Origin of the sequence: Paraoerskovia marina DSM 21750 (assembly GCF_000701465.1) — a bacterium.
Taxonomy (GTDB): Bacteria; Actinomycetota; Actinomycetes; order Actinomycetales; family Cellulomonadaceae; genus Paraoerskovia; species Paraoerskovia marina.
In genome coordinates this window covers 97,061-153,747 of record NZ_KL370783.1, presented here as the reverse complement: position 1 = coordinate 153,747, position 56,687 = coordinate 97,061, and the positions used below count along the sequence as shown (strand labels likewise).

The window sequence follows — 56,687 nt, the reverse complement described above, 5'->3', positions numbered from 1 at the left end:
CGCTCACGGTCGGGGACTGCACCTCGGACGTCGCGACCGTGACCATCGTCGTGGCCCGGCCGATCCCGGTCGCCACCGCGGGAGTCGGGGCGGCCACGGTCGCCTTCCTTGCCGTCGTCGGACTCGGGACCGCGGCACTGCGCCGTCGGACCGTCTGAGCGCGACACGGATCAGGAGACCTCATGTACAAGACCGCAGCCGGTGCCGCCGGCACCACCGCGGGCACGCTCGCGGCCACGGGAGCGACCTCCCTGGCCGTCGTCCTCGCCGTCGTCCTGCTCGCCGTCGGCGCGCTTCTCGTCTACCGCTCGGCGCGACTCGCGCGTCGTCAACGGTAGGACGTACCGATGTCCACCCTCGAGACCACGGTCAACGTCGTCGGATTCGTCCTGCTGGTCATGTTCCTCGCGTACGTCACGCTGATCCTCGTCCCGTTCCTGGGACGACGGCGTGCACGGCGCGGGCTGGCGCACCTCTTCGAGTGGCACATGTTCGTGCCCTGCCTCGACGAGGAGCTCGTGATCGACGAGACCCTCACGCGCTTCACGCGGGACTTCCCGTCCGTGCACGTGTGGGTGATCGACGACGCGAGCGACGACGCGACGCCGCAGATCGTCTCGAGGTGGGCATCCGCGCACCCCCGCGTCCACCTCGTCGAGCGCCGACGACCTGACGCGCGACAGGGCAAGGGCGCGGCCCTCAACGCCGCCTACCACGCCCTGCACGCCTGGCGGGCGACCGCCGGAGACGAGCTCTCCGGCGTCTCCGACGACCGGGTCGTCGTCGGGGTGATCGACGCCGACGGCGAGCTCGTCCCCGGGGCGCTCGAGCACATGAGCGGAAAGGACGTCTTCCTCGACCCCGAGGTCGGCGCCGCCCAGGCGTCGGTCGCGATGAACAACACCGGCCGAAAGATGCACGCGGGCACGGGTGTGCGGGCCTGGCTCCGCAACGCCCGCGCCCGGTGGCTGCTGCGGAGCCAGGACATCGAGTTCCGCACCACGATCGCCGCGATGCAGACCCTGCGGCTGCGCACCGCCTCGGCGGGCATGGGCGGCAACGGTCAGTTCACCCGGCTCGTGGCGCTCGACGCGATCGGCGAGACGTACGGCGAGCCGTGGCACGGAGCGCTCCTGGAGGACTACGAGCTCGGCATCCACACGATGCTCGCCGGGTACCGCACCCGCTACGTCCACGACGCCGTCGTGCGGCAGGAGGCGCTGCCCGCCATGTGCCCGTACCTGCGCCAGCGCACGCGCTGGACCCAGGGCGGGATGCAGTGCGCGGCGTACGCGCCGAAGATCGTCGCATCGCCCGGATTCACCAACGCGGGCGTCGTCGAGAGCCTCTACTTCCTCTCGATCCCGTGGCTCGGCCTGCTCGGGGTCGTGATCTGGCCGGTGATCGCCGCCTTCGTCGTCACCGGCGCGGTGGCCACGCACACGACGGCCACCCTCCTCGCCGCCGCATGGTGGCTCGTGCCGCTGACGATGCTCACCGGCATCGGCCCGTTCGTGCTCTGGGCGTTCGTCTACCGGTCCCGGGACGACCCGGACTCGAGCATCGGGCGTGCCGTCGTCCGCGGGTTCGGGTACTGGCTCTACTCCTACACGACCTACCCCGTGCTCGTCCGCGCCGCAGGGCGTGTGCTGCGCGGTCACTCGGGCTGGGAGAAGACCGCACGCGTCGGGGCCGGGGTGCAGGCCGCTGTCCTGGACCAGGCACGCGCGGTGAAGCCCGCCGGCGCGACTGCCAGGTCTCCCGCGCTTCCCGGGGCCGGAGGCGCTGACGCGGACGTGATCGAGCTCGACGCCTGGCGGGCCGCGTGACCGCCGCCGCGCTGCCCGCACCGGCGCACGTGAGCAACCCGGCGCGCGTGCTCGGCGCAGCGGCGGTCCTCGGCGCCGCGGTGCTGCTCGTGGCACGCTCCGCAGCCGTCCGGGCGGCAGAGGCGAGCCTGCTCGCGTGGGTCGCCGGTCCGGTGACCGGCGGCACCTCGCGCGCGATCGGGGACATCGCCGCCATCGGCGGCGGGACGGGCCAGAGCATCGGTGTGCAGATCACGTTCATGTGCTCGACCGTCGTCCTCGCCGTCCCGCTCCTGGTCCTCGGTGCGGTCACGCTCGGCCTCGCCCGGTTCCCGGTCCGCGCCGTGCTCGGCGGCCTCGGTGAGGCGCTCGGGATCGTCCTCGTCGCCAACATGGTCCGGTACGCGGGCGTCCTCGTCGCGTACCAGGTGTGGGGGGACGAGGGCTTCGAGATCAGCCACCACCTGGTCGGCGCAGTCTTCGTCGTCGCCGCGTTCGTGGTGGCGATGATGCGGTTCGCGATCCGCGTCGGCCGGCCGCGCTGAACGTCGCCGGCCGCGCGCCGTCGTCGAACGACGGACAACCGGGCGCGAGTGGGCTAGGTTCGCGACGAAGAACCCGTCGCGAGCCGACATTCGGCCCGAGAACCAAGGAGCATCATGAGCGGACAGACCCCTGACCCGTACGGAGTCCCCGACGGCCAGAAGCCCGACTCGTCGACACCACCGGCGTACGGGCAGCAGCCCGCGCAGCCCGGCCCGCCGCAGTACGGCCAGTCCGGCCAGCCCGGTCAGTACGGGCAGTCGGCCCCGTACGGTCAGCCGGGCTATCCCCAGGCACCCGGCACCCCGGACTCCTACGGCCAGCAGCCCGCGCGGAGCGGGAGCGTCCCGGGCAAGACGATGGGCATCGTCGGCCTCGTCCTCGCCTTCTTCATGCCGATCGTCGGCCTGGTCCTCAGCATCGTCGCGTTCGTGCAGTCGAAGAAGGCCGGGTTCTCGAACGGTCCGGCGCTCGCGGGCATCATCCTCGGGGCGATCTTCACGATCCTGGCGACGATCGCGCTGATCCTCATCTTCACCGTCATGGGCGGCGTCGTCGACCTGTACATCGAGAACTGCATCGACGGCAGCGGTGGCACGTTCGTCTACGAGGGCGAAGAGTTCGCCTGCGAGTAACGTTCGATTTGTACGTTGTGCCTGACCTGGCCCGACGTGCGGTGTGTGCGAAGACACCGCGCGTCGGGCTGCGTGTTTTCGTGACCGCCCGCATGATCGAAGGATGAAAGACGACGCGGGCACGCCGCTGTTCGACGAGGCGAAGCTGAGCACGGGCATCGACCCGCAGCTCGGGGACCGACCCTCGGTCGCGGGCGAGGGGCAGGACTCCGGCGGGAAGACCGCCGAGACCGGGCGCGGGTCCCGACGGGCGCGTCGCGCACGACGCATCCCCGACCCGTCGCCGCCCAGCGGCCAGATCCCGGCGACGCAGCCGCCGGACCAGGAGTAGCCCAAGCCTTCACAGGACGACCACGAACCTCGGGCGTTCGGTCGCTAGACTGGGCCGGTAGTCGCCGTTCGAATCATGACGGGAGAGTCCGGCAGGTCCACGTGACCGGGTCGGCGCCGAAGGAGCAATCCCTCCCCGGGAATCTCTCAGGCCCCCGTACCGTCATGGCGAGGCAACTCTGAAAAGTGGTGCGCGACGTCGTCCCTCGGGTCGGTGACGGGCACCCACCGACGGTGCAAGTTGGCGCGCGCCGTCCACGGAAACGTGGAGACTGCGGACCAGCAAAACTCTCAGGTCGACCCTCGGGTCCGATGACAGAGCGGGGAGGGACAGGTCGGCCCCGGACGGGGTCGGTCCCCTCGTGAACTCCCCGGAGACCCATCGTGACCCAGCCGGACCAGACGTCCTCCAGCGCGTTCGACCGCGAGCACTTCGCCTTCCGCCACCTCGGCCCGCGCGGCGTGCGCACCGAGACCGAGCAGCGCGTCGACGGCGACACGCAGCGCATGCTCGACGAGGTCGGGTACCCCAGCCTCGACGCGCTCGTCGACGCCGCCGTGCCCGCCGTCATCCGCAGCGACCGGCCGCTGGACCTGCCCGCCGCCCGGACGGAGACCGAGGTGCTGGCCGAGCTCCGCGAGCTCGCGGGCCGCAACACGGTCAAGTCGCAGATGATCGGGCTCGGGTACTCGGGGACCGTCACGCCGCCGGTGATCCGCCGCAACGTGCTCGAGTCGCCCGCCTGGTACACCGCCTACACGCCGTACCAGCCGGAGATCTCCCAGGGCCGGCTCGAGGCGCTCCTGAACTTCCAGACGGCGGTCTCCGACCTCACGGGGCTCGAGGTCGCCGGGGCCTCGCTGCTCGACGAGGCGACCGCCGTCGCCGAGGCCGTCGCCCTGATGTGGCGCGCCACGCGGGCCAAGACGGGGTACGTCGTCCTGGACGCGGACCTCTTCCCGCAGACGCTCGCCGTCGCGCAGGGTCGCGCCGAGGCGGCAGGGCTGCCCGTCGTCGTCGCGGACGTGAGCGAGGGGCTGGCCTCGGTCCCGGTTCCCGACGACGCAGGTCCCCTCGTGGGAGTCGTCGTCCAGCAGGTCGGGGCGTCCGGCCGCATCGCGGACGTCCGCGGTCTCGTGGCGGAGGTCAAGGAGGCCGGGGCGCTCGTCACCGTCGCCACCGACCTGCTCGCGCTGACGATGATCACCCCGCCCGGGGAGCTCGGCGCCGACATCGCCGTCGGCTCGGCCCAGCGCTTCGGTGTCCCGCTCTTCTACGGCGGCCCGCACGCCGCGTTCATGAGCGTGCGCAAGGGGCTCGAGCGGTCCCTGCCGGGCCGGATCGTCGGGGTTTCGGTCGACGCCGACGGCGATGTCGCCTACCGCCTCGCCCTGCAGACCCGCGAGCAGCACATCCGTCGCGAGAAGGCCACGTCCAACATCTGCACGGCGCAGGCGCTGCTCGCGATCGTCGCGTCGATGTACGCGGTCTACCACGGCCCCCGGGGGCTCACGGAGATCGCGCAGCGCGTGCACGGCCAGGCCGTCACTCTCGCGAACGCCCTGCGTGCCGGCGGCGTCGAGGTGGTCCACGACGACTTCTTCGACACCGTGCGCACCCGCGTGCCCGGCCGCGCGCAGCGGATCCTCGCGGCGGCCGCCGAGTGGGGGGTCAACCTCTACGCGCCCGACGCCGACCACGTGCAGGTGGCCTGCAGCGAGGCGACGACCGCCGCCGACCTGGAGACGGTGCTCACCGCCTTCGGTGTGCTGACCGCCGACGACGCCGCAGCGGCGCCCGCACCCGCTCTTCCCGAGTGGGCGACGCGGACCTCGGAGTTCCTCACCCACCCCGTGTTCTCCCAGCACCGCTCCGAGACCGCGATGCTGCGCTACCTGCGCCGTCTGGCGGACAAGGACCTGGCGCTCGACCGCACGATGATCCCGCTGGGCTCGTGCACCATGAAGCTCAACGCCACGGTCGAGATGGAAGCCATCTCGTGGCCGGAGTTCGCGAACGTGCACCCGTACGTGCCGACCGAGCAGGCCGCCGGCTACCTCGAGATGATCAGCTCGCTCGAGTCGCGCCTGGCCGAGATCACCGGGTACGCGGCCGTCTCGGTGCAGCCGAACGCGGGCTCGCAGGGTGAGCTGGCCGGTCTGCTCGCCATCCGGGACTACCACCGGTCCCAGGGCCAGGGCGAGCGCGACATCGTGCTCATCCCCGCCTCCGCGCACGGGACGAACGCGGCCTCCGCGGTGCTCGCGGGCCTCCGTGTCGTCGTCGTGGCGACGGCCGACGACGGCGAGGTGCTGCTCGACGACCTGCGCGCCAAGCTGGAGCAGCACGGCTCGGCCGTCGCGGCGATCATGATCACCTACCCCTCGACCCACGGCGTCTTCGAGGAGCACGTCCGCGAGGTCTGCGACCTCGTGCACGCCGCCGGCGGGCAGGTCTACATCGACGGGGCCAACCTCAACGCGCTGGTCGGCCTGGCCCGGCCGGGCGAGTTCGGCGGCGACGTCTCGCACCTCAACCTGCACAAGACGTTCTGCATCCCCCACGGCGGCGGCGGCCCCGGCGTCGGCCCGGTGGGCGTGGCCGAGCACCTCGTGCCGTTCCTGCCCGGATCCCCGACGTCGCTCGTCGCCACCGAGGCCGGCGGCACGCCCGTCTCGGCCGCACCCTACGGCTCGGCCGGCATCCTCCCCATCTCCTACGCCTACCTCGCCCTGATGGGACCGGACGGGCTCACCGCGGCGTCGGAGACGGCCGTGCTCACGGCCAACTACGTCGCCCGTCGCCTGCACGAGTACTTCCCGGTGCTCTACACGGGCCCCAACGGCCTCGTCGCGCACGAGTGCATCCTCGACCTGCGCGACCTGACCAAGCAGACCGGCGTCACCGCCGAGGACGTCGCCAAGCGCCTCCAGGACTACGGGTTCCACGCCCCGACGCTGAGCTTCCCCGTCCCCGGCACCCTCATGGTCGAGCCCACCGAGTCCGAGGACCTCGGCGAGCTCGAGCGGTTCGTCGCCGCGATGATCGCGATCCGTGGCGAGATCGACGCGGTCGCGGCCGGCGAGTGGGCCGTCGAGGACTCGCCGCTGCGCGGGGCCCCGCACACCGCCGCATCGGTGACCGCCGACGTCTGGGACAAGAAGTACTCCCGCGAGCAGGCGGCCTACCCGCTCGCCTCGCTGCGCGCGAGCAAGTACTGGCCGCCGGTGCGCCGCATCGACGGTGCCGCGGGGGACCGGAACCTCCAGTGCTCGTGCCCGCCGCTGTCCGAGTACGAGACCGTCTGACCGGCAGCCCCGGCCAGAGATACGAGAGGATCGACGTATGAGCAACGACTCGACGACCGACCGCCCCAGCCCGCTCCACGAGCAGCACGTCGCGCTCGGCGCGGCGCTGACCGGCTTCGGCGGCTGGCAGATGCCGCTGCGCTACGACTCGGACATCGCCGAGCACCGCGCCGTCCGCGAGGCCGCCGGTCTCTTCGACCTCTCCCACATGGGGGAGATCGAGGTGTCCGGCCCGCAGGCCGCCGCCGCGCTCGACTACGCGCTCGTGGGCAACCTGAGTGCCGTCAAGACCGGCCGCGCCCGGTACACGATGATCTGCGCCGAGGACGGCTCGGTGCTCGACGACCTCGTCGTCTACCGCCTGGACAACGACCACTTCGTCGTCGTCGCGAACGCCTCCAACGTCGAGGTCGTGCTCACGGCCCTGACCGAGCGCGTCGAGGGCTTCGACGCCGTCGTCGTCGACCGCTCGGAGGAGACCGCGCTGGTCGCCGTCCAGGGGCCGCGCGCCGAGGAGATCGTCACGAGCATCACCGCGGCCGCGGACGTCCCCACGGTCCGTGAGATGCCGTACTACGCCAGCGCCCGCGCGACGGTCGCCGGAGCCACGGTGCTGCTGGCCCGCACCGGGTACACCGGCGAGGACGGGTTCGAGCTGTTCGTCCCCGTCGAGCAGGCCGCCGAGGTCTGGGCCGCCCTGCTCGAGGCCGGTCAGCCGTTCGGGCTGGTCCCGGCCGGGCTCAGCGCCCGGGACTCGCTCCGCCTCGAGGCCGGCATGCCCCTGTACGGCCACGAGCTCGACACGACCACGACGCCGTACGAGGCGGGCCTGGGTCGGGTCGTCAAGCTGGAGAAGACGGACGACGCCGGTGCGCCGCTGCCGTTCGTCGGCCGTGCCGCCCTCGAGTCACGGCGTCAGTCGGCACCGGCCCGCGTGCTGGTCGGCCTGCGGGGAACCGCACGCCGTCCTGCGCGGGCGGGCTACGACGTCGTGCTCCCGGGCGCGGGCACGGTCATCGGTTCCGTGACCTCCGGTGCGCCCTCGCCCACGCTCGGGCACCCGATCGCGATGGCGTACGTGACCCCGGAGTTCTCGGCCGAGGGCACCGAGCTCGCCGTGGACGTGCGCGGACGCCAGGAGCCCTTCGTGGTGGCCCCGCTGCGCGCCTACGTCCGCCCCACCTCCTGACGGGCGCCCGCCGCGCCCGCCTCCGTCCACCCCCAGAACCTGAGGAGTCCCCGATGTCGAACGTCCCCGAGAACCTGATCTACACCGCCGAGCACGAGTGGCTCGACGACGGCACGCCCGCCACCGTCGGGATCACCGCCAACGCCGCCGAGGCCCTCGGCGACATCGTCTACGTCGAGCTGCCCGAGGTCGGCACCGCCGTCACGGCCGGGGAGGTCTTCGGCGAGGTCGAGTCCACCAAGTCGGTCTCGGAGCTCTACTCGCCGGTCACCGGGACGGTCGCCGAGGTGAACGACTCCGTGGTCGACGCCCCGGAGACCGTCGGCTCCGACCCGTACGGGGCCGGGTGGCTCGTCAAGATCACGGTCACGGAGACCGGGCCCACCCTGACCCCCGCGCAGTACACGGAGCTCATCGGCGGCTGATGCCGCTCGCGCGACTCTGAGTTTTCCCTGAGAGGCCATACTGGTGCATGCGTACCGGTATGGCCTCTCATCTGCGTCGACGCAGGGAAACGGCACCACTGTGTCCACAGTGTGGGACGAATGTGGATTCGATGTGGAGTTTCGCGTCATAAACCGAGTGGACGGCCCTCTCCATCCGTAGAAACATCGAACATGGGCGCCTCAAGAAGCGGGGTGCCCGGTCTGGAGGAGAGATGACCGTCGTCGATCACGGGCCCGCAGCCGCACCCGGGGGAGCGAACCACCTGACGCGCCGCGAGCGCGTCGTCCTGTCACACCTGTCGGATGACGCCACGTTGGAGCAGATCGCCTCGACGCTGTACGTCACCCGCAACACCGTCAAGTCGCAGGTCCGCAGCGTCTACCGCAAGCTCGGCGTCTCGAGCCGGGCGGACGCGATCACGTGGGCCCAGCGCCACGGAATGCCTTAGCGCGAACGTGTCAGCCGGGGGTCGGAGCCCCGGCGATGTTGACCATCCAGTGCACCCCGAAGCGGTCGACGCACATCCCGAACGCGTCGCCCCACGGGGCCACCTCGAGCGGAAGCGTGACGGTGCCACCGTCGGCGAGGCCGGCCCAGAACCCGCGCAGCTCGGCGTCGTCGTCCCCGCTGAGCGAGACCGCGGCGGACCCGGTGAACGGTGCGTGCTGCATGCCCGGGGGTGTGTCGGAGCACATGAGCACGAGCCCGCCGGGGGTCGTCAGCATCGCGTGCATGATCTTGTCGCGCGCAGCGGGGTCGTCGCTGAGACCCGCCTCGCCGAACGTGCTGAGCTCGACGTCTCCGCCGAAGACCCGCTGATAGAGCGTGACGGCGTCGCGCGCGGTGCCGTCGAACTGGAGATAGGGGTTCAACCGTGTCGTCATCGATCGAGACTACGCGCGGGTCCTCGGGCACGCCCGAGGAGGCGGCGCGCGGGGCGGGCCGTATGTCGCAGGCCGTGGGCGTGGCATCATCCGGGACATGACGCCCCGCAAACTTGTCGTCGCCGCCGCGATCCTCGACGATCTCGACCAGCCCGCGGCTCTGCTGGGCGCCCGACGCAGTCAGCCGGAGCACCTCGCGGGACGCTGGGAGTTCCCCGGCGGGAAGGTCGAGCCAGGCGAGACGCCGGTCGACGCGCTGCACCGCGAGCTGCGCGAAGAGCTCGGGGTCACCGTCGAGCTGTCCGAGGAGGTCCCCGGTCCGCGCGACGGCGCCTGGGAGATCACCGACCGGCACGTCATGCGCCTGTGGTGCGCTCGCGTCGTCACCGGCGACCCGCAGCCGCTCGTCGAGCACGACGAGCTCCGCTGGCTCGGGCCCGACGACCTCTACTCGGTACCGTGGCTCGACGCCGACGTGCCGATCGTGGACGCCGTGGCCGCCCGGACAGGACTCACCGCGGGCTGAGGCTCGCCACCCATCGGCGCGCCTCGTCGTGCGAACGGACCCGCACCAGCCGGGTGCCCGGCGCCTCCGCCGTGAGACGTTCGGGCAGGTCGTCCAGCGCGTGCCGTGACGTCCACGCCCAGACGACGATGTTCCCGTCGGGGTCCAGGCTGCCGAACGGGTGTGGCTGGCGGTTGCCGTTCCACAGCTCCTCCTTGCGCCACCAGCGTCGGAGCGTCCGGGCGGTGACCTGCCGCATCACCGTCCGGACGGGCAGGTCCAGCCACAGCACGACGTCGGCCCGGGCCGAGATCAGCGGCCGTGCCGTCGGGTGCTGGTACTCGCAGACCCATGCGTCGGTGGCGAGGAACGCGCGCACGTCGTCGAGGAACTCGGGCCGCGGCGTCCAGTCGGGCCCGTGGAAGAGGGCGTCGACCTCGACGTGCGGGATCCCGGTGCGCGCGGAGATCCGTCTCGCCCACGTCGTCTTGCCGCTGCCCGACGTCCCGGCGACGGCGATGCGACAGGGCGAGGTGGGCACGCGCAGATCCTAGCCCCGGGGCCGCGCTACTCCGCGGGGACCAGGTCGGCCCAGAGCACCGACTCGACGTAGTCGTTCTCGCGGTCCGCACCGGACCCGCCCGCGAGCTCGGCGGCCGTCGCGCGCAGCTCGTCGCGGTCGTCCGAGTCCACCACCCACGGCGACATCACGAGGAACTCGGACTTGTCGCCCGCGTACATCCGCCACTCGTCGCCGTCCTCCGGCTCGGCCGCGTCGATCCCGACGAGGTGCATCCCGCCTCCCGAGGCCCCGCGCTCCGAGATCGTCGACTGACCGTCGAAGGTCAGGTCGAAGAGGTTGCCCGTCATCATCGGGGTCACGTTGTACCGGGTCGAGACCGTGGGGTCGGCGACCTGCCGCCAGACGCTGCCCATCCACTCGAGCGGCTGGTACTCGCCGTGGCCCCCCGGGGCCGGCCACTGTCCCGGGTTGGCGTCGGCCTGCACCACCACCTCGACCCCGAGCTCGTCCTGGCACGCCTCGTACGACTCCCGCAGGTCCGCGCAGGGGTCGAACCCGGAGGGACGCTCCCCGAACGGGTACCCGTACCGGAAGGCGGGCAACGACGTCGCCATCCCCACCGCGAAACCCTCCACGTCGACCGGGGCGGCGTTCTCGAGCGCCTCCGGGCCGGTCGCCGGGCCCTCGTCGAGGCCGAGCAGATCGAGCTCGAGCGGCGTCAGGGGGATCTTCTCGTTCTTCGCGAGCAGGTTCGTCAGGTAGTCCGGTGCGTCCGGGTCGACGACGTCGGGTCCCCACAGGAACGTGGAGTTGGTAACGCGCGACGACGTCGCGACGTAGGCGCGATCGGTGGGCTGCGCCTCCGGGTCGGCGAAGAGCGCCACCTCGGCGGGGTCGGTGGTCACGCGGTAGTCGGCCATGTTGTTGGACGCGACGACGTAGACGCCGTAGTCGCTCGCGATCTCCGAGAACGTGCGGGCGAACGAGCGGACCGCGGTGTCGGTGGCGGCGAGCATCGCCTGCTTGCGCGGGTCGACGCCGCCGAACCTCGCCTGGTAGGCCGCGATCTGCGGGCCGTAGCCGAGGTTGAACTGCCCGAGCGCCCCGGCGAGCGCCAGCGGTACGTCCGGGCTGACGGCGCGGAGCGGTCCCTCGGCCTGGGCGCGGACGGTGGCACCGCGCGCCCCGAGCGCGACGGCCGGCAGCCCGACGTCCTCCGGGTAGACGACGAGCGCCGGCTGCCCGGGCTCGAGGTGCGGCACGACCTCGTCCTCCATCAGGCAGCGCATGCGGTCGCGGTAGGTCGCGTAGTCCTCGGCGTCCGAGACGCGCAGGTGGTAACCGATCGTGAACACCCGCAGCGTGGCCCCGTCGGCAGCGCGGCCCTGGGTCTCGACGCGGCCCTCGGGCCGCAGCTCGGTGCAGCGCGCCGTCGCCGGTGTGCCGGCGAGCTCGTCAGCGCGTTCGCCCGCGACGACGTTGGAGACGACCGTGGCGCCGGCAGGGAGCCACATCACCGCGAGGAGGGCGGTCGCGGCGGTCACGGCGACGAGACCGGCGCCCGCCCCCGTGCGGCCCACGACACGGCGGACCGTGCCCCGCTCGACCTCGCGCGTGCCCACCACGTCCGTGCCGGCCGCCACGTCCCAGAGCGCACGACGGCGTCGTCCGAGCACGGGGGCGGCCGCGGCCCACCAGAGCACGCCGAACGAGACCAGGCCCGCGAGCAGTGCGAGCCCCTTCCAGAGCACCTCCCGGGCGGCCATCCGGCCGCGCGCCGCCGCGCCGTCCCCGCGCTCGACGTGCAGGCGTACCAGCCGCATGCCGGGAGTGCGTGCGTGCCCCCACTCGAACCACGACCACACCAGCCAGCCGATCCCGAGCGTGACGACGAGCAGGAGGGCGTCGAGGGCGAGGCCGGCAAGGCGCCGGGCGGGGGTGGCGGTCACGCGGAGAATGTAGCCCGTGTGACCGCGCTCACCGAAACTGGTCATAGGGTACGTCTCATGCAGCACGACATCGTGGTCGTCGGAGCCGGGGTCTCCGGCCTCGTCACGGCAGACCGACTCACCACCCAGGGGTACGACGTCGTCGTCCTCGAGGCCCGCGACCGCGTCGGCGGCCGCACGCACACCGTCCCGGTGCCCGACCACCCGGAGTACCGGATCGACGTCGGCGGCCAGTGGGTGGGGCCCGACCAGCGGGCGTTGCTCGCCGAGCTCGACCGGTTCGGCCTCACCACCCACGATCAGGACGACGGTCGCGACGCTCTCGTGAGCCTGCGCGGGAGTCTGCGCCGGTACCGCGGCGACACCCCCAAGATCGGTGCCGTGGCGCTCGCCGACGTCGGGCAGGCGCTGTGGCGCTTCGACCGGTTGTGCGCACGGGTCGACCTCGACGCACCCTGGGCGACGCCCGACGCCGTCCGCCTCGACGCTCAGACGTTCGAGACCTGGATCCGTCGGAACCTGCGGACCTCGCAGGGCCGAGACTTCTTCCGCATCGGGTGCGAGGCTGTCTTCGCGACGACGTCCGCGAACCTCTCCCTGCTCCATGCGCTCTTCTACAGCCGCTCCGGCACGTCGTTCTCGCACCTGCTGACGACGGGCGGCGGCGCGCAGCACGCCGTGGTCGACGGCGGGATGGCCCAGCTCGCCGAGCACCTGGCCGCGGGTCTCGGCGACCGGGTGCGTCTGTCGTCGCCGGTGACGGCGGTGGAGCACGGTCCGGGCGGTGTCGTCGTCCGGACGGGGGCGGACGTCCTGCGAGCACGCCGGATGGTGGTGACCGTCCCGCCGGCGCTGGTCGCGGGCATCGCGTTCGCACCGCCGCTCCCGCCCGTCCGCGACGCCGTGCAGCGCCGCATGCCACACGGCAGCGTGATCAAGTGCCACGCCGTCTACCCGACGCCGTTCTGGCGCGAGGACGGGTTGAGCGGCGAGGCGGCCGGCGACACCGGTCCGGTGAAGGTGGTCTTCGACGCCACGCCCCCGGCCCGCTCGGGCGCCGGGCCGGACGACGCGCCGCCCCCGGGGATCCTCGTGGCCTTCATCGAGGGTGCGGACGCCCTCGAGGCGGCGGCGTGGACGCCCGAGCAGCGGAAGAACGCCGTCGTGCGCGTGCTCGCCGGGTACGTGGGCGACCGTGCGCTGTCCCCGACGTCGTTCAACGAGCAGGACTGGACGGCCGAGGAGTGGACGCGCGGCTGCTACGGCGCGCACCTGCCGCCCGGAGCCTGGACGCAGGTGGGACGGGCGCTGCGAGAGCCGGTCGGCGTCGTGCACTGGGCCGGCACAGAGACGGCTACCCGGTGGTGCGGGTACGTCGACGGCGCGATCAGCTCGGGCGAGCGGGCGGCCCGCGAGGTCGCGGCCCTGCTTCCTGTGGCCTGATCGCGCGCGAGGGCCCGGCCCCTCGACGGGCCGGGCCCCACGTCGTCTACCAGGAGGCGTTGCGGGCGAGCTCGAGCGCCATCGACTGCCACCAGGCGCCGGCCGACGGCCCGCCGTTGCAGGTGCCGTCGGACTCGCCGGGGAGCTTGACCCACAGCAGGGCGTCGAGGTTCGTCGAGTCGTCGACCAGGCTGGGCCTGTCGCCCAGGGCGCGGCCGCTCGGGTTGCACCACTGCCCGTTGGAACCGTTGCCGTTGCGCGACGTGTCGATGACGTAGCCCGCGCCGCCCGTGAGCGCCGAGACCTGCTCGGCCCAGGCCCGGCTGTCGGCCGTCGTCTGGTAGTTCGAGGTGTTCACCGCGAACCCGACGGCGTCGTCGAGGCCGACCTGCAGCAGCCGGTCCGCCGCGGTGGACGGGGCCAGCCAGCCGGAGTGCCCGGCGTCGACGTAGACGTGCGCACCGGCGTCGGTCAGCGACGACGCGGCGTAGGCGAGGTACCCGACCCGGTCGCCCTGGCCGTCGCAGTCGCCGAGCTGGGCGAGGGCGTCGGGCTCGAGGACGACGAGGGGGTTGCCCTGGATGCCGGCAGCCATCGTGTCGATCCAGTCGGCGTACTCCGACTCGGCGACGCCGCCGCCGGAGTAGGAGCCGCAGTCACGCCCCGGGATCGCGTAGATCACGAGCTGCGGGACCTGCCCGGCGGCGACCGCACGCCCCGTGTAGTCCTGCACCTCGGCCTGCGCGTGCTCCGGGTCGTCCCAGTTGCCGACCCAGTACGCCTGGGGCGTGAGCGCGATCTTGGCGAGCAGCGCCTTGTCGTCCCCGCTCGCGGCGCTCCAGGCCGGGTAAGCCTGGTTGCCGGTGTCGACGTAGAGGTCGCCGTCCGCTGCCGGCGGGTCCGTGGTCTCCGTCGGTGTGGGTGTGGGCGTCGTCTCGGTCGGGGTGGGTGTCGGCGTGGTGGTCGTCGGTGTCGGCGTGGGGTCGGTGCCCGTCGAGCATGCGGCCCCGTTCAACGTGACCGCGGTGGGGGTTGCGGTGCTGCCGTCGCCGGACCCGTTGAACCCGAACGAGAGCGTGCCTCCCGTCCCGACGGCCCCGTTCCAGGGCAGGCTCGCGACGTGGACGGTGTTCCCGCTCTGGCTGACCGTCCCGTTCCAGAGCTGCGTCACCTGCTGGTCGCCCGAGAACTCCCAGGTGACCTCCCAGGACGTGACAGGGTCTCCGGTGTTGGTCACGGCGACGTTGGTGCCGAACCCGCCGTCCCACTGGTTGTTGACGTCGAAGTCGGCCTCGCACGTGCCGGCGGCCGCCGCGGGGTCCGCGTCGAGGGTGACCGCGGCGAGCGTCGTCGTCCCGGCGAGCGCGAGCAGCGCCGTCGCGGCGACGAGGGCGACGCCGTGGCGCGCCCTGGGTGGCTGCGCGTCGGGCGGGATCGTGGGGGAGCGGTGCATGGGTACCTCCGGATCAGGCGCGGCGACGACGGCGGCCTCGGTGTCGCCGTCGCGGGGCCGGGGCCCGACCGCGCTGCTGCGGTGATCACAGCACGGCACGAGCGCGCCGACGAGGGCCCTAAACGTTTAGGCCCGGGTCAGGCGTCGCGGGCCGCCGACCGCTCGACCGCCCGACGGAGGTCCGGCACGCCCGGCCCCTCGAGCTCGTCCAGGTAGACGGCGCGCCCCGCGAGGGTCATCACGAGAGCAAGGGTGGACCCCGTCACGCTCGGCCCGGTGCCGGCCGTGAACGGTCCGTCGTCGGCCGTGAGGCGCAGGCCGTCGGCGTGCGTCCGGCTGGGCACCGTGAAGTTGTTGGCCGCGTAGAACTCCGCGACGGGCGTCAGTGCCTCGACGGCGGGCTCGGTGGCGATCCCCAGCGGACGGCGGATGTCCTGGGCGTGGACCAGCACCTCGCCGAGGTACGCGGCGGTGTGGGAGGACGGTGCGACGGTGCTGGTCACGACGGCGCGAAAGCGGTCCAGCGTCTGATCGGGCGTGGGCCCGCGCTGCTCGCGGAGACGGCGCTGGTTGTGGACCGCGGGCCGGAACCCGGCGGCGACGATGCTGCGGACCCACCGTCCGGGGGTCACGGTCGTGGCCGCGGTGAGGTGGGCGACGACGTCCTCGACGTCCCAGGTGCCGCAGAGCGTCGGGCGGGCCCAGTCGGCCGGTTCCAGCGTCTCCAGGTCGTCGACGAGGCGCGCCCGCTCCTGGTGGGCGAGTGCCCACAGTGAGTCGTCGTCGGGCCTCGTCATCGCTGTTCGCCGTCCCCGAGGTCGATCCCCGCGACCGGGCGGCCGGAGACCGCGAGGAGCAGGTCGAGGGCCGGGGCCGTCACGACTGCGTCGGGGCCCGCGGCCGTGCCCCAGGTCCTGCCCGTCGCCCGGTCCACCAGCTGACGTCCGGCTGCCCGTTCGCGGCCACCGCCGAATCCGACGGCGGTCCGGACCTGGTGGTCGAGGGCCTCGTGGACGGCCTGCGCCGGGTAGTCGCCGGTCAGACCGAGCGGACGGCGGACGTCCTCGCCATGCACGATCGCCTCGACGAGTCGGGTCGCAGGGTGGGCCGGTGGGGTGCGGGTCAGGTCGGCCGCGTCGTGGAGCGCCGTGAGCGTCTGCCGCGGGTCGTCGCGCTTCTCCCGGGCGATCCCGACGTCGTTCGCGCGGTCGAAGTCCATCCGGGCCCGGAGCATCTCGAGCAGGAACCGGGCTCGTCCGGTCCGCGCCGTGTCGACGAGGTGCGCGACGACGTCGTGCACGGTCCATCCCGGGCAGAGCGCGGGCGTGGCCCAGGCGTCGTCGTCGAGGTCGCGGAGGTCGGCGACGAGACGGAGCCGCTCGGTGCGGACCGTCGACCAGAGCTCAGCGCGGGCGTGGGGCATGCCAGCTCCTCGGGGACGTCGGGTGGTGCGGCCTCGGACCGTCCTCAGCGTAGCGGCGGCCTCTCACCTCGACGCGGTGAAGGGCGGGCGGTCAGCGCCGCGACGCCGCCGGGTCGTCGGCCGCCGGCGGGCTCGTCCGCGGGACCTCGTCCTCGTCGGCCGGCCCGACCCCCGCATCGTCGGCCGACTCCCGTCGCAGCGGGGCGACCTGCCCGGCCAGCAGGATGCTGAGGAGAAGGGCGATCGCGATCGACCCCAGTGCGTACCGGCCACCGATCGTCTCGACGAGCAGCCCGAGGACCGGGGGCGCCGCCAGCTGCGCCATCGAGCTGAACGAGGTCACCACCGAGACCCGGGCAGCGGCGCGCGTCGGCTCGTCCGAGGCCGCCGCGATCGAGATCGGGACGCCGAGCGCGGCCCCGAACCCCCAGAAGACGATCCCGGCCCATGCGAGCGGAAGGCTCGGTGCGAACGCGAACAGCATCAGCCCCGCCAGTGACGCGATGCCGGAGGTGCGCAGCACGGTCACGCGGCCGTAGCGGTCGATCACCCGGGCGCCGAGGATCCGGAACACCGTCATCGAGACGATGAACGTCCCGTAGGCCAGGGAGCCCACGGCCTCGCGCTCGTCGAACCCGTCGACGACCGCGATCGACAGCCAGTTGCCCGCGGACCCCTCCGAGAGCGACCCCGCGAGGACGACGAGCCCGATGAGGACGGTCCGCGGCTCGGCCCACGCGGCGAGCGCCGTCCGCAGGGCGACGCCCCCGCGCGGGCGGGGTGCTCCGTCGTCGGACGCCGAGTGCCTCAGGGGCGGCGGCTGGAGCGCGGACGCGGCGGGGATCAGGAGGAACCGTGCCACCGCGACGACGAGGCTGATCACGGTGATGTGCACGGCGGCGGACACGTGCGCGGCGGAGAACGCGGCGCCGGCGAGCGTCCCGAGCGCGGCACCGATGGAGAAGGCCGCGTGGAAGTGGGGGAGGATCGCGCGGCCCACGTGCTGCTCGATCACGGCGGCGTTGAGGTTGATCGGGATGTTGGTGCCGGCCCCGCACATGCCGTTGATCAGGGCCCCGACGACGAACAGCCGCACGTCGCTCGCGGCCGCGGCGGCAGAGATCAGCCCGAATCCCACGAGGTTCCCGGCGGTCGCGACGAGCATCACGGCGCGACTGCCGAACCGGGTCACGACGGTTCCCGTCACGAGCACCGCGGCGAGCGCCCCGACGGCACCGAAGATCAGCAGGGCCCCGAGCTCGGCGGACCCGATGCCGAGGTCGACGCGCAGCGACGGCAGACGGGTCAGCCAGCTGGAGAACAGCATCCCCATCAGCGTGAACAGTGCCAGCAGGGAGTAGCGGGCGCGCATCACGACGGCTGCGGGCGCAGCGGTGTCGTCGACAGACAGGGAGGGGGGCATGTGCCTAGTCTATCGAATCGTTTCGAGCCAGTGGTCCGCCCGAACGACGACGGCCCGCCCCTCCGTGAGGGAGGGGGCGGGCCGGAGCAGTCGGATCAGGTCAGATCAGCGCTTCTTGCCCATCACGGCACCGTAGATCGCGAGGACGATCACCGAGCCGCCGATGGCGAGGAGCCAGGTCTGGATGGAGAAGAAGTCCTCCAGCGGAGCGTCGAAGAGGATGCTGCCGAGCCAGCCACCCAGGAGGGCGCCGACGATACCGAGGAGGATGGTGATGATGATGCTGCTCGTCTGCTTACCCGGGAGAATCCAGCGCGCAATGAGTCCTGCAAGAAGACCGAGGACGATAAAGGCGATCCAGCCCATTGTGTGCTCCTTCGTTCAGGTATCGGAGGATTTCTCCGGCCAGTGATGAACAGTGGCAGTGCTCCGGACAACTCGCACGGCGAACGGGGTGTGACGCGCGTCGCGCGGGTCTCGACGGGCTCGACCGCCGCGTTGATCGAGCCTGTCGAGATCGAGACCGCCGCGTGGGTCTCGACCGCCGCGCTGATCGAGCCTGTCGAGATCGAGACCGCCGCCGCGTCTCGACGGGCTCGACCGCCGCGCTGATCGAGCCTGTCGAGATCGAGAACGCGGTAACCTACCCGTGTCGGTGGAGCGCCGACGGAAAGAGCACGGAGGAGATCATGGACCGCACCGAATCGACCGAGCACCAGAGCATGGGGCGCTACGTCAGCTTCGTCCTGGCCTTCGTGGCCTTCCTCGCGAGCCTCTTCCTCATGGGCACGGCCTTCAGCTACGACGGCGCGACCGCGTTCAGCATGTTCGCCGGTGCCCTCATCCTCGGCACGTTGGCGTTCGCCATTCCGATGCGCGAGCACCGCAACTGATCTGACACGACGAATCCCCGGGGCCGACGACGGCCCCGGGGATTCGTGCGTCTGCGCCGGTCAGAGGAGTCCGCGGACCGCCTTCGCCGCGCCGACGAGGTTCTCCAGCGACGGCACCGTTTCGGCGTACCGACGCGTCTTGAGGCCGCAGTCCGGGTTCACCCACACCAGGCGCGGGTCGATCGACTTGGTCGCGAGCTGCAGCAGCTCGGTCGCCTCGTCCACCGACGGCACGCGCGGGCTGTGGATGTCGTAGACGCCCGGGCCGATGCCGCGGGAGTACCCGGCGTCGGCCAGCTCCGGCACGATCTCCATGCGCGAGCGCGCCGCCTCGACGGAGGTCACGTCGGCGTCCAGGCCGTCGATCGCGCCGATGACCTCGCCGAACTCCGAGTAGCACAGGTGCGTGTGCACCTGAGTCTCGGTGCGGACCCCGGCCGTGGCGAGGCGGAACGAGCCGACCGACCAGTCGAGGTACGCGGGCTGGTCCGCGCGGCGCAGCGGCAGGAGCTCGCGCAGTGCGGGCTCGTCGACCTGGATGACGCCGATGCCAGCCGCCTCGAGGTCGGTCAGCTCGTCGCGGAGCGCCAGGCCCACCTGGTTGGCGGTGTCGCCGAGCGGCTGGTCGTCGCGGACGAACGACCACGCGAGGATCGTCACCGGCCCGGTGAGCATGCCCTTGACGGGCTTGTCCGTCAGCGAGGCGGCGAACGTCGACCAGTCCACCGTCATCGGCGCCGGCCGGACGACGTCGCCCCACAGGATCGGCGGGCGCACGCAGCGTGAGCCGTAGGACTGGACCCAGCCGTTGGCGGTCGTCGCGAAGCCGTCCAGCAGCTCCGCGAAGTACTGGACCATGTCGTTGCGCTCGGGCTCGCCGTGCACCAGCACATCCAGGCCGATCTGCTCCTGGAGCTCGACGACGCGGCGGACCTCGTCCTGCATCGCCGCCGTGTACTCGGCCTCCGGCAGCGTGCCCTTGGCGTACTGGGCGCGGGCCCGGCGGATCTCCGGGGTCTGCGGGAACGAGCCGATGGTGGTGGTCGGCAGCAGCGGGAGCCCGAGGGCCTGCGCCTGCGCCTCGGCGCGCTCGGCGGCGTCCCCGCGGGTGAAGTCGGCCGCGGTCAGCCCCGCCGCGCGGTCACGGACTGTCGGCACGACGACGCCCGCGGCGCTCTCGCGGGAGGCGACGGCGGCGCCGGACGCGGCCAGGGCGTCGGCGACCGCATCACGCCCGTCGCGCAGGCCCGTGGCCAGCGTGGTGACCTCGGCGACCTTCTGGTCGGCGAACGCGAGCCACTCGCGCAGCTGTGGGTGCAGCTTGCGGCGTGCGGCGCCGGGGGTGGAGTCGTCGCCCCACTGCTCGTCGTCCGCGTCGTGCGGGACGTGCAGCAGCGACGTCGAGGTGCCGACGGTGACGCCGCCCGCCCCGAGCGCCGCGACCTGCTCGGCGAGGTCGAGCTTCGCCGCGAGGTCGGCGCGCCAGATGTTGTGGCCGTCGACGACGCCCGCGACGACGGTCTTGCCCTCAAGACCCGCCACGGGGCCCGTGGGGACCGCGCCGCGCACGAGGTCGAGCGAGACGGCCTCGACGTCGGTCGCCGCGAGCAGCGCCAGCGCGTCGGCGTCCCCGCCGCGCAGGTCGCCGAAGGGCGTGCCGACGAGGATCCGCGGGCGGACGTCCTCCTCCGTCTCGACAGGCTCGACGGGCGATGAGGCGGTCGAGCTCGTCGAGACCCCGCCCGCCGTCTCGACAGGCTCGACGGGCGATGCGCTGGTCGAGTCGGTCGCGCTGGTCGAGCCTGTCGAGACCTCGACCGGCGAGATCTCCGTCGCCAGCGCGCGGTACGCCGTCGTGACGGCCTCGTGAACGCGCTCGACGGAGACGTCGAGGGTGTCGGTCACGAGGATCGGCTCGTCGAGCTGGACCCACGGCACGCCGACGGAGCCGAGCGCACGCAGCAGGTCGGCGTACGCGGCGACGACGTCGTCCAGGCGGTCGAGGGGCGTGAAGCCCTCGCCGGCGTCGTCGGCCGCCTTCGCCAGGGCGAGGAACGTGACGGGCCCGACCAGGACCGGGCGGGTCGTGACCCCGGCCTCCTTCGCCTCGGCGTACTCGCGGACGATCCGGTGGTCGGCGAACGAGATCGACGTGGTCTCGCTGATCTCGGGCACGAGGTAGTGGTAGTTGGTGTCGAACCACTTGGTCATCTCGAGCGGGGCGTCCTCGCCGCGACCGCGGGCCACGGTGAAGTAGCCGGCGAGGTCGAGGGAGCCGTCGTCGGGGTCGATGAGGTCGCGGAACCGCTCGGGGACCGCACCCAGCAGCGCGACGACGTCGAGCACCTGGTCGTAGTAGGAGAACGACCCGGGGACCGACCCGTCGTCCGGGTTCAGTCCGAGGGAGACGAGGCGGCGCACGGTGTCGCGGCGGAGCGTGCCCGCGGCGACCTCGAGGTCGAGCGTGTCGGCGTCGCCCGCCCAGAAGGCCTCCACGGCCTTCTTGAGCTCGCGACGTCGTCCGATGCGGGGGTAACCGAGGACGGTTCCTCCGGGAAATGCTGTGCTGGTCATGGTGCGAGTCCTTCCGTGAGGGTGGTGGATTCGCCGGAGACCCACGGCCCGCTGGCCAGGTCCGCGGGTGCGGGGCTGGTCGCCCGCGCACCCCCGCCGTCGAGGTGGACACCCTCGAGCAGGTCGAGTGCGGCTTCGTGCTTGTTGAAGGTGTAGACGTGGATGCCGGGCGCGCCCGCGGCGAGGACCGCGCGGGCGAGCTCGACGGAGCGTCGGACGCCGAGGGCGTGGCGCGCGGCGTCGTCGTCCGCCGCGGCCTCGAGCTCGGCGACGATCGAGGTGGGCGCCGGGACGCCGGTGAGCTCCTCGACACGACGCAGGCGGCGCGGCTCGGTCATCGGCAGGATCCCCGCGAGGATCGGGATGGTGACGCCCGCGGCCCGGGCCTCCTCGACGAACTCGATGTACGACGAGGCCTCGTAGAACAGCTGGGTGATGGCGAAGTCGGCGCCGGCCTGCTGCTTTTCCAGCAGGCGGGCGACCTCCTGGGTGCGGGTGGTGCCCGCGTCCCGGTTGCCGTCGGGGAACGTGGCGACGCAGATCGTCAGCGGCCGGGCTGCTCCGCGCAGCGCGGTCGAGACGTCCGCCGCGCACCGCCGTGCCTCGACGCGGCGCAGGAGCGCGACCAGCTCGACGGCCGACGACGGCCCACCCTCCGCCGGAACCCAGTCCGGGTTGTTGACGGGCGGGTCGCCGCGCAGGGCGAGGAAGCTGCGGACGCCCTCGTCGAGGAAGTCCTCGATGACGGACTCCGTGTCCTCGAGCGACGCGCCGACGCAGGTCAGGTGCGCGATCGGGAGGACGGGGGTGCCCGCCAGGAGCTTCCCGACGACGTTCCGTGCGGTCGAGCGGTCGTTGCCGGCCGCGCCGTACGTCACCGAGACGAAGTCGGGGCGGGCCGCGACGAGGCGGCGCGCCGTCTCCCAGAACTTGGGGGCGGCGTCAGGGTTGCGCGGGGGCATCAGCTCGAACGAGATCGTCGGGCGGGCCGGGGCTGCGCCGATCGTCACGGTCATACGAGTGCCTCAGACATGCGTGGTCTCCATCGGACCTGGCGTTAGCACCTGTACCCCTCGGGAGGCTTCCGTCGGGCAGGTTGCTGCGGTGTCGACGAGCCAGGACTCTCGACCGCTCTGGATGGGTTGCTGGGACGAGCCTACGAGCCGCCCGCATGGTGGGCCAAGCGCTGTCCGTTGGGCGAGACGACGTGACGTGCTCAGGCGGAGGCGCGCCAGACCACGGTCGTCGGGAGCGTCACGTTCGCAGCGGCCTCGGGGCTGCGCAGCTGGTCCAGGACGAGTCGCGCGGCCGCGTGTCCGATGTCGTGGGCGGGTTGCGCCACCGTGGAGAGCTTCGGGGTGCAGCGCTGGGCCCAGTCGCTGTCGTCGAACCCGACGATCCCGACGTCCTCGGGGATGCGGCGCCCGTGCGCGCGCAGCGTCTCGATCGCGCCCGCGGCCACGGCGTCGGACGCCGCGAACACCCCGTCGACCGACGGGTCGCGCCGCAGCAGCTCAGCCATGCCGCGGACGCCCGACGTGTACGAGTACAGGGGGTCCGTCACGACGAGGGACTCGTCGAACCGCTCGCCGAGCGCCTCGGTGAACCCGGCGAGCCGGTCGGCGCCCGAGTCCCGGTCGAGCGCGCTCGCGAGCATTCCCACGCGCCTGCGCCCGGTCGCGACGAGCCGTTCGGTGATCTCGCGTGCGGCGGCGTGGTTGTCGATCGCGACGTGGGGGAGGGAGCCGCCGCCCTCCGGCTGGCCGATGACGGCGGCGGGCAGGGCGATCTTCTCCACGGCCTCCGCCACGGCGTCGTGCGTCCGGGCAGAGACGAGGACCACGCCGTCCACGAACCCGCCGCGGAGGTAGGTCGAGACGCGCTCGGCGTCGCTGTCCGACGCGACGACGAGGACGACGAGCTGGTAGCCGGCGTCGGCCAGGGCGTCGTTGGTGCCGAGCATGATCGACCCGATGTTCGGGTCGCCGAGGAACAGCTGGTGGGGCTCGTGGACGACGAACCCGACCGCCATCGAGCGCTGGGTCACGAGGTTGCGTGCCGCATTGTTGCGGACGTACCCGACCGCCTCGATCGCCGCCTCGATCCGCGCCGCCGCGTCCGCGGAGACGTACCCCGTCCCGTTCAGGAACCGGGAGACGGTTCCGCGTGATACTCCTGCTCGGGCGACGACGTCGTGGACCGTCGCACGTTGCCGCGGGGGAGGGGTCATGAGCGCAGGCTATCTCCGAACTGGTCGTGTGTGCACGTGTACACATCGCCGGAAGTCGTGTAGCGTGCCCGATTGTGTGCACGTGCACACACTGATTTTCGACGACGAGAACCAGGAGTCAACGTGGACGACCCCGCAGCACAGGGCCGCGGTCTGCCGCTGCCGCACCGCGGCATCGCCTTTGGCGGGGACTACAACCCCGAGCAGTGGACGCGCGAGACGTGGGCCGAGGACGTGCGCCTCATGAACGAGGCCGGTGTCGACCTCGTCGCCATCAACATCTTCGGCTGGGCGGAGATCGAGCGCACCCCCGGGAACTACGACTTCGGGCGCCTCGACGAGGTCATGGACCTCCTGGCCGCTCACGACATCTCCGTGAACCTCGGCACGGGAACGTCCTCGCCGCCGCCGTGGCTCACCACCGCGCACCCGGAGGTTCTTCCCGTGACGCGCGACGGGGTCACCGTCAGCCCCGGCGGTCGCCAGGCATGGTGCCCCAGCTCGCCGGTCGTCCGCGAGCACGCGCTGAACCTGGTCCGGGCGGTGGCCGAGCGGTACGCGGAGCACCCCGCCCTCGTGCTCTGGCACGTCTCGAACGAGCTCGGGTGCCACAACGCCCTCTGCTTCTGCGACGAGTCCGCCCGCGCGTTCCGCCGGTGGCTCGCCGACCGATACGGGAGCGTCGACGCGCTCAACGACGCGTGGGGCACGGCCTTCTGGAGCCAGCGCTACGGGTCGTTCGACGAGGTCCTCCCGCCGCGCGTGACGGCCTCGTCGGGCAACCCGACGCAGGAGCTCGACTACCGGCGCTTCAGCTCGGACGAGCTGCTGGCCTGGTACGACGCCGAGGCCGAGGTCCTGCGGGAGCTGTCGGTCGCGCCGGTCACGACGAACTTCATGGCCACCGCGCACATCCGCACCCAGGACTACTGGTCGTGGGCGGGCCACGTCGACGTGGTCGCCAACGACCACTACGTCGACCACCGCCTGGCGGACCCTGCCGGTGAGGTCGCGTTCGCCGCGGACCTCACGCGCGGTCTGGCACGGGGCAACCCGTGGATGTTGATGGAGACGTCGACGGGTGCCGTCAACTGGCAGCCCCGGAACATCGCCAAGGTTCCCGGAGAGCTGGAACGGACCGTCCTGACGCACGTCTCGCGCGGTGCGGACGCGGTGTGCTTCTTCCAGTGGCGTGCCTCCCGCGCCGGGTCCGAGCGCTTCCACTCGGCACTCCTGCCCCACGCGGGGACCGACTCGCAGCAGTGGCGCACGACGACGCGGCTCGGGGCCCTGCTCGACGCGCTCGACGAGGTCGCCGGCAGCACGGTCGTCGCGGAGGCGGCGCTGGTCTTCGACTGGCAGGCCTGGTGGGCGTGCGACGGCGAGGGGCACCCGACGGCCGACGTGCGGTACCTCGACGAGGTCCACGCGCTGCACGGCGCCCTGCGCCGCGCCGGTGTGACGGTCGACGTCGTCCCCCCGGGCGCCGTGCTCGACGACTACCGGCTCGTCGTCGTGCCGACGCTCTACACCGTCGACGACGAGGCAGCCCGCTCGCTGGAGGGCTACGTGGACCGGGGCGGGCACGTGCTGGTCACGTACTCCTCGGGGCTGGTCGACGAGAACGACCACGTCCGGCTCGGCGGGTACCCCGGCGCGTTCCGAGAGCTCCTGGGGGTGCGATCGGACGAGGTCTTCCCGCTCGAGGCCGAGCAGGTCGTCACCCTCGACGACGGCAGTCACGGATCGGTGTGGACGGAACGGCTTGAGGCGCGGGGTGCGCGGGTGATGGCGAGCTACGTCGACGGTCCGTTGCCCGGGACGCCGGCGCTGACCCGGCACGAGTTCGGGCAGGGCGTGTCCTGGTATCTCGCGACCCGGCTGGACGAGGCAGGGCGCGACGCCCTGATCGCGCGGATCCTCGCCGACGCCGACGTCCGGCCCGTCCTGCGCGACGCTCCCGCCTCGGTCGACGCCGTCCGACGCCGCGGGTCGGCCGACTACGTCTTCGTGATGAACCACGGCGACGAGCCGTACGTCGCGGACGTCCCGGGCCGCGAGCTCACCACCGACACCCTCGACGACTCCCACGTGGTCCCGGCGGGCGGCGTCGCCGTCGTCCGGCAGGAGACCCACGGGCGTCGACCCACCCAGGAGGAGGACGCATGAGTACCACGACGAGCGCGGCGACGGACTTCCCGCGCACGGGGCGCGCGGCACCGGCACGCCGGACGCGGGGGCACCACCGCGGCGCGATCGCGATCTTCGTCGTCCCGTTCGGGATCCTGTTCTCGCTCTTCTACCTGCTGCCGATCGGGTACGCCGTCTACCGCTCGTTCCAGACCGTGGAGCGCGAGGGGACGTTCGGTCCGGCCACGGAGGTGTTCGGCGGCCTCGTCCAGTACGAGCAGGTGTTCGCGTCGGACGCCTTCTGGGCGTCGATCGGCCGGGTGCTGCTCTTCGGCGCCGTCCAGGTGCCCGTGATGCTGGGGCTCGCGCTCGTGTTCGCGCTGCTGCTCGACTCGCCGCTGATCCGGGGGAAGAAGTTCTACCGGCTCGCGTTCTTCGCGCCCTACGCGGTGCCGGGCGTGATCGCGGCGATCATGTGGGGATTCCTCTACTCGCCGAGCCTGTCGCCGTTCAGCGTCCTGACCGCGAACGTGGACCTCCTCGGCAGCGGTCTCGTGCTCTGGTCCATCGCCAACGTCGTCACCTGGGTCTACGCCGGCTACAACATGCTGATCATCTACTCGGCGCTGCAGTCGATCCCCGGCGAGATCTACGAGGCGGCGCGGATCGACGGGGCCAGCCAGCTCCGCATCGCCTGGTCGGTCAAGATCCCGCTGGTCGTCCCGGCGCTCGTGCTGACGGGCGTGTTCTCCATCATCGGGACGCTCCAGCTCCTGACCGAGCCGCAGGTGTTCCGGACGTTCACGACCTCGATCAGCTCGACCTTCACGCCGAACCTCGTGGTCTACACCACCTCGACGGTGCCGAACTTCAACCTCGCCGCCGCCTTCTCCGTCGTGCTGGCGCTGCTGACGTTCGTGCTCTCGTTCGTGTTCCTTCGCCTGACTCAGAGGAAGGCCTTCCAGTGAGCTTCTTGACCCGCACCGCCGGCTACGGGCCCCCGGCAGCACGCCAGGTCCGCGAGCGCCCCATGTCCCGCCTCGTCGCGTTCGTCATCATCGCGGCGTTCTCCCTGTACTTCCTCGTCCCGATCTGGTGGCTGTTCGTGGCGTCGACGAAGTCGCGCGGCCAGTTCGCGTCGTCGGACGGGCTCTGGTTCGCCGACTGGCACCTGTGGGACAACCTCACGTTCCTGTTCACCTACGACGGCGGGGTGTACCTGCGCTGGCTGGGCAACGCCGTCGTCTACGCGGGGGTGGGTGCGGTCCTCGGGACGCTGCTGGCCTCGATGTGCGGGTACGCCCTGGCGAAGTACGCGTTCCGCGGTCGCGACGCCGTGTTCAACGTGATCCTGGGTGGCGTCCTGGTCCCGGTGACGGCCCTCGCGCTGCCGCTCTTCCTGATCTTCAGCGCCGTGGACCAGACGAACACGTACTGGTCGGTGTTCCTGCCGAGCCTGGTGAGCCCGTTCGGCGTCTACCTGGCGCGGATCTACGCGGCGGCGAGCGTGCCGGCCGAGCTGCTGGAGGCCGCGCGCCTCGACGGCTCGGGCGAGGTGCGGACGTTCTTCACGCTGTCGGTCCGCCTGATGGCGCCCGCCCTCGTGACGATCTTCCTGTTCCAGTTCGTCACGATCTGGAACAACTTCTTCCTGCCCCTGGTGATGCTCTCCAACGACAAGCTCTACCCGGTCACCCTCGGGCTGTACGCCTGGAACTCGCAGACGAACGCGGTTCCCGAGCTCCGCACGGCCGTGATCGTCGGAGCCTTCGTGGCGATCGTCCCCCTGATCCTCGCGTTCCTGGGGCTGCAGCGCTTCTGGCGCGGCGGTCTCGCCGCAGGCGGCGTCAAGGCATAGCCCGATCGCCACAGCACCACCCGTCTACCTTCCAACCAGCAAACACGTTCAAGGAGGAACATGATGAAAAAGTCACTGTGGGTCCGGACCGGCGCCACCGTGCTGGCCGGGACGATGGTCCTGGCCGCGTGCTCGAGCGGCTCCGACGAGTCGTCCGGCACCGAGGGCGGGGCCGAGGCGTCGGCCTGCGAGCCCTCGGAGGGGCCCGTCGAGCTGGAGTACACGGGGTGGGTCCCCGGCATGGAGGACGCCATCGCGCTGTGGAACGACGCCAACCCTGACATCCAGGTCACGTACAACACCGGCCCGGCCGGCAACGCGGGCACGTACCAGGACTTCTTCAACCAGCTCGAGGCGGGCAACGCCCCGGACCTCGGCCAGATCGAGTTCGACACCCTGCCCAACTTCCGTGTGCAGGACGGGCTGACCAACATCGCCGACTGCGAGGGCGTCATGGACGCGGGCGACGAGTTCGTGGACTGGACGTGGCAGCAGGTCACGTTCGGCGAGGACGACGCCGTGTACGCGATCCCGCAGGACACCGGCCCGATGGCGATGTTCTACCGCAAGGACCTCTTCGAGAAGGCCGGGATCGACGTCCCGACCACCTGGGACGAGTACGCGCAGGCGGCGCAGCAGATCCGTGACGAGGGCGCCTACATCACGCACTTCCCGCGCACGGACGTCAACTGGTTCGCCGGGCTCGTCTGGCAGGCGGGCGGGCAGTGGTTCGCCAACGACGGCGACGCGTGGACCGTCGACCTCACCGGTCCCGAGTCGACCAAGGTCGCCGACTACTGGCAGGGCCTGATGGACGACGGTCTCGTCAAGGACACCGCCGGGTTCTCGGACGAGTGGAACAACGAGCTCAACACCGGTGAGCTGTGGACGTGGGTCAGCGCGGTCTGGGGCAGCAACTCGATCTCCTCCGGGGCACCCGACACGTCCGGCAACTGGGGTGTCGTCCAGATGCCGCAGTGGGAGGACGGCGCGAACGCGGCCGGGAACTGGGGCGGGTCCTCCGTCGCGGTCCTCAAGGGCAGCGAGCACCCGTACGAGGCCGCGCAGTTCGCACTGTGGCTGAACACCTCCGAGGAGTCGCTGACGGCACTCAACAAGGGTGGCGGCCTGTACCCGGCCACCACCGCCGGGCTCGAGCTGCCGGCGCTCAAGGAGGGCCTGGACTTCTACGGCGGAGAGGCGATCTTCGACGTCTTCGCCGAGGCCGCCGCCGCGACCGACCCGAACTTCGTGTGGGGGCCGACGATGGCGCAGACCTACAACGACGTCGCTGACGGATTCGGGTCCGCTCTCGGTGGTCAGGGCACCCTGCTCGACGCCCTCGGCGCCGGGCAGGAGGCCACGGTCTCGACGCTCGAGTCGCAGTCCATCCCCGTCGCGGAGTGATGATTCTCCGGTGACGATCCACCACCTCCGTGCCGCGGGCACCAGCCTCGTGCTGGACGCCCGCGGCACGGCCGTCCCCGCCGTCGTCCACTGGGGCCGCGACCTCGGCCCGACGAGCGCCGCCGACCTCGAGACGCTTGCCGACGCCCAGGTCCCGGCGGTCCCCCCGAGCTCGGTCGACGTGCCGCTGCGGTCCCGCCTGGTACCGCTGCCAGCCGACGGCTGGTCCGGGCGTCCTGGCCTGCGGGGCTGGCGTCCCGACGGCGAGCGTGCCGCGGCCTACGTGGGCCTGCAGCACCGCGGGAGCCGGAGCGATGTCGCCGGTTCCGTCACGGTCGACCTCGGCGACGACGCGGCCGGCCTCGAGGTCGAGGTCACCCTCACGCTCGGCCTGTCCGGCGTCCTGGAGAGCCGCACCCGCGTGACCAACGTCGGGACGTCGTCGTACGTCCTCGACGGGGTGGTGGCGACCCTCCCGCTCCCGGCACGGGCCGGCGAGATCCTGGATCTCAGCGGGCGGTGGTCGGGCGAACGGCGTCCGCAGCGGGTCCCGGTCCGCGACGGAGCCTGGACGCGGGAGACCCGGCACGGCCGACCGGGGCACGACGCACCCACGGTGACGGTCGTCGGCGTGCCGGGATTCTCGTTCCGGGCCGGCGAGGTCTGGGCCGTCCACCACGCCTGGAGCGGGGACACGAGCGTGCACGTCGAGCACCAGCCGACGGGGCACACCGTCGTCGGCGCCGGTGAGCTCTGGGGGCCGGGCGAGGTCGTGCTCGCGCCCGGGGAGTCCTACGACTCGCCGCGCACGCTCGCCGCCTGGTCGGACAACGGGATGGACGGCACGTCCGAGCGCTTCCACGCGTGGACCCGGTCCCGCCCCCGTCGGACGTCGCGGCCACGGCCCGTCACGCTCAACACCTGGGAGGCCGTCTACTTCGACCACGACCTGACCCGGCTCACGGCGCTCGCCGACGTCGCGGCCGACGTCGGGGTGGAACGGTTCGTGCTCGACGACGGCTGGTTCCGCGGCCGGGTGGACGACACCCGGGCGCTCGGTGACTGGCAGGTCGACCCCGACCGGTGGCCCGACGGGCTCGGACCCCTCGTCGAGCACGTCCGTGCGCGCGGCATGGGGTTCGGCCTCTGGGTCGAGCCCGAGATGGTGAACCTGGACTCCGACCTCGCACGCGCGCACCCCGAGTGGGTCCTGCAGGGCGCCGCGCACCGCGAGCCTCTCGCGTGGCGCCACCAGCACGTGCTCGACCTCGCCCAGCCCGGCGCGTACGCGACCGTCCGGGACGCGATCGTCGCACTGCTGGAGACCTACCCCGTCGAGTACCTCAAGTGGGACCAGAACCGGGACGTGCTCGACGGACCGAGCAGGCCGCAGGTCCTGGCCACCCGGCGCCTCATGGACGAGCTCACCGACCGGTTCCCCGGCCTGGAGATCGAGTCCTGCTCCTCGGGCGGGGCACGCGTCGACCTCGACGTCCTCGACCGCACCGACCGGGTCTGGGCCTCCGACACCAACGACCCGCTCGAGCGGCAGGCCGTGCAGCGCTGGACCGGGCTGCTCGTCCCGCCCGAGCTCGTCGGCACCCACGTCGGCGACGCCCGCGCGCACACCACCGGGCGCTCGCAGTCTCTGGGCTTCCGGCTGCTGACCGCCGTCTTCGGGCACAGCGGCATCGAGGCTGACATCACGGCACTGAGCGAGGACGACCGACGCGCCCTGCGGCGCTGGACCGCCCTCGTGCGCGACCTGCGGCCCCTCGTCGCCACCGGGGTGACGGTGCGCGCCGACCGCACCGAGGAGTCCTGGGTGCACGGGATCGTCGCGCCCGACCGGACCGAGGCGATCTACGCCGTCGTCAGCCGGACCGCGTCGGCGGACGCGATGCCGGCACCGGCCTGCCTGCCCGGGCTCGACCCCGCACGGCGGTACCGCGTCGAGCGCGTCGACCTCGGGCCGGTCGCGCTCGCCGTCCAGGACGCGCCGCCGCCGTGGTGGGACCAGGGATCGGTCGAGCTGCCTGGCGCGGTGCTGGAGTCCGTCGGGCTGCCCCTGCCCTGCCTCGCGCCCGAGCAGGGCGTGCTGCTGCGCGTGCGGGGCTGCCGGAGCCAGGTAGCGCCCGAGTCCTAGAGTTCGTTGTCGCCGGTGACGAGACGGCGCAGCGTAGCGATCGGGATCTTCGGACTTCTGTCTGCGTACAAGAGGCCATTGGTCTCCTGACCCGTGTCGGTGAGCTGCGTCCAGCAGAACCCGGCGAGTGGCTCAGCCTCTCGCGCCGCCGTGAGAAGCCCGCCGACTCGTTCCGCGAAGTCCTGTTCATCTGTCGCCGTGGAGTATCCCCATGCATCCGAGCGATCAGCGGCGAAGTTCACTCCGCCGAACTCGGTCAGCATCACCGGCCTGTCATCCATTCCAGGGTCGACGACGTCCGTCAGGCGGAGCCGTCGGCCCGCTGGTCCCATGCCAGCGAAGAGCCGGTGCACGGAGACATCAGACCCATACCGCTCACGGAGAACCTCTCCGGACGGCTCATAGTCGTGAATCGTCCAGATATCGGAGTCCGTGTGCTCCCAGCCGTCGTTCGAGATCACCGGGCGTGTGGGGTCGAGCGATCGGGTCAGCGCGGCGAGTGCGACCGTGTACTGCTGCTGGGCCGGGTCGTGAGAGATGTGCTGGACTCCCCAACTCTCGTTCATGGGGACCCACGCGATGATCGACGGATGTGACCGATCGCGGCGTACGAGATCCAGCCATTCGCGTGTCAGCATCTCGACCGCGCGACCCGTAAACGCGTAAGCGTTCGCGGTCTCCGCCCAGATGGTCAGGCCGAGACGGTCGGCCCAGAAGAGGAATCGAGGGTCCTCAGCCTTCTGGTGCACGCGAGCCGAGTTAAAGCCGAGGTCCTTGATCAACTGAACTTCTGCACGGAGCGCATCGGCGCTCGGTGCAGCGAGGTGTGTCTGAGGCCAGAAGCCCTGTTCGAGGACCGACCGAAGGGGGAACGGTCTGTCGTTCAGAAGAAGGGTGTTTCCGTGCGTCGACACTGAACGAAGTCCCAGATAGGAGGCGACCTGATCCGCAGGCGAGGTCGAGTCCGCCGATCTTAGGGTGATGGCGGCGTCGATCAGTGTCGGTTGGTCGGGGCTCCACAGCAGCGACTCGTAGTCCTGTCCGTTGGTCTGGCGGGGAACGCTGACGGTGATCTGCGAGTCCCGGTCTCGTACGAGCGTCGCGACCTGTGCCAGCAGTTCGTCTCCGCAGGTCAGCGAAAGGTCGAGCTCGAATGCAGTTCGTGGAGTCTGGTTGAGCGTGACGGTCAGCTCGACCTGTGCTTCCGAGGTGTCGCATGCCCAACTGATCTCTTCGATATGAACCGCCGGAACGTGCTCAAGCCAGACGGGTTGCCAGATGCCCGTGGTTCGGTCGTACCAAATTACGTGCGGCTCGACCTGCCAGTCCTGCTTGCCTCGCGGCTGCGACACGTCCACGGGGTCGTCCTCGGCCCGGACGACCAGTGTCAGCGGACGGCTGCCGGCTCCTCGCGCGGCCACGGTGATGTCGACGGAAAAGGGCGTCTGACCCCCGACGTGGCGCGCGAGGTGCTGGCCGTCAAGCCAGACGTCGCACGCGTAGTCGACGGCCCCGAAGTGCAGGAGCGTCCGATCGCCCGGCGAAGTCTCCCCTGCGCCGCGCAGGTCGGCCGCGGTGATCTTCCGTCGGTACCAGACGACGCCGAGGTGGTCCGTCGCGTTCACCCCCGAGGCCGGAGATTCAGGCGGGTAGGGAACAGTGATCCGGCGGTCGAAATACGATGCGTCGGGCGAATGCCAGCTCTGGTCGAGCCCTTCGTCTGCCGTATCGATCGCGAAGTCCCAGGCACCGCAGAGGTCGCTCCATCCTGAACGCATCAGTTGGGGCCGTGGATACGTCCCGTCGGAGTTGCTCGCACGTAGCAGGGAGAGAGTTTCCACGGGAATCAGGCCTCCGGGCTCTTGGGCAGGCCGAGGCCCGCAGTGTCGGGAGAGTCGTCGTCGAACTCCCGGTTGGACGGGCGGGTGGTCACCGGTAGAGGTGTCGGCGCGGGTGACGGGCAACTCGTACTGCCGCGCGCGACGAGCTCGAATCCGACGGTGACCTCTCGGGGCGCGGAATTCGGGTCGTCCGCCCTATCAAGGAGGAGGGAGATTGCGGCGTCCGCGATGGCACTCTTGTCGGGCGCGATCGTACTGAGCGCGGGTGCGCTGAAGCGGCCCTCCTCGATGTCGTCGATCCCGATAATCGCCACGTCGTCGGGCACCGACAACCCAGATTCGCGCAGGGCGCGTAGCGCTCCGAGGGCCAGGGAGTCGTTGAAGCAGAAGACAGCATCTGGCCGCGGGTCGCGCTGCAGGAGATCGAACATTGCCTGCTCGCCGTCACACCGATGGAACCCGGGGACATAGCCGACAAGATCGGAATCGTAGGAAAGGCCAGCGGCAGCAAGGCCCGCCCGGTACCCCTCCAGCCTGAGAACAGCCGTCGCGCGGGGCGCGGTCGCCCGGGCGCCGATCGCCGCAATCCGTCGTCGGCCAAGACCTGCCAGGTGGAGAGTCGCCTCGACCGCGGCCTGGTGGTTGTCGATCGCGACGCGAGGATAGGGTGACTCGTCACGGACGGTCTCGCCGAGCAGGACGAGCGGGCCCTTGTCGGTTCGCTCTGCCAGGTCTGCCGCACCAAGGGCTAGCGGGCTGAGGATGAGTCCGTCTACAAGCGGCATGTCGGTACCGTCCGCCACGGCGCGTTCGGTCTCCGCGAGTCCGTCGGTCTGGCTGACGATCGCACTCAGGCCGCGCTTCTTCGCCGCGCGGACGAGATGAGACGCGAGTTCGGCGAAGTACGGCTCTGTCAGTTCCGGAAACGCGAGAGCGATCATTCCGCTTCGTCCACGACGAAGGTGCTGCGCAGCGACGTTCGGTCGGTACCCGAGATCGTCGATGACAGCCTGCACCCGTGTGCGTGTCGAGTCGGTCACGGAAGCCTTGCCGTTGACGACGTTCGAGACGGTCTTGATCGACACGCCTGACCGCTCCGCGATGTCCTGCAGCCGGACTCGTCGCATCGAACTCGCCTTCCTGTGGCCCCGGCGCCGCCCGGCGTCGCCGGGGACGGGCCGCGGCCGGTTGGGCCGCGGTGCTCCATGCAGAGCGTAGGCGAGAACCCTCGCCGATTACAAGGTTTACCGTCACCTCTGTACAACCTTGTATCCATGCTGTAGAAAGTCCGGTACAAGGTTTACCGTCGGGGGATCTCGGCGGAACCGACATTCATCACCGACGACGACGTCAGAAGGAGCTCAACGATGAGTACGACCTCGCGCAGGCAGAATCGACGTGGCCGCGGAACGTTCGCGGCTGCGATCCTCGGTATTGGCGCGCTCGCCCTCACCGCGTGCAGCGGCGGGACGAGCGCCGAAGAGCTGGCGGGCGGAGGAGCGGCATCGGAATCCTCGTTCGACGGCGAGTACGACGGTCCGGCCGTCGAGCTCTCGTACTGGACCGGGTTCACCGGCGGTGACGGGCCGTTCATGAACCAGATGGTGGAGGAGTTCAACGCCGAGCACGAGAACATCGACGTCGTCTCCAACGCCGTCGACTGGTCCGACTTCTATGCCAAGCTGCCAGCTGCGGTTCAGGCTGGCGAGGGTCCGGACGTCGGAGCGATGCATCTCGATCAGCTCGCGACGAACGCAGCCCGGAGCGTGATCGCTCCGGTCGATGGCTTGGCAGACGGGATCGGTCTCACCGCAGACGACTTCACTGCCGAGCTCTGGGATGCCGGGATCTACCAGGGAAAGCGCTACGGGATTCCGCTCGATGTCCACTCGCTGGCCATGTACTACAACGCCGAGCACTTCGAGGCCGCAGGGATCGACGAGCCCCCGACCGACAAGTCGTCTTTCATGGACGCGCTCGACAAGTTGCAGGCCGCTGGGTTTGAGCAGCCGTTCTGGATGCCTTCTCTGTGGCCGGCGCACCTCGAGTTCCTGTCCCTCGACTGGCAGAACGGCGGAGAGCCGTACGCAGCCGACGGGAGCGCCGCGACGTACGACGACGAGGCGGGCGTCGAGGCGCTGGAGTGGCAGCGCGGGATCGTCGACGCGGGCTACAGCCCGTCAGACGTGGCGATCGACTCTCAGTACGTTGCCTTTAAGAACGGCGAAACCTCGATCACCTGGGATGGGATCTGGCAGATCAACGATCTGAAGGCCACCGATCTGTCGTGGGAGATGGCACCCATCCCGACGATTGGCGACGCGCCTGCGGTCTGGGCGAACTCGCACAACTTCTTCATCACCACCCAGGCGTCTGCCGACGAAGACCGCTTTGCGGCATCGCAGGTCTTTATCGCATGGATGAGCGAGCACTCGGACGAGTGGGCAGGGTCGGGAATGATCCCGGCGCGGACGTCGGTCCGTGAAGGCGGTGCGCTCGACGGCCTGCCTCAACAGGCTATTGCTGATCGGATCGACGAGATGCGCTTCCTCCCGGCTGTACCTGGCCTCGGTGGCGTGCAGGCCGAGACCCTTGAACCGGCTGTCGCCGGCGCGATCCTCGGTGACGAAGACCCGCAGGCGGCACTTGCAGACGAGGCAGGCAAGGCGACCGAACTCATGGAACAGAATCTCGAGACCTTCGGAGGCTAGGTCGATGTCCACACGCGTGGCACCGTCGGCGACTGCTCGTCCCGACAAAGCTCATCGGAGCTCACACCGTGGTGGGGCGTCGAGGAGGGGGACTGCACCCCACGGCCGCTTGACTCCCTGGTTGTTCCTCGCGCCGTATCTTGTCTTGTTCATCGCGTTTGTCGTGAGCCCGGTGGTCTACGGTCTGTACATCTCGCTTCATCGGTGGGACTTCACACTGCCCGGAAAGCCGTTTGTCGGACTCGACAACTACCGAGACCTCTTTGACAGTGGCTCGGTGTACTTCGAGTCATTCTGGACCTCGATGGGTGCGACCGGAATATTTACCGTGGCAAGCGTTCCGCTCCTGTTGACGCTCCCCCTGCTCGTCGCGCTCGTGATGAACAAAAAGTTTCCGGGGCGCAATCTCTTCCGAGCCGTGTACTTCGCACCGTACGTCCTCGGTGTCGCCGTGGTTGCTGTCCTGTGGCGGTACCTGCTCGACAACAACATCGGGCTGGTGAACTACTACCTCGGGCTGCTGGGGCTCCCGGACGACACGGCGTGGCTGACCTCCTTGCCTGCCGCCTGGGTGTCGCTCGTCGGCGTCACGGTCTGGTGGACGCTCGGTTACAACTCTGTCATCTACCTCGCAGCGCTCCAGGACATTCCCAAGGAGCTCTACGAGGCCGCACGAGTAGATGGGGCGAGCGCCTGGAACCAGTTCGTGCACGTCACTCTGCCCGGGCTCAGACCCGTGCTGGCTTTCATCACCATGATCACGATCATCGCGTCCGCCAATATGTTTGGGCAGTCGTACCTGATGACACAGGGTGGGCCAGGCCGGGCAACGCGTACGGCGATCTATCAGATCTCCGAAACAGGACTGCGCCAGTACCAGATGGGAACGGCCGCTGCGATGAGCTACGTGCTCACAGCATTCCTCATGGTCTTGAGCGTCGTCGTGTTCTGGCTGTTCCGCGAGAGGAAGCAATCATGAATACGATGCCAGAGGTTGAAGGCGAGGAGCGGATCGGCCTCGTGCCCCGCAAACGTCCACTCACTGCGCGTCATGTGGTGCGCTACGCCGGGCTGATCGTTCTCGCGCTCGTCTTCGTCAGCCCGCTTGTCTTCATGGTGCTGACATCTTTCAAGACGAGGGGGGACGCCGCGGGATTCCCTCCGTCATGGATTCCCGATCCATTCACCCTCGAGGGCTACCGAGCAATCCTGACCACGGCTGGCACGCCGGTCCTTCGCTGGTTCGCCAACAGCATGGTTGCCGCCGTCTCCAACGCAGCGCTCGTCGTGGGGACCGCGGCGCTGGCAGGCTATGCACTTGCACGAATGACGTTCCGCGGGCGAAACGTCGTCTTCGGCGCGATTATCGCCACGTTGTTCGTGCCGCCTGTCATTCTCGTGATCCCGAACTTCCTCATCGTCAACGAGCTCGGGTGGCTCAATACGTTGGTCGCCGTGATCGTCCCGACGGCCGCTTCTGCCTTCGGCGTATTCTTCCTTCGCCAGTTCTTCCTCGGGATCCCGCTCGAGCTGGAAGAGGCCGCCCGTCTCGATGGAGCGAATGCGTTCCAGATCTTCTGGCGCGTGGTCCTTCCCCTCTCGCGGCCTGCGCTCGCCACCCTTGCTCTGCTTGCGCTCCTGACGAACTGGAACGACTTCTTGTGGCCTGTCTACGTTTTGTTCAGCCCAGAGGTACAGACGCTGCCGGCCGGGCTGTCGACGCTGCAGTCGGCGAACGCCGTCCGGTACGACATCCTCATGGCCGGCGCCGTCGTTGCCAGTGTTCCCGTGCTCGTTCTGTTCGTCTTCCTCCAGCGGTACATCATCGAGGGGGTGTCGCGCTCCGGGTTGAAGGGGTGAGGGCCGGTCCGCGCACGCGGGGTGCGGCGAGTGTGAAGATCCGGTGCACAATAGTTGAATGACCTATCGCGTCCTCAAGCTGATCCTGTCGCTGCTTGCGTACGTGTTTCTCCGTCCAGAGGTCACCGGGCGCGGCAACATCCCGCGCAGCGGGCCCGTCATCCTCGCCAGCAACCACCTGTCGTTCATCGACTCGCTGATCATCCCGATCGTCGCGCCGCGGCACGTCACGTTCCTCGCCAAGGCGGAGTACTTCGAGGGCACGGGGGTCAAGGGGCGGATCTCCCGCTGGTTCTTCACCACGCTCGGGCACATCCCGGTCCAGCGCGACGACCCGCGGGCGGGGCAGCGGTCCCTGCAGGACGCGCTCGACGTCCTCAACCGTGGTGGCGCCTTCGGGATCTACCCCGAGGGCACACGCTCGCGCGACGGCAAGCTCCACAAGGGGCACACCGGCGTCGCGTGGTTGGCCCTGGCGGGCCACGCCCCGATCATCCCGGTCGCCGTCACGGGGACCGACAAGGTGCAGCCCCCGGGCAAGCGACTGCCACGGATCCATCGGGTTCAGGTCTCGTTCGGCAAGCCCATCGGCCCGACCAAGCAGCTGCCGGTCGGCACCCGTCCGGCGCAGGCGCGGAGAGAACTCACGGACGAGGTCATGACATCGATCGGTGCCATGAGCGGTCAGGAGCGTTCTGCTTGACCATCTGCGAGTAAAGCAGAGGAATTGTGTTGGGAGCGTAGGAGCATTGTCGGAGTCGGTCGTTCGCCAGGCGCGCACGACCGTCCGGATCTAGCCTCGAAGGTGGTCGGTGATCTCCCTCACGGGGCGATGGCCGCTTCGACTACTCCTAACCTTGTGAGGCACAGCATGGGCGCACCAGAACTCATTCTCATCAACGCATCCGTGGTCACGGTCGACGACGCCGGGAGCACGGCCGAGGCCGTCGCCGTCGCCGACGGGAAGATCGCCGCCGTCGGGGCCACCGACGAGATCCGCGCGTTGGCCGACGAGAGCACCGAGGTCCTGGACCTCGCCGGCAAGACCGTCGTCCCAGGCTTCATCGACCCGCACAGCCACATCACGGCCGGTGCCCCCTACATCAAGCACGCCGCCCTGCACACGCCGCCCGTCGGCGACACCCGCACGGTGCAGGACATCCTGCGCAAGCTCGGCGAGGCACGTGACCGCAACAACGCCCAGCCGGGCGACTGGATCCTCGGGTGGGGCTACTACCCGGACGAGATGGACGACGGCGGCAAGATCACCGCGGCGATCATCGACGAGGAGTTCTCCGAGTACCGGGTCGCGCTCATCCACATCTCGAACCACGGCGCGGTCGTCAACGGCAAGGTCCTCGAGCTCCTCGAGTACACCGCCGAGACGCCCGACCCCGACGGCGGCACGATCATCCGCACCGAGGGCTCGCAGGACCCGTCGGGCGAGATCTGGGAGCAGGCGTTCTTCCCGCTGATGTTCCAGCTCCCGCCGGCCGGCGAGGAGGAACTCCGGGCCATGGCCGCCGAGTACGCCCGCTGGGGCTACACAGTCGCGCAGGACGGTGCCGCAGACATGAGCGCCGTGAACCTGGTCCGCGAGAGCGCGACAGCCAACCCGCTGCCGATCGACGTGAAGTCCCTCGTGTTCTTCCCGGACCTGCAGAAGGCGATCGACGCGAAGATCATCGGCACGGAGGTCGGCGGGCACTCGGTCCACGGCACCAAGCTGATCCTCGACGGCTCGCCGCAGGGCCGGACGGCGAACGTCACCGAGGAGTACGTCACCGGCGGCCCCAGCGGAGAGACCCACTGGCACGGCATCGCCGTCATCGACCAGGACGAGACCAACTCCCTCGTCGAGCTCGCGTACCGCAACGGCGTCCAGGTCTTCGCGCACTGCAACGGCGACGCCTCGGTCGACCAGCTCCTCACGGCCCACCGCGCGGCGGTGGAGGCGGGGGCCGAGGCCCCGGGCCGCACCGTGCCGATCCACTCGCAGGTGATGCGTCTCGACCAGCTCGACGACTACGTCGCCGAGGACTTCGAGCCGTCGATGTTCACCATCCACACCTGGATCTTCGGCGACACGCACGTGAAGAACTTCGGCGAGGAACGGGCCTTCGGGATCTCCCCGATGCGGTCGGCGATCGATAAGGGTCTGCACCCGACCAACCACTCAGACTTCCCGGTCACCCCGATGAACCCGCTCCAGCTGATGTGGACCGCCGTCGTGCGCCGCTCCACGGGCGGGACCGTCATCGGCGAGGCGCAGCGCATCACGCCGCTCGAGGCGCTGCAGGCGCTGACGATCAACGCCGCGTACGAGTACCGCGAGGAGGCCGTGCGTGGGTCGATCGAGGTCGGCAAGAAGGCCGACTTCGCCGTCCTCGACGCCAACCCGATCGAGGCGGACGCGGACGCGATCAAGGACATCGCGGTCGTGCGCACCATCAAGGACGGTCGCACGGTCTTCGAGGCCTGATCCAACCCGAGGGCGGGGCAGGCCGGATCTCCGGCCCGCCCCGCCCTTCGGCTATCTCGGGTGCGGTGGGCCAGAGGCTCGTAGCCTGACGGGATGAACGCACGTCCGATCGAGCAGACCACCGGCGACGACGCCGTCCTGGCCGCCACGGGTCGCCGTCGCGCGCAGTGGTTCGAGATCCTCGACGCCGCCGGTGCGCGGGAGATGCGGCACCCGGCCATCGCGGCGCTCCTCGTCGAGTCGCACGACGTCGACGGGTGGTGGGCGCAGTCGGTCACGGTCGCCTACGAGCAGGCGCGCGGTCTGCGTCGCCCCGGGCAGCGCGCGGACGGCACGTACGAGGTGAACGCCTCGCGGACCATCGCCGCGAGCCGCGCGGAGGTCTTCGCGTTCGCGTCCGACGACGTCGCGCGCGCCCTGTGGCTCGACGCCGCCCTCGGGAAGCTCGCCCGGGGTGACGACCCTGTCGAGATCGAGGTGGTGGGGGCGACGGCACCCAGTTCCGTGCGCTGGCGATGGCCGACGACCGCCGTCGGCGGCGGAGACGGACGGGGCCGCGTGATCCTCGGGCTGAGCGACGCCCCGGACCGCGCCGACGGGACTCCGAGCGGCAAGGTGCGGGCCGCCGTCCAGCACACGCGCATCGAGGACCCGGACGACGTGCCCGCCCTGAAGGAGTTCTGGAAGGCACGCCTGCACGCCCTCGGGCGCCTCGTCGAGGGCTGACCGTCCGCACGACGGCGAACGTCGCCAGCGTGTGGCACCGTGGCCCCGTGCCCAGCCACCGACCTGACGCCACCCACCTCGCGGACCACTCGCCGTCGACGTCCCGCCGCCCGCACCTCGGCGCCCGGCTCGAGGACCGCTATCACCGCGTGCTGTCGCGCCTGCTCCGCTCACGGGACTGGCGGCCGGCCGTCCTGCCGTACACCGGGTACGGCTCGGCGGGCACGACGTCGCAGCCGGGCTCGGTCCGCGTCATGGCCCGGGTGCTGCTCACCCGGCCGCGCCGCGAGGACGGCAGGCCCGCGGGCGAGCGCCGCGGGTACCGCAGCTTCTTCTCCGCCCCGGCGCCGGGGGAGCGCGTCGACGTGCAGATCGCCGGGCGGTCCGTCGCCCTGCACGCCGACCGTGGCGGCTACCTGCACGCCACCGTCGACGCCGACCTCGAGCCCGGTCGGCACGAGGTCACCTACCGGGTGGCGACCGGAGAGTGCGTCACGGGCGACGTCGTCGTCGTGGCCCCCGGCGAACGGCTCGGCGTCGTCAGCGACATCGACGACACCGTGCTCGTCACCGCCCTGCCGCGACCCCTCGTGGCAGCCTGGAACACCTTCGCCCGCCACCCGAGCGCCCGGCACACCGTGCCCGGCATGGCCGGCCTCTACCGCGGGATCCAGGCCGCCCACCCCGACGCCCCGTTCGTCTACCTCTCGACCGGCGCGTGGAACACCGCGGCCACGCTGCGTCGGTTCCTCCAGACGCACGGCTTCCCGGCCGGACCGCTGCTCCTCACGGACTGGGGCCCGACCAACACGGGCTGGTTCCGCAGCGGCCCCGAGCACAAGAACGCCGAGCTCGACCGCCTGGTGCAGGAGTTCCCCGACGTCCGCTGGCTCCTGATCGGCGACGACGGGCAGCACGACCCCGAGATCTACGCCCGCGCGGCCCGGCTGTACCCGGATCACGTCGCAGGGATCGCGATCCGCGAGCTCACCCCCGGGCAGCAGCTCCTGGCGCACGGCACCCCGACCGCCCTGCGTCAGACCCATGCCGAGGTCGTCTCCGCCCCGGACGGGCGAGGGCTCGCCGTGAAGCTGGCCGCCTACCTCCGTCCGGCGCCACCGGGCTGAGGCTCAGGCGCAGGCGATGCAGCTGCGCGCCGTGGGACGGGCCTCGAGCCGCGCGGGCGCGATCTCCCGCCCGCACGCCTCGCAGATGCCGTAGGTGCCGTCGTCGAGCCGGGCGATCGCCGCGTCGATCTCGGCGAGATCCGTGTCTGCCTGCGAGGCCAGCGCTGCGGTCTGCGCCCGCTCGAACGCGATCGTCGAACCCTCAGGGTCGTGCTCGTCGTCGGCGTTCGAGGTCCGCGACGCCTCCACCATGCCGTGGACGTCGCCGCGCAGGCGCTCGCCCCGGAGCAGCGTCGTCGCGCGCAGTTCCAGGAGCCGGGCACGGGCGGAGTCGTTCATCAGCACTCGATGACGTTGACCGCGAGACCGCCCTCCGACGTCTCCTTGTACTTGGTCGACATGTCGAGGCCGGTCTGGCGCATCGTCTCGATGACCGTGTCGAGCGAGACCACGTGCGAACCGTCCCCCTGCAGCGCCATCCGCGCCGCCGAGACCGCCGTGCACGCCGCGATCGCGTTGCGCTCGATGCACGGTACCTGCACGAGCCCGCCGACCGGGTCGCACGTCAGCCCCAGGTTGTGCTCCATCGCGATCTCCGCGGCGTTCTCCACCTGCGCGGGCGTGCCGCCGAGCAGGGCGCAGATCGCGCCGGCCGCCATCGAGCAGGCCGAGCCCACCTCGCCCTGGCAGCCCGCCTCGGCGCCGGAGATCGAGGCGTTGCGCTTGTAGAGCGCGCCGATCGCGGCCGCGGTGAGCAGGTACGTCCGCATCGTCCGACGGCGCTCGGCGGCCGTGGCCTCGTCGTCACCCTGGAGCTCGGGGTGGGTGCGCAGGAAGTGCCGCCCCACGGCCGGGATGATGCCGGCGGCACCGTTGGTCGGCGCCGTGACGACGCGCTGGCCCGAGGCGTTCTCCTCGTTGACCGCCATCGCATAGGCCTGCAGCCACTCGATCGTGGTCTCGGCGCCCGCGGCGTCCATCACCTCGAGCTTCTCGCGCTGAGACCGCGCACGACGGCGGACCTTCATCCGGCCGGGCAGCGTCCCGTGCCGCTCTAGACCGTGGTCGACGCAGTCCGACATCGTCTGCCAGATGTCGTCCAGTGCCGCGGTCACCTCGGCCTCGGGGCGGAGCGCCGTCTCGTTGGCCCAGGCGACCTCGGCGATCGAGAGGCCGGTCCGGTCGGCGGCGGCGAGCAGCTGGGCGGCGTTGAGGACGGGGTAGGGGACGGTCTCGACAGGCTCGACCGGCGTCGAGACGGCTGGTTCGTTCGTCGAGCCTGCCGAGACGGTCGTTTTGTTCGTCGAGCCTGTCGAGACGGTCGTTTTGTTCGTCGAGCCTGACGAGACGGTTTCGACCGGCGTGGTCTCGACGGGCTCGACCGGCGTGGTCTCGACGGCCTCGGCGGCACGCTGCCGCTTCTCGGCCTCCTCTGCTTCGGCGAGCTCCTCCTCGCTGAGCACGAACCCGCCGCCGATCGAGTAGTAGACCCGCTCGACGACGACGTCGCCCGCGTCGTCGGTGGCCGTGAACCGCATGCCGTTGGGGTGCCCGGGCAGGCGCGTCAGCGGCGCGAGCCGGATGTCGGCGGTCGCGACGGTGATGACGAGCGGTTCCTCGTCGAGGTCTTCGCCTTCGTCCTCGCCCGCGGTGTCTGCGTCGAGCCCCCGACCGATCACGACCGGACTGCCGTCGCCGAGCTTCTCCCACCCGTCGGGGATCGCGTCGGGGTCACAGGTCTCGGCGATCTGACCCCGCAGGCCCGCGACGACGGCGTCGGGGGTGCCGTGGCCGATACCGGTGGCGCCGAGCGACCCGCACAGCACCACGGAGAGGTGCGTCGGGGCGCCGGTCCCGCCGCCGGTGGGACCGCGCCCGTCGCGGGCGCTCCGCTGGAGCTCTCCGGCGAAGTGCGCGGCGGCACGCATGGGGCCGACGGTGTGCGAGCTCGACGGCCCGATGCCGATCGAGAAGAGGTCGAGAGCGCTGACGTAGGCGGACATGCCCCTATCGTCGCACCTCGTCTCACCTGCTGGACGCCAGCGCGGCGGTCGTGCTGGTCAGCGCCGCGCGAGGACGACGGGGCAGGCCGCGAGATGGTCGTCGACGAGACCGCACGCCTGCATCGCCGCGTAGGCGGTGGTCGGCCCGACGAACCGGAACCCCCGTCGCTTCAGCTCCTTGGCGAGCGCCTTCGACGCATCCGACGTCGCGGGGACCTCGTGCCAGGTTCGTGGCCGGTCCGGCTCGGCGCGGGCCTCGGGGGCGAAGGACCAGACCAGCTCGTCGAGCGACTCGTCCGCCTCGTGCAGCGCGACGACGGCGCGGGAGTTGGCGATCGTCGCCTCGATCTTGGCGCGGTTCCGGATGATCCGGGCGTCGCCGAGAAGGCGCGCGACGTCGTCGTCGGTGAACCGCGAGACCGCCTCGGGGTCGAACCCGTCGAAGACCTCGCGGAACGCCGGCCTCTTGCGCAGGACGGTGAGCCACGAGAGCCCCGACTGGAAGCCCTCGAGCGCGAACCGCTCGAGCAGTGCGGTGTCTCCGTGCACGGGGACACCCCATTCCTCGTCGTGGTACGCGGCGTACAGGTCGTCGCCGTCGCCGAAGCAGCGGGCTGAGGTCGGTGTCATGGGACCACTCTCGCGGTCTCCGCCGACATTGCACGCGAGAACGGGAACGGACTGTGGACGGCGACGGCCCTCACCGTCCTGTGGACAGGGCGGCGGCGGCCGGACAGCAAGATCGGGGGCGGCCCGGGGTGTGGGCCGCCCCCGATCGGGTGCGGGAGCGTGGTCGCCGATGACACGCCCCGAGAGGGTCAGGCCGTGTAGCGGCTCCGGACCCCCAGTCCGATGGCCACCGCACCTGCTGCGGCGGCGAGGAGGGCGATCAGGATCGCGCTCCAGGCGACGGGGACGACCGGAGCCTCGTCGACCTGCGTCCGCAGGTCGGTGGTGCCGGCCGCGACCTGGACGACGCCGTCGTTCAGGTCCGAGGCGCCCGTCGCGATCTGGCCACCACCGTCGGCCAGCTCGGACGCCCCGGTGGAGAGGTCGTCCGTCCCCGCGGCGAGCGTCGTCGCGCCCTCCTCGAGATCACCGGCGCCCTCGTCGAGGTCCGCGCTGCCCTCGAGCAGCGTGGCCAGACCGTCGCGGAGGTCGCCGGCGCCGACCGCCAGGGCGTCCGCGCCGTCGTTGAGCTCCACCGTGCCCGTGCTCAGGCGCTGGGCGCCGTCGGCCAGGCGTGAGTTGCCGTCGGCCAGGTCGCCGGCGCCGGTCGATACCTGCTGCACGCCTGCCGCGAGCTCGCCGGACTTGTCTGCGAGCGTCACCGACCCCCCGGCGACCTGGAGCACGCCGTCCGAGAGGAGCACCGCGCCGTCGTCCAGCGTGACGAGACCGTCCGCAAGGTCACCGGCTCCGCCGGCCACAGCACTCGCGCCCTCGGCGATGGCCGTCGTCCCGTCGGCGAGCGTCACACCGCCCTCGGCCGCGGAGGTCGCGCCGTTCGCGACCTTGCCCGCGCCGTCCGCGAGCTGGGCCGATCCGCCCCGGACGCCCACCGCGCCGTCGGCGACGTTCGAGGTCCCGTCCGCGAGGTTCTCGGCACCGATTGCGAGATCCCGCGCGCCGGTCGACGCCGCAGCGGCGCCTGCAGAGAGCTGCTGGGCCCCGGGGACGAGCCCCGCGACGTTCTTGCCCGCGTCGCCGGCGAGGCCCACACGCAGCTGCTCGGCACCCGCGGCGACCTTCGCGGTCCCGTCCCGGAGATCGGCGGTGCCGGTCGCGAGCGCCTGGGCGCCGTCGTTCGCGGACTTCGCACCTGAGGCCAGGTTCTGGATGCCACCGCTGAGGTTGGTGGCTCCTGCTGCGAGGGTGTCGGAGCTCGTGCGTGCCTCGGCGATGCCGGCGCGGACGGCCGCGAGCGTGGCGGGGTCGATCTCGCCGCTGGTGCCGAGGGCGGCCTCGAGGTTGGCCAGGGCTGTCGCGAGCTGTGCCACGCCTCCGGAGACGGTGGCCGCCCCGCGTGCTGCACCGGCCGAGGGGTCGTTCAGACCCGCCGAGAGCTGCGCGGTCCCGGCTGCGAGGTTCTGCGCGCCGGTGGCCGCGGTGTCGGCGCCCGTGGCGACGTCCGCGGCTCCCGCGGCGAGCGGTGCTGCACCCTCGTCGAGGGCCTTCTGCGCACCGGCCGCGAGGTCGGCGGCTCCGTCGGCGACCTGCTGTACCCCTGTCGAGAGGTCGGCCGCGCCGTCGGAGAGCTGTGCTGCGCCGTCCCGAGCCTGTGCAGCACCGTCGGCGAGGAGCGTCGCCCCGTCCTTGAGCCCGGTCGCGCCCGTGAGGAGGTCCCCGGCTCCCGTGCTCAGCGAGGTCAGCCCGGTGGCCAGGGTGACAGCTCCGTCGTCGAGGTCCGCGGCGCCGTCCGCGAGGTCGGAGGCCCCGTCGGCGAGGGATTCTCCGCCGGTCCGGACCTGGGACGTCCCGTCGGCCAGGCTGAGCGCACCGCCCGCGGCCGTGGCTGCGCCGTCACGCAGGTCGCCCGCGCCGTCGGCGAGGGCTGCGGCGCCCTCGCTCGCCGTGACGCTCCCGGCGCTCAGGCGCCCGGCGCCCGCCGCTGCGTCCTGTGCCCCCGTCGCCAGGTCGCCCGCGCCCGTGCGGGCGGTGGCCGTCCCGTCGAGGAGCTTCAGCGCGCCGTCTCGCAGGTCGACCGAGCCGTCTGCTGCGGTTTGTGCGCCGTCGGCGAGGCGTGCGGTCCCGGTGCTGAGGGTCGTGGTGCCGGCGGCGAGCTCGTGCGCACCGGCGGAGACCTGCTCGGCGCCGGCCGACAGGTCGGACGCGCCGTCCCCGGCGGTTCCGGCGCCGTCGGCCAGGGTGCCGGACCCGGTACTGACCTGGGCGGCGCCGTCTTCGAGCCGGGTCGCGCCGTCGGACACCTTGCCGTTGAAGACCAACAGGTAGGCGACGAGTCCGAGGACGATCAGGGTCAGGAGGGCGAGCGCGACGGCGCTGACGGCCCAGGGCGTGCGGGGTTCCCGCAGGAGGTGCGTGGACATGATGTCCTCTCTCGCGACGTGCACCGTTGCACGTGGCGGTTCTCGATCTCACCCGGACGGGTGAGGCGCAGAGCTGGAGCGAAGCCGTGGCTGACAGTAGCGAGACGCTGTCGCATCGGGAAGGGAAGTATCTGATACCGAATCGCAACGATTAGGTCACGGGGATTTCTCACACGGCGTCGAATGCCCGGAAGGTCCGGTCCGCGGTCGATTACCGAGCACTATTCTGTTTTCGATGGCGACGGGAACTGTCCCTCGCTCGCGAGAAGGAGACGAGATGAGCAACGAAGCGGACGCGTCGGTCAGGACTCGCAGCCGAGCACGACGGATCTGGACCTGGATCCTCGGGGTGCTGGCCGTGCTGATCGTCCTGGTGGCGGGCGCGGCGTTCTGGTTCCTGTGGACGCCGTCGGTGGACGAGCCCGACCTCGCCGCGGACGTCGGCTCGGGCAGCGTGGCCGTGGACGGCACCGCTCGTGACTACCTCGCGGTGACGCCCGACAACCTCCCGGACGGTGCACCGCTCGTGATCTGGTACTCAGGAAGCGGCGAGGACGCCGCCGGTGCCCGCGAGTCCACGGGATACCGCTTCGAGGAGCTTGCCGTCGAGGACGGGTTCGCGGTCGCCTACCCCGAGGGCTACGAGAACACCTTCAACGACTGCCGCGCCGAGGGCGACTACCCGTCCCAGACGGAGGACGTCGACGACGTCGCGTTCACCCTCGCTCTGATCGACCAGATGGCCGCGGAGCACGGCATCGACACGGACCAGGTCTACGTCGGCGGGTACTCCAACGGTGGGCACATGGCGATGCGGATGGCGGCGGAGGCACCTGATGCCGTCGCCGGCGTCGCGACCGTCGCCGCCACGATGCCCGTCGAGGACAACTGGGACTGCGCGGGACCGAGCGGGCCCGTCCCGGCCATGTTCGTCACGGGCACGGACGACGGTGTCAACCCCTACGAGGGCGGCACCATCCGCGCCGGAGGCGGAGACGCGGGCGAGGCGATGTCCGCCGTCGACGGCGCCGCGTACTGGGCCGGCCTCAACGGCGCGACGGGGCCGACGGAGACCGCGGTGTCCGACGACGTCACCGAGCTGGCCTGGACCGGTGACGCGCCCGTCGTCCTCGACACCGTCGACGGCGGCGGCCACACCGTCCCGAACCCGAACGCCCGCGCCATCCGCGCGCTCGGCTCCACGAGCGACTGGGACGCCCCCGCAGCGATCGTGGAGTTCTTCGGTCTCGCCTGAGGCGGACGCACCGAGGGCCGCGAGACCGTGACGGTCCCGCGGCCCTCTGCGTCATGCCGGGTCAGCGCGTCCCGGACTCCTCCAGCCGGCGCACCAGCTCACGCTTGAGGATCTTGCCGCTCGGTCCCAGCGGCAGGGTGTCGAGCACCTGCACCGTGCGCGGGTACTTGTACCCGGCGATCTGCTCCTTGGTCCACGCCACGATCTCCTCGCCCGTGACCGGGTCCGCGCCGTCGGCCAGCACGACGGCGGCCGCGACCTCCTGCCCGTGCGTCTCGTGCTCGAGACCGAACACCGCCGCCATGTTGACCGCCGGGTGCCGCATCAGCACCTCCTCGACCTCCCGCGGGTACACGTTGTAGCCGCCGCGGATGATCATGTCCTTGGTGCGGTCCACGATCGTGATGAAGCCGTCGGCCTCCTTGGTGCCCAGGTCGCCCGAGCGGAACCAGCCGTCGACGACGGCCTCCGCGGTCGCGTCGGGGCGGTTGAGGTAGCCGGAGAACAGGTTGTGCCCCCGGATGACCAGCTCGCCGAGCTCACCGTGGGGGAGCAGCTCGATGCTGTCGCGGATCAGCGGGTCGGCGACCTCGACGTCGACGCCCCAGATGGGCTGGCCCACCGTGCCGGGGCGGATCGGCTGGCCGAAGTGGTTGAACGTCGCCACCGGGCTGGTCTCCGTCAGCCCGTATCCCTCGTGGATGTCGGCACCGAACGTCTCGGAGAACTTTTCGAGCACCGCGACGGGGAGAGCCGCGCCGCCCGAGACGCCGAACCGCAGCGGTGGTCGCTCCGGGTTCTTCGCCGCCGCCTGCGTGATGGCGATGTGCATCGTCGGCACGCCCATCAGGATCGTCACCCCGTGGGCGTTCATGAGGCTCAGCGCGTTGTCGGCGTCGAACCGCGGGAGCAGCACCACCGAGGCGCCCGCGCGGAACGCCGCGTTGAGCGCGCACGTCTGGCCGAACGTGTGGAAGAACGGCAGACACCCGAGGATCACGTCGCTCGACTTCATCGGGATCGCGTCGAAGAGCAGCGTGTTGACCTGCTCGACGAGCGCGAGGTGGCAACCCATCGCGCCCTTCGGCTCGCCCGTGGTGCCGGACGTGTAGAGGATCGTCGCGACGTCGTCCGGCGCCTGGGGTACGTACGTGTCGATCGGGGTGGCCGACGACGCCTCGTCCTCCAGGCGGGGGACCGGCACCTGGTCGACCATCTCGTCGGGTACGAGCAGGCTGAGGACCGGGACCTGCGCGGCCTGCGCACCCTTGCCGGCCTCCTCGAGGAGCGGTGCGCCGGCGAGGAGCAGCGTGGCGCCCGAGTCCTCGAGGACGTAGCGGATCTCGCCGCCCTTGAGCAGCGCGTGGACGGGGACGACGGTCGCGCCGAGTGCGAGCACCGCGTAGTAGCAGCGTGCGAAGTCGGGGACGTTGGGGAGAAGAACCGCGACCTTCGACCCCGGTCCGACACCGCGGGCGCGCAGCGCGCCGGCGTAGGAACGGGTCTGGTCCCAGAGATCCGCGTAGGTGATCCGCTGGTCGCCCATGATCAGGGCGGTCTGGTCGCTGTGCCGGGTGGCGGACTCGGCGAGGATGGCCGCGACGGAGACGGTCGCGTTGGTCGGGTTTGACATCGGTGTCCTTCCCTGACCGCCACGGCGTCGTGGCGGTCGACTGTATCGATTGCGCCACTCTAAGTGTGGTCGGGGTCACAGCGAAATCGTGGCGCCTGGCGCCCTGTCCGGCTGCCCGCGATGCGGGTGTTCGTCCCGTCGCGTCACCCGATCCCGGCGACGATCGTGTCGAACAGCTCGGTCATCGCATCCCTCAGCGGGAGGTGCGGGGTGGTGAACGTCGCGCGGAAGAGCCCCTCTCCGTCGTCGGGATCGAACCAGTAGTCGACGACGAGCTGGCGCAGGTCCGTGCATCCCCAGACGTCCGGTCCGTTGCTCTCTCGAACCTGCCGCAGGACCGTGCCGTACGGACCGATCGCCTCGCTCGCCTCGCCTCCGAGCATGCGCACACGGCGACGCTGACCGTCCAGAGTCCGTTCTGGCCCGAGGCGGAACGTCGTGACCGTCGCCGAGACCGGTCTGCCGGCCACCTCCATCAGCGACGTGGCGAAGAGGCGGCCGCCCTCGCGGTGCGCGGCATCCAACGTGGCTGAGAGCTCTCGGCGCAGCTCGTGGCGCAGCGAGACCTGCACGTCCGCACGACCCACCTGTCGTTCGACCAGGGCCCGGACCGACCGTGAGCGCGCCGCTGAGTCCGTCAGCGGGACGACCCACCAGGTCGCAGGCAACGCCACCCGGAGGTCACCGGGAGCACTCGACGACACCCAAGCGGACTCCTCCTCTTCGTTCCCCTCCTCCTCGACCTTCTCCGTCATCGCACTCACGCCGGGTGGCCAACGACGGGGATCAACGAGTTGTTCAACTCGGAGTGGATGAACGGATACTGCTCGGCGAGGGCCGTATGCGGCGTCCGCGTACTAATCTCGATCACACCCATGGTGTTCTCCATGAACAGCGTGCTGGTGATCGTCGACCACACCGTGTTCCGTTCTGGCTCGACCTGCGCCTCCAGAAGATGGACGTACGTGTACTCATCGCCTTGCGGGAACACGGAAGCTCGGCGGCTCGTCACCCGCATGCCGTCTGGGCCGACCTTCGGGCGCTTCATCAGCCCCCGGCGGTACTGCTTCGGCGCTCGTGGGTGTCGGCCATCAACCGGCAGGATCGAGAGGTGTCCGTAGATCCCCACCGAGCCGGTCGTAGGGTCCGGAACCCAGACGGCGCCGGCGACGGTGTGCGGGATCAGGGACAACTGGTGGTCGACGTCGACGACGGCGCGCACCAGCGTCTCGCCGGCCGCATCCGTCGGTGCCGCTGCACGGAGCGCATCCGTGACCGTCGACGTCTCCGAGGCATGCCACACATACCAGTTCTCGATCGGGTCCCACTCGACACCCCCGAGGATGGTGTCAGGTCTTGCCGTGTTCTGGGCCATTACAACCCCAACCTCTCTGCCGGCGTGGGTGCCGGGCCGGTCGACCGTTCCGTGAACGACGTGACCATGTCGTCCGTGAGGTAGGCGTGGAGTGCGGTGTCGACGACGAGCTTCTCGCCGAGCGACACCGCGACCACACTCGCCGTCGAGTGGACTTGCGCCGCATTGTTCATCAGCATCGACAGCGAGTCCGCAGCGTCGTCCGCACGTGTCGCCGGGGCGTTCGCGGCAAGCGTTGCAGCGCGCCCGTCCTGCCCGGTGGCGACGATCGACTTCACGTCCTTGACGTCATCGCCTAGGCCGACGAAGGTCAGGAGGTTGTCCCGGGCCGAGCCAGAGAACGACTCGCGGATGTTCCCGATCGGGTGCTTGGCGAACTCCTTCACCTGCCCAATGCCCTTGAGGTCGCCCCAGAGATCCTTGGCTGTCGTGAACGGATTGAGCGAGCGACGCACCGCTTCTCCGAACGCGCCAGGCTCGCTGACCTTCGTGATCACCTCTTTGGCCTGGGTGTACGTACCTGCTTGGAGCTTCGCGCTGTCCGTCATCGCTCCGAGATCGAGCTTGCTCCGCGACGACTTCGAGGCCAGCCCGACGCCTCGCATCCCGATACGTGACATTGCCGCACCGCCGTGCGTCGCGAACCGGAGGCCGGCGATCGCGACCCGGCCCACGCCGAACGTCGCGACTCCGAGGGCAGAGAGAGCAACTGCTCCCCACGACTTGTCGCCGTTGAACGCCAGAACAAAGTCGGCTACGAGTGCGACGATGCCTGCGATGATCGCGATCGCGCCGAGGGCAGGTCCGAGTCCGGGAACCCACGCAAGGACGAGTGCCAGGACTCCGGCGGTCGTTGCGATCCACCCTGCGACCTTCGAGGTCCACTCCATGGCGGTCTTCCCCCAGGTCTCCCACCATCCGTCTGTCAGCCCGTCATCGAAGGACCCGCGAATCGCTGCGGCAGCAACCTCCGCGGCCTCGTCGTGACGGCGAACCGCTAGAGCGAGATCCTCGGCAGCACTATCGATCGTCGCCTGGGCCGACTGTTGAGACCACGCAGCATCCTGGATGCGCCACGCAAGCGACCGGTCGGGCGGCTCCATCGGGTCAGCATTCGCCTGAATCGACTCGAGTATCCGCTGATCCTCCGCAGCATCGTGAGCCCGGAACTGAGCCGATTGAGCCGCCTCCAACGCCGCATCCGCAGCCACCTGGGCGCTTGTCAAAGCCTCGGCGTAATCGTCGAGCGCACGCGACGCAACGGCATAGCGGTCTGCCGCATCCTCGACGGACTTCATGGTCGCTTCGGCACGTTTCGCGACCGCCGCCACGGCATCTGATTCCATATCTTCCAGCGCCAGAACCGTTGAATCATCCTGCGCCACCCTGTCTATCGCGATCTTCACCGACCGCAGCCGCTCTGCCGCCTCTGTCACTACGGTGACGTCCCCTGGAAGCGGGTCCTCGTTGGCGAGCGGGTGCCAGTTGAACGGGCGGTTCACGCAATCTCCTCCGTCGGCGCAGGGCACGTGAGGATGTACGTCGTTGGCGTGTAGTCGAGGGCACAAACTTGGATTGTGCCGTCGGGGTGTTCGACAACAGCTTCCTCTTCAGTCACCCGCCCATTTGGGATGAACGTGCGATGGGTCATGTCAGGTGAGTCCCGCAGGATCGTGATGCCGTAGGCCTCGTTAAGTGCGCTGGTGACCGCGTCGTAGCGGTCAGCGCTGGCCTCGGAGTATTCGTCGCGTTGGACGTCGTGGACATGTTCGTAGTACTCAGTTCCGGCCCAGCCGCCGAATATTCCTACTACGATCATCCCGAGTGTGGTGAACATCGGCTTGATAGGGGAGAGCCCGTTCTTGAACCACCGTCCGGGTGCGAGAACGATCGCTCCGAAGAGCAAAGCGCCAATGATCCCGATCGCAACGAAGATGCCCGTGTACCACGCCGGTGACCAGGGGCCCGGGGACTCGGGCTCGGGGATCGGCGGGACGATCGGCGTGGTCGCGAGCAGCTCGACGAGGATTGTCATGCGGTCTCACCGCGCAGTGCTGAGGCGAAGTCGGCGTCGAGCGCTTCGAACTCCTCACCGACTCCCGTGGACGCGTCGGCAAGGCTGGCGATCTCCTCGACGATCTCGACACGGCGGTCATCCCAGTTGTCGGCGAACTCGCGTACCGCCGACGCCAGGTCGTCGTGACAGATCGCTCGCGCGAGCTCCTCGCTGCGCTCGTCGGCGTAGGTGAACTCCTCGGCGATCGTGCGCAGGTTCGTCCCCAGGTCTCGCAGTGCGGTGGTGTCGATCTGGAGGCGGTTCCCCATGAAATGTCCCCTTCGTCAGAGACATCGTAGAGACGCGTGTCGGCGCGAATCCGGTTATCCACAGCCAGTCCGACCTGGGCGCGGATCTGCCGTCCTGGTGCTGCACTCGCTGAAGCAGTACCCGCGCGGGTGCGCCCAGTACGCGCCCACCACCAGCTCGGGCTAGGAGCCCAGCACCTTCCGGATCCGCTTCTCCGACACCGACCCGTCCGTGCCGAGCTGCTGCGCGAACAACGAGACCCGCAGCTCCTCGATCATCCAGCGAACCTCGGCGAGCTGGGCGGCCCGCTCCGGGTCGGGGCGGCCCTGGGCGAGGGCGGCACGGGCGGCGCCGTACGCCTCCTCGACGTCGTGGACCCGCCAGGCGAGCTCGGCGTCCCGGTTCGGGTTCTGGGCAGCCTTCTCCAGCCGGTACGACGCCGCCCGCAAGTAGCGCGTCAGGTGCCGGAGCCGGTCGGGCGGGGTCGCGGAGACGAAGCCGCGTCCGACGAGTCCGGCGGCCGTGTCCCTCAGGTCGGTGAGTGTGTTGAGCAGCGCCAGGCTCTTGGCGTCCTTGATGGCGACGTCCAGCTCACGGGCCGCGGTCAGGGCCGCCGTGACGTGACCGACGATCGTGTGGACCTCGTCCTCCAGACGCGTGCGGACGACGTCGCGCGCCGCCCGGTACGCGGCGGCGTCCCGGATCGCGGCCGGAGCGGTCACGATCGACTGCACCGCGGCGAGCTGCAGGTCGGCGACGAGCGCCTCGGTGTTGCGGTACGGGCTCGCCGCGAGCGTGAGGGCCTGCGTGCCGCTCCACCGCGACGTGATGCGCTTGGTGGGCAGCGAGGTCTCGCCGACGAGCAGGCGCACGACGCCGCGCGCATGGGCCGCGTCCCGGGCCCCGGAGTCGGCGAGGACGCGCAACGCGACGGCGGGGCGCTGCTTCGCGTCGAGCTCCTCGACCAGAGCGGGGTAGCCACGGACGACGACGCCGCCTCCGACGTCGGTGCTCACCTCGTCCGGCAGGGCGTCGGCGGGCAGCCCCTCGGGCCAGGTGGAGAGGTCGGTCTGCTCGGCCACGAGCTGGGCGGTTTGTGGTCTCGACAGGCTCGACCCGCCGCTCGACAGGCTCGACCCGCCGTCGCCCGTCTGCTGGTCGAGCTTGTCGAGACCGTGATGCGGCCCGGGCCGCGAGAGGTTCGGTCCTCGTCTCGACGGGCTCCCCGGGCTCGACGGATGCGACCCACTTGACGGGCCGGACGAACCCGACCCACGGCTCGAGGCCTCGGCCTCCGCGAGCGCCGCCCCGACCGCGCCCCGCACGGCGGTCCGGACCGCGGCCTCGCCCTGGGCCTTGAGCCGACGCTGGAGCGCGAGCAGGTCGGTCGACTCGTCGAGGACCATCGTGGACCCGGCGCGCTCCTCGGTGACGCGGTACGTCATCCGCAGGTGTGCGGGCAGGCGTTCGGCGGCCCCGTCCCAGGCGTCGTCCGGGATCTCGACGTCCCGCAGCGCCCTGACGGCACGGGTGAACGCGGCGCGGAACGACTCGGCCATGTCGCCCGCCCGGGCCATGTCCTCCCAGGCGGGTGTGTTCTGGCGGAGCCAGGCGACGACGTCGCGCGCCACGTCGGGTGCGGGCACGAGCTGGCGGCGGACCGGCTTGGGCAGCGCGCGGATCGTGGCGGTGGCGAGCTCGTCGAGCAAGCCGGGCACCATCCAGTCGAACCCGTCGGGGGAGATGCGGGTCAGGACGGAGATCGGGACGTGGACGGTGACGCCGTCGGCGTCGGTCCCGGGCTGGAACTGATAGGTCAGCGGCAGCTCGAGGTCGCCCTGCGGCCAGATCTCGGGGAACTGCGACGTGTCGACGGACGCGGCCTCGGGGACGAGCTGGTCGAGCGTGAACGTGAGCAGGTCCGGCGTCGTGCGCTGCGCCGTCTTCCACCAGCGGTCGAAGTGCCGGGCGGAGACGATGTCGGCCGGGACGCGGGCGTCGTAGAACGCGAAGATCGCGTCGTCGTCGATGACCAGCCCGCGGGTGCGCGACCGTGCCTCGAGCTCCTCGGCCTCGGCCAGCAGACGCTGGTTCTCCGCCCAGAACCGGTGGTGCGTGCGCCACTCGCCCTCGACGAGGGCGTGCCGGACGAACATCTCGCGCGCGCCGTCGGGGTCGACCTTGCCCCAGAGCACGGCCCGGTCGCTGACGATCGGCACGCCGTACAGCAGCACCTTCTCGGTGGCCTGTGCCGAACCCTGCTTGCTCGACCAGTGCGGCTCGGAGTACGTGTACTTGGCCAGCGGGCCGGCGAGGCTCTCGGCCCACTCGGGTTCGATGCGGGCGACGTCGCGGCCCCACAGGCGGGAGGTCTCGACGAGCTCGCCCGCCATCACCCACGCCGGCGGCTTCTTCGACAGCGGCGATCCGGGGAAGATCGCGAACCGCGCACCACGCGCACCGAGATACTCGTTGCGCGCCTGCTTCTTGGCGCGGCGGATGGCCTGCTCGCGCGCCGGGCCCTTGAGGTGCGTGAAGCTCGACGCCTTGAGCTCGTTGGTCTCCTGCATCCCGATCTGGGAGAGGAGGCCCGCGAGGATCGACTTGTGGATGGCGTCGTCGTTCCACGTGTGGCGCAGGTGGGTGTCCGTGGTCTCGACAGGCTCGACCCGCCGGGTCTCGACGGGCTCGACCTGCGTTGCGTCGGTCGAGCCTGTCGAGACCCGCGTGTGCGAGAGGTCGATCCCCAGCGGGCGCGACATCTCCCGGAGCTGCGCGACGACGTCCTGCCACTCCCGGACCCGCAAGAAGTTGATGTACTCGCTCTTGCACAGCCGCCGGAACTTCGACGACGAGAGCTCGTGCTGCTGCGTGCGCACGTACTCCCAGAGGTTGAGGTAGGTGAGGAAGTCCGACCGCGGGTCCGCGAAGCGGCGGTGGAGCTGGTCGGCCTGGTCGCGGGACTCGGCGGGGCGTTCGCGCGGGTCCTGGATCGAGAGCGCGGCGGCGACGATCGCGACCTCACGCGCGACGTCGTGCTTGGCCCCCTCCCAGATCATCCGGGCCAGCCGGGGGTCCATCGGGAGCTGCGCGATCGCGCGTCCGACGTCGGTCAGCCGGGTCTTCGAGGTGCCCTTGCCCGTCGTCGTGGTCACGGCGCCGAGCTCGGTGAGGAGCTGGACGCCGTCCCGCACCGCGCGGGTGTCGGGGGACTCGA

51 protein-coding genes and 2 riboswitches (2 of these 53 running past the window's edge) are annotated in these 56,687 nt (G+C 70.9%); of the genes, 27 read left to right on the top strand and 24 right to left on the bottom strand.

The window, feature by feature from the left end; translation table 11 throughout:
- The 10 genes from Q343_RS0113195 to Q343_RS0113150 all read left to right on the top strand — a co-directional run.
- Positions 1-158: the end of an Ig-like domain-containing protein gene (locus tag Q343_RS0113195; protein ID WP_029254032.1), read on the top strand. The gene continues 1,405 nt to the left of window position 1, outside the view; 158 of the gene's 1,563 nt are visible here — the last part of the coding sequence; the start codon falls outside the window, past its left edge; the stop codon is at positions 156-158.
- Between the two features lie 24 nt (positions 159-182).
- Entirely contained in the window at positions 183-338 is a 156-nt protein-coding gene (locus Q343_RS15240) for a hypothetical protein (protein WP_155990759.1), read from the top strand.
- 9 nt (positions 339-347) lie between these two features.
- On the top strand, positions 348-1,829 hold the full coding sequence (locus Q343_RS0113185; RefSeq protein WP_081829849.1) for an XrtP-associated glycosyltransferase: 1,482 nt from the start codon (positions 348-350) through the stop codon (positions 1,827-1,829).
- Complete coding sequence (locus Q343_RS0113180; RefSeq protein ID WP_029254030.1) at positions 1,826-2,353, top strand: archaeosortase/exosortase family protein; 528 nt, start codon at positions 1,826-1,828, stop codon at positions 2,351-2,353. The genes Q343_RS0113185 and Q343_RS0113180 overlap by 4 nt, the downstream gene beginning before the upstream one ends.
- Positions 2,354-2,467: 114 nt before the next feature.
- Positions 2,468-2,986, top strand: a complete 519-nt coding sequence (locus tag Q343_RS15235; RefSeq protein ID WP_052367237.1) for a DUF4190 domain-containing protein — start codon at positions 2,468-2,470, stop codon at positions 2,984-2,986.
- A 103-nt stretch (positions 2,987-3,089) separates the two neighbouring features.
- Positions 3,090-3,317 carry a hypothetical protein gene (locus Q343_RS0113170; RefSeq protein WP_029254028.1) on the top strand — a complete coding sequence of 76 codons (228 nt, stop codon included), beginning with the start codon at positions 3,090-3,092 and terminating at the stop codon, positions 3,315-3,317.
- A 69-nt stretch (positions 3,318-3,386) separates the two neighbouring features.
- A riboswitch (glycine riboswitch) is annotated at positions 3,387-3,489 on the top strand.
- A gap of 211 nt (positions 3,490-3,700) precedes the next feature.
- Positions 3,701-6,625: an aminomethyl-transferring glycine dehydrogenase gene (gene gcvP / locus Q343_RS0113165; RefSeq protein WP_029254027.1), complete on the top strand. Its 2,925-nt coding sequence runs from the start codon at positions 3,701-3,703 to the stop codon at positions 6,623-6,625.
- Between the two features lie 37 nt (positions 6,626-6,662).
- A complete protein-coding gene (gene gcvT, locus Q343_RS0113160) occupies positions 6,663-7,814 on the top strand; it encodes a glycine cleavage system aminomethyltransferase GcvT (RefSeq protein ID WP_029254026.1) in 1,152 nt (383 codons plus the stop codon).
- Between the two features lie 53 nt (positions 7,815-7,867).
- Positions 7,868-8,239 (top strand): glycine cleavage system protein GcvH, encoded by a 372-nt coding sequence (gene gcvH, locus Q343_RS0113155; protein WP_029254025.1) that lies wholly within the window; start codon positions 7,868-7,870, stop codon positions 8,237-8,239.
- 233 nt (positions 8,240-8,472) lie between these two features.
- On the top strand, positions 8,473-8,709 hold the full coding sequence (locus tag Q343_RS0113150) for a LuxR C-terminal-related transcriptional regulator (RefSeq protein ID WP_029254024.1): 237 nt from the start codon (positions 8,473-8,475) through the stop codon (positions 8,707-8,709).
- 10 nt (positions 8,710-8,719) lie between these two features.
- Here the strand turns inward: Q343_RS0113150 and Q343_RS0113145 are convergent, their stop codons facing one another.
- Positions 8,720-9,145, bottom strand: coding sequence for a VOC family protein (locus Q343_RS0113145; protein WP_029254023.1), 426 nt, complete (start codon positions 9,143-9,145; stop codon positions 8,720-8,722).
- Between the two features lie 97 nt (positions 9,146-9,242).
- On the opposite strand from Q343_RS0113145, the gene Q343_RS0113140 reads away from it, so the two are divergent.
- On the top strand, positions 9,243-9,671 hold the full coding sequence (locus Q343_RS0113140; RefSeq protein ID WP_029254022.1) for a (deoxy)nucleoside triphosphate pyrophosphohydrolase: 429 nt from the start codon (positions 9,243-9,245) through the stop codon (positions 9,669-9,671).
- On the opposite strand, the gene Q343_RS0113135 is transcribed toward Q343_RS0113140, so the two are convergent.
- Together Q343_RS0113135 and Q343_RS14995 are read right to left on the bottom strand one after the other, a co-directional pair.
- On the bottom strand, positions 9,658-10,191 hold the full coding sequence (locus tag Q343_RS0113135) for a P-loop NTPase family protein (protein WP_248616837.1): 534 nt from the start codon (positions 10,189-10,191) through the stop codon (positions 9,658-9,660). The two genes, Q343_RS0113140 and Q343_RS0113135, sit on opposite strands and share 14 nt — an antisense overlap.
- A gap of 26 nt (positions 10,192-10,217) precedes the next feature.
- Positions 10,218-12,122, bottom strand: a complete 1,905-nt coding sequence (locus Q343_RS14995; RefSeq protein WP_162175493.1) for an RDD family protein — start codon at positions 12,120-12,122, stop codon at positions 10,218-10,220.
- Between the two features lie 57 nt (positions 12,123-12,179).
- Here Q343_RS14995 and Q343_RS0113125 point away from each other — a divergent pair, with 57 nt between their 5' ends.
- On the top strand, positions 12,180-13,565 hold the full coding sequence (locus Q343_RS0113125; RefSeq protein WP_029254019.1) for a flavin monoamine oxidase family protein: 1,386 nt from the start codon (positions 12,180-12,182) through the stop codon (positions 13,563-13,565).
- Positions 13,566-13,611: 46 nt separating this feature from the next.
- Here Q343_RS0113125 and Q343_RS0113120 read toward each other — a convergent pair whose 3' ends face one another.
- From Q343_RS0113120 to Q343_RS0113100, 5 genes are all read right to left on the bottom strand, one after another.
- A complete protein-coding gene (locus tag Q343_RS0113120) occupies positions 13,612-15,018 on the bottom strand; it encodes a glycoside hydrolase family 6 protein (RefSeq protein WP_081829848.1) in 1,407 nt (468 codons plus the stop codon).
- Positions 15,019-15,155: 137 nt separating this feature from the next.
- Positions 15,156-15,815 (bottom strand): maleylpyruvate isomerase family mycothiol-dependent enzyme, encoded by a 660-nt coding sequence (locus Q343_RS0113115; RefSeq protein ID WP_029254017.1) that lies wholly within the window; start codon positions 15,813-15,815, stop codon positions 15,156-15,158.
- Positions 15,812-16,441 (bottom strand): maleylpyruvate isomerase family mycothiol-dependent enzyme, encoded by a 630-nt coding sequence (locus tag Q343_RS0113110; protein WP_029254016.1) that lies wholly within the window; start codon positions 16,439-16,441, stop codon positions 15,812-15,814. The genes Q343_RS0113115 and Q343_RS0113110 overlap by 4 nt, the downstream gene beginning before the upstream one ends.
- Positions 16,442-16,532: 91 nt before the next feature.
- Positions 16,533-17,864, bottom strand: a complete 1,332-nt coding sequence (locus Q343_RS0113105; protein ID WP_052367236.1) for an MFS transporter — start codon at positions 17,862-17,864, stop codon at positions 16,533-16,535.
- A gap of 105 nt (positions 17,865-17,969) precedes the next feature.
- Positions 17,970-18,230: a GlsB/YeaQ/YmgE family stress response membrane protein gene (locus tag Q343_RS0113100; RefSeq protein ID WP_029254014.1), complete on the bottom strand. Its 261-nt coding sequence runs from the start codon at positions 18,228-18,230 to the stop codon at positions 17,970-17,972.
- A gap of 45 nt (positions 18,231-18,275) precedes the next feature.
- On the opposite strand from Q343_RS0113100, the gene Q343_RS0113095 reads away from it, so the two are divergent.
- On the top strand, positions 18,276-18,476 hold the full coding sequence (locus Q343_RS0113095; protein WP_029254013.1) for a hypothetical protein: 201 nt from the start codon (positions 18,276-18,278) through the stop codon (positions 18,474-18,476).
- A gap of 77 nt (positions 18,477-18,553) precedes the next feature.
- Entirely contained in the window at positions 18,554-18,757 is a 204-nt protein-coding gene (locus tag Q343_RS0113090; RefSeq protein ID WP_029254012.1) for a hypothetical protein, read from the top strand.
- A gap of 60 nt (positions 18,758-18,817) precedes the next feature.
- Here the strand turns inward: Q343_RS0113090 and metE are convergent, their stop codons facing one another.
- The 3 genes from metE to Q343_RS0113075 all read right to left on the bottom strand — a co-directional run bounded on the left by metE (position 18,818) and on the right by Q343_RS0113075 (position 23,561).
- The gene (metE, locus tag Q343_RS0113085) at positions 18,818-21,331 is read right to left on the bottom strand and encodes a 5-methyltetrahydropteroyltriglutamate--homocysteine S-methyltransferase (protein WP_029254011.1); all 2,514 of its coding nucleotides are present in this window, start codon (positions 21,329-21,331) and stop codon (positions 18,818-18,820) included.
- Complete coding sequence (locus Q343_RS0113080) at positions 21,328-22,347, bottom strand: methylenetetrahydrofolate reductase (RefSeq protein WP_052367235.1); 1,020 nt, start codon at positions 22,345-22,347, stop codon at positions 21,328-21,330. The genes metE and Q343_RS0113080 overlap by 4 nt, the downstream gene beginning before the upstream one ends.
- A 23-nt stretch (positions 22,348-22,370) precedes the next feature.
- Positions 22,371-22,475, bottom strand: a riboswitch (SAM riboswitch).
- 72 nt (positions 22,476-22,547) lie between these two features.
- On the bottom strand, positions 22,548-23,561 hold the full coding sequence (locus Q343_RS0113075; protein ID WP_029254009.1) for a LacI family DNA-binding transcriptional regulator: 1,014 nt from the start codon (positions 23,559-23,561) through the stop codon (positions 22,548-22,550).
- A 123-nt stretch (positions 23,562-23,684) separates the two neighbouring features.
- Here Q343_RS0113075 and Q343_RS0113070 point away from each other — a divergent pair, with 123 nt between their 5' ends.
- From Q343_RS0113070 to Q343_RS0113050, 5 genes are all read left to right on the top strand, one after another.
- Positions 23,685-25,730, top strand: coding sequence for a beta-galactosidase (locus Q343_RS0113070; protein ID WP_081829847.1), 2,046 nt, complete (start codon positions 23,685-23,687; stop codon positions 25,728-25,730).
- Complete coding sequence (locus Q343_RS0113065) at positions 25,727-26,659, top strand: carbohydrate ABC transporter permease (RefSeq protein ID WP_043110099.1); 933 nt, start codon at positions 25,727-25,729, stop codon at positions 26,657-26,659. Before Q343_RS0113070 ends, Q343_RS0113065 begins: the two co-directional genes overlap by 4 nt.
- Positions 26,656-27,549, top strand: coding sequence for a carbohydrate ABC transporter permease (locus Q343_RS0113060; protein WP_345940124.1), 894 nt, complete (start codon positions 26,656-26,658; stop codon positions 27,547-27,549). The genes Q343_RS0113065 and Q343_RS0113060 overlap by 4 nt, the downstream gene beginning before the upstream one ends.
- 63 nt (positions 27,550-27,612) lie before the next feature.
- Positions 27,613-28,956, top strand: coding sequence for an ABC transporter substrate-binding protein (locus tag Q343_RS0113055; RefSeq protein WP_029254005.1), 1,344 nt, complete (start codon positions 27,613-27,615; stop codon positions 28,954-28,956).
- A 10-nt stretch (positions 28,957-28,966) separates the two neighbouring features.
- Complete coding sequence (locus tag Q343_RS0113050; RefSeq protein ID WP_029254004.1) at positions 28,967-31,102, top strand: alpha-galactosidase; 2,136 nt, start codon at positions 28,967-28,969, stop codon at positions 31,100-31,102.
- On the opposite strand, the gene Q343_RS0113045 is transcribed toward Q343_RS0113050, so the two are convergent.
- Both Q343_RS0113045 and Q343_RS0113040 read right to left on the bottom strand, forming a co-directional pair.
- A complete protein-coding gene (locus Q343_RS0113045; RefSeq protein WP_052367234.1) occupies positions 31,099-32,880 on the bottom strand; it encodes a glycoside hydrolase family 2 TIM barrel-domain containing protein in 1,782 nt (593 codons plus the stop codon). The two genes, Q343_RS0113050 and Q343_RS0113045, sit on opposite strands and share 4 nt — an antisense overlap.
- 68 nt (positions 32,881-32,948) lie before the next feature.
- Positions 32,949-34,070 carry a substrate-binding domain-containing protein gene (locus Q343_RS0113040; protein ID WP_081829846.1) on the bottom strand — a complete coding sequence of 374 codons (1,122 nt, stop codon included), beginning with the start codon at positions 34,068-34,070 and terminating at the stop codon, positions 32,949-32,951.
- A 240-nt stretch (positions 34,071-34,310) separates the two neighbouring features.
- On the opposite strand from Q343_RS0113040, the gene Q343_RS0113030 reads away from it, so the two are divergent.
- The 7 genes from Q343_RS0113030 to Q343_RS0113000 all read left to right on the top strand — a co-directional run bounded on the left by Q343_RS0113030 (position 34,311) and on the right by Q343_RS0113000 (position 41,849).
- Complete coding sequence (locus Q343_RS0113030; RefSeq protein ID WP_043110098.1) at positions 34,311-35,654, top strand: ABC transporter substrate-binding protein; 1,344 nt, start codon at positions 34,311-34,313, stop codon at positions 35,652-35,654.
- 121 nt (positions 35,655-35,775) lie between these two features.
- The gene (locus tag Q343_RS0113025) at positions 35,776-36,633 is read left to right on the top strand and encodes a carbohydrate ABC transporter permease (RefSeq protein WP_248616835.1); all 858 of its coding nucleotides are present in this window, start codon (positions 35,776-35,778) and stop codon (positions 36,631-36,633) included.
- A complete protein-coding gene (locus Q343_RS0113020) occupies positions 36,630-37,514 on the top strand; it encodes a carbohydrate ABC transporter permease (RefSeq protein ID WP_169738978.1) in 885 nt (294 codons plus the stop codon). Before Q343_RS0113025 ends, Q343_RS0113020 begins: the two co-directional genes overlap by 4 nt.
- Before the next feature lie 58 nt (positions 37,515-37,572).
- The gene (locus Q343_RS0113015; RefSeq protein WP_029253999.1) at positions 37,573-38,217 is read left to right on the top strand and encodes a lysophospholipid acyltransferase family protein; all 645 of its coding nucleotides are present in this window, start codon (positions 37,573-37,575) and stop codon (positions 38,215-38,217) included.
- Between the two features lie 168 nt (positions 38,218-38,385).
- On the top strand, positions 38,386-39,996 hold the full coding sequence (locus Q343_RS0113010; RefSeq protein WP_052367232.1) for an amidohydrolase: 1,611 nt from the start codon (positions 38,386-38,388) through the stop codon (positions 39,994-39,996).
- A 93-nt stretch (positions 39,997-40,089) separates the two neighbouring features.
- Positions 40,090-40,722: a hypothetical protein gene (locus Q343_RS15655; RefSeq protein ID WP_052367231.1), complete on the top strand. Its 633-nt coding sequence runs from the start codon at positions 40,090-40,092 to the stop codon at positions 40,720-40,722.
- Positions 40,723-40,769: 47 nt separating this feature from the next.
- Positions 40,770-41,849 carry an App1 family protein phosphatidate phosphatase gene (locus tag Q343_RS0113000; RefSeq protein WP_052367250.1) on the top strand — a complete coding sequence of 360 codons (1,080 nt, stop codon included), beginning with the start codon at positions 40,770-40,772 and terminating at the stop codon, positions 41,847-41,849.
- 3 nt (positions 41,850-41,852) lie between these two features.
- Here Q343_RS0113000 and Q343_RS0112995 read toward each other — a convergent pair whose 3' ends face one another.
- The 4 genes from Q343_RS0112995 to Q343_RS0112980 all read right to left on the bottom strand — a co-directional run bounded on the left by Q343_RS0112995 (position 41,853) and on the right by Q343_RS0112980 (position 46,902).
- A complete protein-coding gene (locus Q343_RS0112995; protein ID WP_029253995.1) occupies positions 41,853-42,188 on the bottom strand; it encodes a TraR/DksA family transcriptional regulator in 336 nt (111 codons plus the stop codon).
- Positions 42,188-43,852, bottom strand: a complete 1,665-nt coding sequence (locus Q343_RS0112990) for an L-serine ammonia-lyase (RefSeq protein ID WP_029253994.1) — start codon at positions 43,850-43,852, stop codon at positions 42,188-42,190. Before Q343_RS0112990 ends, Q343_RS0112995 begins: the two co-directional genes overlap by 1 nt.
- 57 nt (positions 43,853-43,909) lie before the next feature.
- Positions 43,910-44,482 carry a DNA-3-methyladenine glycosylase I gene (locus Q343_RS0112985; RefSeq protein ID WP_029253993.1) on the bottom strand — a complete coding sequence of 191 codons (573 nt, stop codon included), beginning with the start codon at positions 44,480-44,482 and terminating at the stop codon, positions 43,910-43,912.
- Positions 44,483-44,670: 188 nt separating this feature from the next.
- Positions 44,671-46,902 (bottom strand): beta strand repeat-containing protein, encoded by a 2,232-nt coding sequence (locus Q343_RS0112980; protein WP_029253992.1) that lies wholly within the window; start codon positions 46,900-46,902, stop codon positions 44,671-44,673.
- Between the two features lie 277 nt (positions 46,903-47,179).
- On the opposite strand from Q343_RS0112980, the gene Q343_RS0112975 reads away from it, so the two are divergent.
- Positions 47,180-48,157: a CE1 family esterase gene (locus Q343_RS0112975; RefSeq protein ID WP_029253991.1), complete on the top strand. Its 978-nt coding sequence runs from the start codon at positions 47,180-47,182 to the stop codon at positions 48,155-48,157.
- 61 nt (positions 48,158-48,218) lie between these two features.
- Here the strand turns inward: Q343_RS0112975 and Q343_RS0112970 are convergent, their stop codons facing one another.
- From Q343_RS0112970 to Q343_RS0112940, 7 genes are all read right to left on the bottom strand, one after another.
- Positions 48,219-49,790: a long-chain-fatty-acid--CoA ligase gene (locus Q343_RS0112970; protein WP_029253990.1), complete on the bottom strand. Its 1,572-nt coding sequence runs from the start codon at positions 49,788-49,790 to the stop codon at positions 48,219-48,221.
- A gap of 143 nt (positions 49,791-49,933) precedes the next feature.
- A complete protein-coding gene (locus Q343_RS0112965; protein ID WP_155990755.1) occupies positions 49,934-50,554 on the bottom strand; it encodes a hypothetical protein in 621 nt (206 codons plus the stop codon).
- Positions 50,551-51,165: a hypothetical protein gene (locus Q343_RS0112960; protein WP_029253988.1), complete on the bottom strand. Its 615-nt coding sequence runs from the start codon at positions 51,163-51,165 to the stop codon at positions 50,551-50,553. The genes Q343_RS0112965 and Q343_RS0112960 overlap by 4 nt, the downstream gene beginning before the upstream one ends.
- Positions 51,165-52,667 carry a hypothetical protein gene (locus tag Q343_RS15230; RefSeq protein ID WP_155990754.1) on the bottom strand — a complete coding sequence of 501 codons (1,503 nt, stop codon included), beginning with the start codon at positions 52,665-52,667 and terminating at the stop codon, positions 51,165-51,167. The genes Q343_RS0112960 and Q343_RS15230 overlap by 1 nt, the downstream gene beginning before the upstream one ends.
- Positions 52,664-53,200 (bottom strand): hypothetical protein, encoded by a 537-nt coding sequence (locus Q343_RS0112950; protein WP_029253986.1) that lies wholly within the window; start codon positions 53,198-53,200, stop codon positions 52,664-52,666. The genes Q343_RS15230 and Q343_RS0112950 overlap by 4 nt, the downstream gene beginning before the upstream one ends.
- On the bottom strand, positions 53,197-53,490 hold the full coding sequence (locus tag Q343_RS14240) for a hypothetical protein (RefSeq protein ID WP_043110096.1): 294 nt from the start codon (positions 53,488-53,490) through the stop codon (positions 53,197-53,199). The genes Q343_RS0112950 and Q343_RS14240 overlap by 4 nt, the downstream gene beginning before the upstream one ends.
- A gap of 162 nt (positions 53,491-53,652) precedes the next feature.
- Positions 53,653-56,687, bottom strand: the 3' portion of a protein-coding gene (locus Q343_RS0112940; RefSeq protein ID WP_081829842.1) for a DUF3418 domain-containing protein. Its footprint extends 1,558 nt past the window's final position; the window shows 3,035 of its 4,593 coding nt (coding positions 1,559-4,593); its start codon lies beyond the right edge, outside the window — the gene reads right to left on this strand; its stop codon occupies positions 53,653-53,655.

Coding starts and splice junctions, on each gene's coding strand:
- Q343_RS0113170 (WP_029254028.1), top strand. CDS start 3,090: ATGAAAGACGACGCGGGCACGCCGCTGTTCGACGAGGCGAAGCTGAGC.
- Q343_RS0112970 (WP_029253990.1), bottom strand. CDS start 49,790: ATGTCAAACCCGACCAACGCGACCGTCTCCGTCGCGGCCATCCTCGCC.
- Q343_RS0113030 (WP_043110098.1), top strand. CDS start 34,311: ATGAGTACGACCTCGCGCAGGCAGAATCGACGTGGCCGCGGAACGTTC.
- gcvH (WP_029254025.1), top strand. CDS start 7,868: ATGTCGAACGTCCCCGAGAACCTGATCTACACCGCCGAGCACGAGTGG.
- Q343_RS0113045 (WP_052367234.1), bottom strand. CDS start 32,880: ATGCGTTCAGGATGGAGCGACCTCTGCGGTGCCTGGGACTTCGCGATC.
- Q343_RS0113015 (WP_029253999.1), top strand. CDS start 37,573: ATGACCTATCGCGTCCTCAAGCTGATCCTGTCGCTGCTTGCGTACGTG.
- metE (WP_029254011.1), bottom strand. CDS start 21,331: ATGACCAGCACAGCATTTCCCGGAGGAACCGTCCTCGGTTACCCCCGC.
- Q343_RS0113090 (WP_029254012.1), top strand. CDS start 18,554: ATGGACCGCACCGAATCGACCGAGCACCAGAGCATGGGGCGCTACGTC.
- Q343_RS0112995 (WP_029253995.1), bottom strand. CDS start 42,188: ATGAACGACTCCGCCCGTGCCCGGCTCCTGGAACTGCGCGCGACGACG.
- Q343_RS0112980 (WP_029253992.1), bottom strand. CDS start 46,902: ATGTCCACGCACCTCCTGCGGGAACCCCGCACGCCCTGGGCCGTCAGC.
- Q343_RS0113185 (WP_081829849.1), top strand. CDS start 348: ATGTCCACCCTCGAGACCACGGTCAACGTCGTCGGATTCGTCCTGCTG.
- Q343_RS0113110 (WP_029254016.1), bottom strand. CDS start 16,441: ATGCCCCACGCCCGCGCTGAGCTCTGGTCGACGGTCCGCACCGAGCGG.
- Q343_RS14240 (WP_043110096.1), bottom strand. CDS start 53,490: ATGGGGAACCGCCTCCAGATCGACACCACCGCACTGCGAGACCTGGGG.
- Q343_RS0112990 (WP_029253994.1), bottom strand. CDS start 43,852: ATGTCCGCCTACGTCAGCGCTCTCGACCTCTTCTCGATCGGCATCGGG.
- Q343_RS0113125 (WP_029254019.1), top strand. CDS start 12,180: ATGCAGCACGACATCGTGGTCGTCGGAGCCGGGGTCTCCGGCCTCGTC.
- gcvT (WP_029254026.1), top strand. CDS start 6,663: ATGAGCAACGACTCGACGACCGACCGCCCCAGCCCGCTCCACGAGCAG.
- Q343_RS15235 (WP_052367237.1), top strand. CDS start 2,468: ATGAGCGGACAGACCCCTGACCCGTACGGAGTCCCCGACGGCCAGAAG.
- Q343_RS0113100 (WP_029254014.1), bottom strand. CDS start 18,230: ATGGGCTGGATCGCCTTTATCGTCCTCGGTCTTCTTGCAGGACTCATT.
- Q343_RS0112950 (WP_029253986.1), bottom strand. CDS start 53,200: ATGACAATCCTCGTCGAGCTGCTCGCGACCACGCCGATCGTCCCGCCG.
- Q343_RS0113120 (WP_081829848.1), bottom strand. CDS start 15,018: ATGCACCGCTCCCCCACGATCCCGCCCGACGCGCAGCCACCCAGGGCG.
- Q343_RS0113055 (WP_029254005.1), top strand. CDS start 27,613: ATGAAAAAGTCACTGTGGGTCCGGACCGGCGCCACCGTGCTGGCCGGG.
- Q343_RS0113105 (WP_052367236.1), bottom strand. CDS start 17,864: ATGCCCCCCTCCCTGTCTGTCGACGACACCGCTGCGCCCGCAGCCGTC.
- Q343_RS0113075 (WP_029254009.1), bottom strand. CDS start 23,561: ATGACCCCTCCCCCGCGGCAACGTGCGACGGTCCACGACGTCGTCGCC.
- Q343_RS0113095 (WP_029254013.1), top strand. CDS start 18,276: ATGAACAGTGGCAGTGCTCCGGACAACTCGCACGGCGAACGGGGTGTG.
- Q343_RS0113080 (WP_052367235.1), bottom strand. CDS start 22,347: ATGACCGTGACGATCGGCGCAGCCCCGGCCCGCCCGACGATCTCGTTC.
- Q343_RS0112975 (WP_029253991.1), top strand. CDS start 47,180: ATGAGCAACGAAGCGGACGCGTCGGTCAGGACTCGCAGCCGAGCACGA.
- Q343_RS0113010 (WP_052367232.1), top strand. CDS start 38,386: ATGGGCGCACCAGAACTCATTCTCATCAACGCATCCGTGGTCACGGTC.
- Q343_RS0113040 (WP_081829846.1), bottom strand. CDS start 34,070: ATGCGACGAGTCCGGCTGCAGGACATCGCGGAGCGGTCAGGCGTGTCG.
- Q343_RS0113150 (WP_029254024.1), top strand. CDS start 8,473: ATGACCGTCGTCGATCACGGGCCCGCAGCCGCACCCGGGGGAGCGAAC.
- Q343_RS0113065 (WP_043110099.1), top strand. CDS start 25,727: ATGAGTACCACGACGAGCGCGGCGACGGACTTCCCGCGCACGGGGCGC.
- Q343_RS15240 (WP_155990759.1), top strand. CDS start 183: ATGTACAAGACCGCAGCCGGTGCCGCCGGCACCACCGCGGGCACGCTC.
- Q343_RS0113140 (WP_029254022.1), top strand. CDS start 9,243: ATGACGCCCCGCAAACTTGTCGTCGCCGCCGCGATCCTCGACGATCTC.
- Q343_RS0113115 (WP_029254017.1), bottom strand. CDS start 15,815: ATGACGAGGCCCGACGACGACTCACTGTGGGCACTCGCCCACCAGGAG.
- Q343_RS0113145 (WP_029254023.1), bottom strand. CDS start 9,145: ATGACGACACGGTTGAACCCCTATCTCCAGTTCGACGGCACCGCGCGC.
- Q343_RS15655 (WP_052367231.1), top strand. CDS start 40,090: ATGAACGCACGTCCGATCGAGCAGACCACCGGCGACGACGCCGTCCTG.
- Q343_RS0112960 (WP_029253988.1), bottom strand. CDS start 51,165: ATGGCCCAGAACACGGCAAGACCTGACACCATCCTCGGGGGTGTCGAG.
- Q343_RS0113020 (WP_169738978.1), top strand. CDS start 36,630: ATGAATACGATGCCAGAGGTTGAAGGCGAGGAGCGGATCGGCCTCGTG.
- Q343_RS0112985 (WP_029253993.1), bottom strand. CDS start 44,482: ATGACACCGACCTCAGCCCGCTGCTTCGGCGACGGCGACGACCTGTAC.